At 43.9% G+C, this 57,671-nt stretch carries 52 protein-coding genes and 1 tRNA gene (2 of these 53 cut by a window edge); 35 read left to right on the top strand and 18 right to left on the bottom strand.

What is annotated here, in order from left to right; translation table 11 throughout:
• The 4 genes from F824_RS0118425 to F824_RS0118410 all read right to left on the bottom strand — a co-directional run.
• On the bottom strand, positions 1-3 hold the 5' portion of the coding sequence (locus F824_RS0118425) for a pirin family protein (RefSeq protein WP_019599409.1). The gene continues 852 nt to the left of window position 1, outside the view; only the first 3 of its 855 coding nucleotides appear in the window; the start codon lies at positions 1-3; its stop codon lies off the left edge, out of view.
• 91 nt (positions 4-94) lie between these two features.
• Complete coding sequence (locus F824_RS0118420; RefSeq protein ID WP_019599408.1) at positions 95-1,096, bottom strand: acyl-ACP desaturase; 1,002 nt, start codon at positions 1,094-1,096, stop codon at positions 95-97.
• A 181-nt stretch (positions 1,097-1,277) separates the two neighbouring features.
• Positions 1,278-2,159, bottom strand: coding sequence for a hypothetical protein (locus tag F824_RS0118415; RefSeq protein WP_019599407.1), 882 nt, complete (start codon positions 2,157-2,159; stop codon positions 1,278-1,280).
• Positions 2,160-2,165: 6 nt separating this feature from the next.
• Complete coding sequence (locus F824_RS0118410) at positions 2,166-3,881, bottom strand: alpha/beta hydrolase-fold protein (protein WP_019599406.1); 1,716 nt, start codon at positions 3,879-3,881, stop codon at positions 2,166-2,168.
• A gap of 178 nt (positions 3,882-4,059) precedes the next feature.
• Here F824_RS0118410 and F824_RS0118405 point away from each other — a divergent pair, with 178 nt between their 5' ends.
• Positions 4,060-5,304: a dipeptidase gene (locus F824_RS0118405; protein ID WP_019599405.1), complete on the top strand. Its 1,245-nt coding sequence runs from the start codon at positions 4,060-4,062 to the stop codon at positions 5,302-5,304.
• Positions 5,305-5,732: 428 nt separating this feature from the next.
• Here F824_RS0118405 and F824_RS0118395 read toward each other — a convergent pair whose 3' ends face one another.
• Positions 5,733-8,888, bottom strand: coding sequence for a histidine kinase N-terminal 7TM domain-containing protein (locus tag F824_RS0118395; RefSeq protein ID WP_019599403.1), 3,156 nt, complete (start codon positions 8,886-8,888; stop codon positions 5,733-5,735).
• Between the two features lie 195 nt (positions 8,889-9,083).
• Between F824_RS0118395 and F824_RS0118390 the strand changes: the two genes are divergently transcribed.
• The 5 genes from F824_RS0118390 (at position 9,084) to F824_RS0118365 (ending at position 14,424) form a co-directional block, all read left to right on the top strand.
• On the top strand, positions 9,084-9,581 hold the full coding sequence (locus F824_RS0118390; protein WP_019599402.1) for a hypothetical protein: 498 nt from the start codon (positions 9,084-9,086) through the stop codon (positions 9,579-9,581).
• Positions 9,582-9,828: 247 nt separating this feature from the next.
• A complete protein-coding gene (gene clpB / locus F824_RS0118385) occupies positions 9,829-12,441 on the top strand; it encodes an ATP-dependent chaperone ClpB (RefSeq protein ID WP_019599401.1) in 2,613 nt (870 codons plus the stop codon).
• A 509-nt stretch (positions 12,442-12,950) separates the two neighbouring features.
• Positions 12,951-13,277 carry a hypothetical protein gene (locus F824_RS26185; RefSeq protein WP_019599399.1) on the top strand — a complete coding sequence of 109 codons (327 nt, stop codon included), beginning with the start codon at positions 12,951-12,953 and terminating at the stop codon, positions 13,275-13,277.
• A 40-nt stretch (positions 13,278-13,317) separates the two neighbouring features.
• On the top strand, positions 13,318-13,593 hold the full coding sequence (locus tag F824_RS0118370; RefSeq protein WP_019599398.1) for a hypothetical protein: 276 nt from the start codon (positions 13,318-13,320) through the stop codon (positions 13,591-13,593).
• A gap of 27 nt (positions 13,594-13,620) precedes the next feature.
• Complete coding sequence (locus F824_RS0118365; protein ID WP_019599397.1) at positions 13,621-14,424, top strand: DEAD/DEAH box helicase family protein; 804 nt, start codon at positions 13,621-13,623, stop codon at positions 14,422-14,424.
• 319 nt (positions 14,425-14,743) lie between these two features.
• On the opposite strand, the gene F824_RS0118355 is transcribed toward F824_RS0118365, so the two are convergent.
• The 3 genes from F824_RS0118355 to F824_RS0118345 form a co-directional block, all read right to left on the bottom strand.
• Positions 14,744-14,817, bottom strand: a tRNA-Ala gene (locus F824_RS0118355).
• Between the two features lie 49 nt (positions 14,818-14,866).
• Positions 14,867-15,487, bottom strand: a complete 621-nt coding sequence (recR, locus tag F824_RS0118350; protein WP_019599395.1) for a recombination mediator RecR — start codon at positions 15,485-15,487, stop codon at positions 14,867-14,869.
• A gap of 12 nt (positions 15,488-15,499) precedes the next feature.
• Positions 15,500-15,793, bottom strand: coding sequence for an ATP-dependent Clp protease adaptor ClpS (locus F824_RS0118345; protein ID WP_019599394.1), 294 nt, complete (start codon positions 15,791-15,793; stop codon positions 15,500-15,502).
• Between the two features lie 53 nt (positions 15,794-15,846).
• Between F824_RS0118345 and F824_RS0118340 the strand changes: the two genes are divergently transcribed.
• On the top strand, positions 15,847-17,289 hold the full coding sequence (locus F824_RS0118340; protein WP_026333800.1) for a sodium:solute symporter: 1,443 nt from the start codon (positions 15,847-15,849) through the stop codon (positions 17,287-17,289).
• Here F824_RS0118340 and F824_RS0118335 read toward each other — a convergent pair whose 3' ends face one another.
• Together F824_RS0118335 and F824_RS0118330 are read right to left on the bottom strand one after the other, a co-directional pair.
• The gene (locus F824_RS0118335; RefSeq protein WP_026333799.1) at positions 17,290-17,655 is read right to left on the bottom strand and encodes a helix-turn-helix domain-containing protein; all 366 of its coding nucleotides are present in this window, start codon (positions 17,653-17,655) and stop codon (positions 17,290-17,292) included. It lies immediately after the preceding gene.
• Positions 17,656-17,773: 118 nt separating this feature from the next.
• Complete coding sequence (locus F824_RS0118330) at positions 17,774-18,100, bottom strand: MGMT family protein (RefSeq protein WP_019599391.1); 327 nt, start codon at positions 18,098-18,100, stop codon at positions 17,774-17,776.
• A 302-nt stretch (positions 18,101-18,402) separates the two neighbouring features.
• Between F824_RS0118330 and F824_RS0118325 the strand changes: the two genes are divergently transcribed.
• From F824_RS0118325 to thrC, 6 genes are all read left to right on the top strand, one after another.
• Positions 18,403-19,080 (top strand): SDR family NAD(P)-dependent oxidoreductase, encoded by a 678-nt coding sequence (locus F824_RS0118325; protein WP_019599390.1) that lies wholly within the window; start codon positions 18,403-18,405, stop codon positions 19,078-19,080.
• A gap of 15 nt (positions 19,081-19,095) precedes the next feature.
• On the top strand, positions 19,096-19,782 hold the full coding sequence (locus F824_RS0118320) for a head GIN domain-containing protein (protein WP_019599389.1): 687 nt from the start codon (positions 19,096-19,098) through the stop codon (positions 19,780-19,782).
• Complete coding sequence (locus F824_RS0118315) at positions 19,779-20,237, top strand: nuclear transport factor 2 family protein (RefSeq protein WP_022582351.1); 459 nt, start codon at positions 19,779-19,781, stop codon at positions 20,235-20,237. The genes F824_RS0118320 and F824_RS0118315 overlap by 4 nt, the downstream gene beginning before the upstream one ends.
• A gap of 508 nt (positions 20,238-20,745) precedes the next feature.
• Positions 20,746-23,199 (top strand): bifunctional aspartate kinase/homoserine dehydrogenase I, encoded by a 2,454-nt coding sequence (gene thrA / locus F824_RS0118300; protein ID WP_019599385.1) that lies wholly within the window; start codon positions 20,746-20,748, stop codon positions 23,197-23,199.
• Positions 23,199-24,131 (top strand): homoserine kinase, encoded by a 933-nt coding sequence (locus F824_RS0118295; RefSeq protein ID WP_019599384.1) that lies wholly within the window; start codon positions 23,199-23,201, stop codon positions 24,129-24,131. Before thrA ends, F824_RS0118295 begins: the two co-directional genes overlap by 1 nt.
• Before the next feature lie 103 nt (positions 24,132-24,234).
• The gene (gene thrC / locus F824_RS0118290) at positions 24,235-25,536 is read left to right on the top strand and encodes a threonine synthase (RefSeq protein WP_019599383.1); all 1,302 of its coding nucleotides are present in this window, start codon (positions 24,235-24,237) and stop codon (positions 25,534-25,536) included.
• Between the two features lie 332 nt (positions 25,537-25,868).
• On the opposite strand, the gene F824_RS0118285 is transcribed toward thrC, so the two are convergent.
• Positions 25,869-27,899, bottom strand: a complete 2,031-nt coding sequence (locus F824_RS0118285; RefSeq protein ID WP_031327130.1) for a M56 family metallopeptidase — start codon at positions 27,897-27,899, stop codon at positions 25,869-25,871.
• Between the two features lie 2 nt (positions 27,900-27,901).
• Complete coding sequence (locus tag F824_RS0118280; protein ID WP_019599380.1) at positions 27,902-28,273, bottom strand: BlaI/MecI/CopY family transcriptional regulator; 372 nt, start codon at positions 28,271-28,273, stop codon at positions 27,902-27,904.
• 215 nt (positions 28,274-28,488) lie between these two features.
• On the opposite strand from F824_RS0118280, the gene F824_RS0118275 reads away from it, so the two are divergent.
• The 8 genes from F824_RS0118275 (at position 28,489) to F824_RS0118235 (ending at position 34,420) form a co-directional block, all read left to right on the top strand.
• The gene (locus tag F824_RS0118275; protein WP_019599379.1) at positions 28,489-29,595 is read left to right on the top strand and encodes an alkene reductase; all 1,107 of its coding nucleotides are present in this window, start codon (positions 28,489-28,491) and stop codon (positions 29,593-29,595) included.
• 48 nt (positions 29,596-29,643) lie between these two features.
• Positions 29,644-30,408 carry an NRDE family protein gene (locus F824_RS0118270; protein WP_022582236.1) on the top strand — a complete coding sequence of 255 codons (765 nt, stop codon included), beginning with the start codon at positions 29,644-29,646 and terminating at the stop codon, positions 30,406-30,408.
• Positions 30,409-30,454: 46 nt separating this feature from the next.
• The gene (locus F824_RS0118265; RefSeq protein WP_019599377.1) at positions 30,455-31,429 is read left to right on the top strand and encodes a YpdA family putative bacillithiol disulfide reductase; all 975 of its coding nucleotides are present in this window, start codon (positions 30,455-30,457) and stop codon (positions 31,427-31,429) included.
• A 45-nt stretch (positions 31,430-31,474) separates the two neighbouring features.
• Positions 31,475-32,131, top strand: a complete 657-nt coding sequence (locus F824_RS0118260; protein WP_139189895.1) for a hypothetical protein — start codon at positions 31,475-31,477, stop codon at positions 32,129-32,131.
• Positions 32,128-33,096, top strand: coding sequence for a virulence protein RhuM/Fic/DOC family protein (gene rhuM, locus F824_RS0118255; protein ID WP_019599375.1), 969 nt, complete (start codon positions 32,128-32,130; stop codon positions 33,094-33,096). Before F824_RS0118260 ends, rhuM begins: the two co-directional genes overlap by 4 nt.
• Positions 33,097-33,471: 375 nt before the next feature.
• Complete coding sequence (locus F824_RS0118245) at positions 33,472-33,726, top strand: hypothetical protein (protein ID WP_019599374.1); 255 nt, start codon at positions 33,472-33,474, stop codon at positions 33,724-33,726.
• A gap of 56 nt (positions 33,727-33,782) precedes the next feature.
• The gene (locus tag F824_RS0118240) at positions 33,783-34,025 is read left to right on the top strand and encodes a hypothetical protein (RefSeq protein ID WP_019599373.1); all 243 of its coding nucleotides are present in this window, start codon (positions 33,783-33,785) and stop codon (positions 34,023-34,025) included.
• Positions 34,026-34,033: 8 nt separating this feature from the next.
• Entirely contained in the window at positions 34,034-34,420 is a 387-nt protein-coding gene (locus F824_RS0118235; protein WP_236613196.1) for a type II toxin-antitoxin system VapC family toxin, read from the top strand.
• Positions 34,421-34,677: 257 nt separating this feature from the next.
• Here F824_RS0118235 and F824_RS0118230 read toward each other — a convergent pair whose 3' ends face one another.
• Positions 34,678-36,828: an outer membrane protein assembly factor BamB family protein gene (locus tag F824_RS0118230; RefSeq protein WP_019599371.1), complete on the bottom strand. Its 2,151-nt coding sequence runs from the start codon at positions 36,826-36,828 to the stop codon at positions 34,678-34,680.
• A gap of 250 nt (positions 36,829-37,078) precedes the next feature.
• Entirely contained in the window at positions 37,079-38,356 is a 1,278-nt protein-coding gene (locus tag F824_RS0118225; RefSeq protein ID WP_033405422.1) for an APC family permease, read from the bottom strand.
• 75 nt (positions 38,357-38,431) lie between these two features.
• On the opposite strand from F824_RS0118225, the gene F824_RS27565 reads away from it, so the two are divergent.
• Positions 38,432-38,581, top strand: coding sequence for a hypothetical protein (locus F824_RS27565; protein ID WP_154654343.1), 150 nt, complete (start codon positions 38,432-38,434; stop codon positions 38,579-38,581).
• Here the strand turns inward: F824_RS27565 and F824_RS0118215 are convergent.
• The 3 genes from F824_RS0118215 to F824_RS0118205 form a co-directional block, all read right to left on the bottom strand.
• Positions 38,576-39,634 carry an NAD(P)H-dependent glycerol-3-phosphate dehydrogenase gene (locus tag F824_RS0118215; protein WP_019599368.1) on the bottom strand — a complete coding sequence of 353 codons (1,059 nt, stop codon included), beginning with the start codon at positions 39,632-39,634 and terminating at the stop codon, positions 38,576-38,578. The genes F824_RS27565 and F824_RS0118215 overlap by 6 nt on opposite strands.
• On the bottom strand, positions 39,612-41,309 hold the full coding sequence (locus tag F824_RS0118210) for a 1-acyl-sn-glycerol-3-phosphate acyltransferase (RefSeq protein WP_019599367.1): 1,698 nt from the start codon (positions 41,307-41,309) through the stop codon (positions 39,612-39,614). The genes F824_RS0118215 and F824_RS0118210 overlap by 23 nt, the downstream gene beginning before the upstream one ends.
• 77 nt (positions 41,310-41,386) lie before the next feature.
• Positions 41,387-41,869, bottom strand: a complete 483-nt coding sequence (locus F824_RS0118205; RefSeq protein WP_019599366.1) for a DUF4199 domain-containing protein — start codon at positions 41,867-41,869, stop codon at positions 41,387-41,389.
• Between the two features lie 161 nt (positions 41,870-42,030).
• On the opposite strand from F824_RS0118205, the gene F824_RS0118200 reads away from it, so the two are divergent.
• Positions 42,031-43,005: a polyprenyl synthetase family protein gene (locus tag F824_RS0118200; protein ID WP_019599365.1), complete on the top strand. Its 975-nt coding sequence runs from the start codon at positions 42,031-42,033 to the stop codon at positions 43,003-43,005.
• Positions 43,006-43,020: 15 nt separating this feature from the next.
• Here the strand turns inward: F824_RS0118200 and F824_RS0118195 are convergent, their stop codons facing one another.
• The gene (locus tag F824_RS0118195) at positions 43,021-44,250 is read right to left on the bottom strand and encodes a peroxiredoxin family protein (protein WP_019599364.1); all 1,230 of its coding nucleotides are present in this window, start codon (positions 44,248-44,250) and stop codon (positions 43,021-43,023) included.
• A 549-nt stretch (positions 44,251-44,799) separates the two neighbouring features.
• On the opposite strand from F824_RS0118195, the gene mraZ reads away from it, so the two are divergent.
• The 12 genes in view from mraZ to ftsA are tightly spaced (at most 12 nt apart) and all read left to right on the top strand, a layout consistent with a single transcriptional unit that may run on beyond the window.
• The gene (gene mraZ / locus F824_RS0118190) at positions 44,800-45,240 is read left to right on the top strand and encodes a division/cell wall cluster transcriptional repressor MraZ (RefSeq protein ID WP_019599363.1); all 441 of its coding nucleotides are present in this window, start codon (positions 44,800-44,802) and stop codon (positions 45,238-45,240) included.
• A 3-nt stretch (positions 45,241-45,243) separates the two neighbouring features.
• A complete protein-coding gene (gene rsmH / locus F824_RS0118185; protein WP_019599362.1) occupies positions 45,244-46,149 on the top strand; it encodes a 16S rRNA (cytosine(1402)-N(4))-methyltransferase RsmH in 906 nt (301 codons plus the stop codon).
• Positions 46,150-46,151: 2 nt separating this feature from the next.
• Entirely contained in the window at positions 46,152-46,532 is a 381-nt protein-coding gene (locus tag F824_RS0118180; RefSeq protein WP_019599361.1) for an FtsL-like putative cell division protein, read from the top strand.
• Positions 46,529-48,640, top strand: a complete 2,112-nt coding sequence (locus tag F824_RS0118175; protein WP_019599360.1) for a penicillin-binding protein — start codon at positions 46,529-46,531, stop codon at positions 48,638-48,640. Before F824_RS0118180 ends, F824_RS0118175 begins: the two co-directional genes overlap by 4 nt.
• Positions 48,641-50,104, top strand: coding sequence for a UDP-N-acetylmuramoyl-L-alanyl-D-glutamate--2,6-diaminopimelate ligase (locus tag F824_RS0118170; protein ID WP_019599359.1), 1,464 nt, complete (start codon positions 48,641-48,643; stop codon positions 50,102-50,104).
• Between the two features lies 1 nt (position 50,105).
• Positions 50,106-51,317 carry a phospho-N-acetylmuramoyl-pentapeptide-transferase gene (gene mraY, locus F824_RS0118165; protein ID WP_019599358.1) on the top strand — a complete coding sequence of 404 codons (1,212 nt, stop codon included), beginning with the start codon at positions 50,106-50,108 and terminating at the stop codon, positions 51,315-51,317.
• Complete coding sequence (gene murD, locus F824_RS0118160; RefSeq protein ID WP_019599357.1) at positions 51,318-52,673, top strand: UDP-N-acetylmuramoyl-L-alanine--D-glutamate ligase; 1,356 nt, start codon at positions 51,318-51,320, stop codon at positions 52,671-52,673.
• Positions 52,670-53,839 (top strand): FtsW/RodA/SpoVE family cell cycle protein, encoded by a 1,170-nt coding sequence (locus F824_RS0118155; RefSeq protein WP_019599356.1) that lies wholly within the window; start codon positions 52,670-52,672, stop codon positions 53,837-53,839. Before murD ends, F824_RS0118155 begins: the two co-directional genes overlap by 4 nt.
• Before the next feature lie 12 nt (positions 53,840-53,851).
• Complete coding sequence (gene murG, locus F824_RS0118150; RefSeq protein ID WP_081625013.1) at positions 53,852-54,961, top strand: undecaprenyldiphospho-muramoylpentapeptide beta-N-acetylglucosaminyltransferase; 1,110 nt, start codon at positions 53,852-53,854, stop codon at positions 54,959-54,961.
• Positions 54,958-56,355 carry a UDP-N-acetylmuramate--L-alanine ligase gene (gene murC / locus F824_RS0118145; protein WP_022582238.1) on the top strand — a complete coding sequence of 466 codons (1,398 nt, stop codon included), beginning with the start codon at positions 54,958-54,960 and terminating at the stop codon, positions 56,353-56,355. The genes murG and murC overlap by 4 nt, the downstream gene beginning before the upstream one ends.
• Positions 56,345-57,100 carry a cell division protein FtsQ/DivIB gene (locus tag F824_RS0118140; RefSeq protein WP_019599353.1) on the top strand — a complete coding sequence of 252 codons (756 nt, stop codon included), beginning with the start codon at positions 56,345-56,347 and terminating at the stop codon, positions 57,098-57,100. Before murC ends, F824_RS0118140 begins: the two co-directional genes overlap by 11 nt.
• Positions 57,101-57,111: 11 nt before the next feature.
• Positions 57,112-57,671, top strand: the beginning of a protein-coding gene (ftsA, locus tag F824_RS0118135) for a cell division protein FtsA (protein WP_019599352.1). The gene runs 760 nt beyond the window's last position; 560 of the gene's 1,320 nt are visible here — the first part of the coding sequence; it begins with the start codon at positions 57,112-57,114; the stop codon falls past the right edge of the window.

The following is a 57,671-nucleotide window of genomic DNA, read 5'->3' as shown; positions in this document are numbered from 1 at the left end:
CATAGGATTTATGTGTATAGACATGTAATTCAAAAATGGGACAATTTGTTCCCTACTCCAAAAAAAAAGCCTGAACGAATTCAGGCTTTTCCTATTATTTTAACCAAGCAAGTGAAATCTCATCCGGAGTTTTCATTCGGTCTGCCAAGCGCATGTAGCGACTTGCCAAACCTGCAAGATAATCCTGGGCTTTTGAGGCCACATCGTTGAGACCGGTGACATTTTCCACATCCCACAGTTTGACCAAATGTTCGATAATCCTGGCATAATCCCAGCCGGTGTAAACACCGATTTTCTGGGTGATTGCCGAAAACTGATCAAAAAGGTTCGGGTTATTGCTTCCTTTGCCCATCAATACTGCCGGCATCACGATCTGCTTCCGCATCATGGCTTCAAACGCCAACATTGCGCCGTTTGGATCGATTTTGAAGACTTCTGACATAAAGCTTTTATAGGCCTTTTCGTGCCTTGCTTCATCGCCTGCGATTGTTTTGCAAATCCTAGACAATACGTCATCACCAGCTTTGTCTGCCAATTTGCCGGTATTCACATGGGATACCTTGGTAGCTCTTTCCTGGAAAGAGGTGTAAATGAGTGCCTGGTAAGGATCTTTTTCTGATTTTGGATCAAAACCGTTGTAGATCAGCCTGTGGATCGTCTGTTCAACTTTTTTCATATCTGCCCTTCCGGAGAGATAAAGATACTTGTTCAACAGATCGCCGTGGCGGTTTTCTTCAGCTGTCCATGCCTTGGACCATCTCACCCATCCTGAAGGACTCAATAGACTTCCTTCGTCATTGACACCAGTCAAAAGATTGAAATATGTCTGATAGCTGGGTAATGCCTCCTCGGTGATCATGTTGCCGATGAGCGATGTGATGATGGTATCCGGAATCCCTGCGGCCCTTTCTTGAAGCAATTTGACTTGATCAAGTGCGTCTTCTTTGGTCATGTCCGGTAAAAAATCTGTAGGCTGCCAACATTCGTCAGGATCCACCAATACGGTTTCCACGGCGTTGGCTACGAATCCGTCCAATTGACGGATTACTTCAGCATTTTTTTCCAATTCGTAATTTATGTTTTCTGAATTATTCATATCTATAGTTTACTGCCAAACAGTAATTTATAAGTGCTTTGCCTCAATTGGGGTGGACAGGACGGCAATGTTTCAATGTTAAATTTTGAGAGCAAGGGTCCATGTAATTCTCACGATAAAGTTAATCACTTATACGCAAAGAAATGCCCAAAGAACTTGATTTTGCTTTAACTTTCTTGGATTAATACGCAAGTTTGTACGCAACGACCTTGTTTTTGAAGAAAGTCGGCACCAATACGATGTTTTCCTCAGGAATAAAGCCGATGTCTGCGGTATTCGATTCGGCAGCTTTTGTGTCCAAAAGGAGGGTTTGTTCATCACCCTTCACCAAATAAATCTCCCCTTGCCAACGACTTGCAAGAAACACATTGTCTTCCAAGATGATCAATCCGTCACCACCGGTTACCGTGGAATTGATCAGGGTGAAAGACCCGTCAGAATTGTATTTTTTCAGGCCTTCGCCATCTAGGCCATACAATGTTCCGTCATCTCCCACACGTAACCCGTTGATGTTGGTTTGGTTTTCTGCAAAGACACTTATTTTACCGTTTTGGAAAATGTGGATTTTACCCGTTTCCATATCGGAAAAATAAACCTTGTCCCCATCCGTATCCACATCATTCAGGAATTTTGCGCCGGCAACTTTATGTCTCTTGGCGATTTTTGCATTCGCAATATCGATTTCGACCAATTCGTCAATGTTGGTGACAAACAGTTTGCCATTTACGATTCCCATTCCCTTGGGGGCATGAATGCCGGTCACCCAATTTCTGTTGAGAATTTCGCCGGTTTTGGAGATAATGGAGATGGATCCTTTGCCGTCTTTCTCCGACGGTCCGCCTTCAATGTTGGATACATAAATGGTTCCGGTAGCCTCATCATAAAGCACGGATTCATTGGTAGTCAGCTCCGCGGCTGTCTCCCAGACTTGGGTCAATGTAGGAGCTGTTTTTTCCACGATTTCTACGGTTTCGATTTCTTCGGTTTTCTGTTGTGGTCCACAAGACCAAAGGAGAGTTCCGGAAAGGAAAGCGGCGGCAAGTAATTGGTGTTTTGTTTTCATATTTTTTTATTTTTTAAACGTCCAGTTTTGTTGGTTGAAATTTTCGGGAGCCGTTTCCAGCAACCTTTTGGCAATTTTGTCAAGGTAAAGCGTGTTGTACCTCAATCGGCTGATATAATTGGGCAAATCGGGAGCACCGTTCCAGCAGTGCTCTGCTCTATCTCCGTATAGGACTTCTCCGGCATAATAGGGGTTGGTCGTTTTTTCCAGGAAAGCTTCTGTAAGGTAAACGGCATTGTTCAGGTAATAATTATCCATATCACCGCAATACAGGTGTATTTTCCCCTTCAAATCCTCTCCCAATCGGTCCCAATCCCGTTCCATGATGTACCGCAGATCATAATGCTCTTTCCAATAATCGGCGACTTCTTTGTCGATTTCCCCCGTGTACTTGTCCCAAATGGGTTTGGGATATCCATTGTCGCCGACAGGCGAAAATACCGCCTGCCAAATGTCCCATTGGTCACCAGAGAGACTGTTTGGGCCACCCAAAGCCAGTTCCTTATGGTTCATCTCCTTTAACATTGCCGAGACATGTCCCAAATAATTCCTCTTCCCAACCCGATCTGTAGCCCTGAATGGCCCTTGGATGGTGTAGGCATTTTGGTCCTGATAGATATCCACGGTGGTAAATGCCCGGAAGTCAATGGGGTCAGGGCAGGCAGCAAAACAACCGTTGTATTCCTTCGGGTATTTTACCTGAACGGCCAAGGCCTCCCAGCCTCCCGTAGAACCCCCATACAAAAACCTGGACCAACCTTCCCCGATTCCCCTGAACTGCGCCTCAATGTAGGGGATCAGTTCATGGGTGATCGCATCTCCGTAAGGCCCCAGGTTTTCCGAATTCACGGCGTAGCTGTCGTCATAGAATGGATTGGCATGCTGGATTTCGATGATGATAAACCTTTTGAAATCATCCGATGTCCAATTCCTGTAGAAGTCATAGGCTTCTTGTTGCTGGATTTTTTCATATCCGTATATGCCAAACCTCGCATTGTATTCATTTTCTAGGCCTTCATCTGGAGGACTGGTCCTGAAACCACTGAATTCGGCAGGGAAATGGCCATGAAAAACCATAAGCGGGTAATGGTCACTTTTGTTTTTCTCAAAATCCTTTGGCAAAAGGATGTTTGCGCCCAAAAACATGTCCTTGCCCCAAAATTCTGACAAAAGCGCGCTCCGAATTTTGATGTATTTGATAAATTCGGTGTCTTTGGGTGGGGCGATGGCTGGGATGATTTGGTCAATTTCCAAAGAAATACTTCCTTGTCCACTCCAATTGATTTTTTCGGGAAGGCTGTAAACATTTCCCGGCGTTCTGTTCCATTGGCGACCCTCACCCTGATCCATTGGCATCAGGACGGTATAACCATCGGATTTTGCAAAAGTTTCGTGCTTGATGATGAATGCCTGAATAAAATAGTTCCCATCAGGAAGGTCTTTCAAGTTTTCCACGGGATAGCCAAAGGCTTTCGGATCCAATACCAATGGTTTCCCAGAATCATAATCCGTAAAATCCATCCCAAATACCTGTGCGGTATGGACTTCATCGCTCACGGCAAATCGGGGCTCTACCTGTTCATTGTGATGAAACAATAGGACCAATCGACCATCCTTGACCCCATCAGCCAGATTGTTGGCAATGGATATGGTGACCTGAGCAAACCCTTGTTGTACAGCGCCTATAAAAAAAGCGGAAATCAAAATGATGAGATAGCGCATGATCTTCCTTGATTTTGAAAGACTAATTTAATAAAAATCACCCACAATATTTTTTTTGTGCCGCTTTATTACGCAAACGGGGTTTATCTGTTTGTTTTGCCTTGAATCCGACCGTTTATCAATCTTATTCGGATTTAAATTTGGATTCCTTTAAATTGGTAAATAAACCAATCCTGCCATGAAAAAAATACTTGCTTTGATATTGACTGCTGCATTTCTGTATTCCTGTGAAAAACAAGTTGAAAAAATCGATTATACGCTGCTCTCGGACGAAGAGAGGCTCGAGGCGGCGATTGAAATCGCACGCAACACCATTGTGGTGGATGGTCATGTGGATCTGCCCTATCGGATGAAAGTTGGTGGATTTACCCTTCAAAGGGAGATTTTGGATGTTTCGGAACGTACCGACGGTGGAAATTTTGATTATCCAAGATCGAAAGAAGGGGGCTTGGATGCGCCATTTATGTCCATTTACTTGCCTTCTGGATACCAGGTTTCAGGTGGTGCCAAAATCCTGGCGGACTCCTTGATCCTGATGACCGAAAGGCTCGCCAAAACATGGCCGGACAAGTTTGCCATGGCCAACAGTCCCGATGAGATCGAAGCCAATTTTGAAAAAGGGCTGATTTCTCTTCCTATGGGCATGGAAAATGGTGCGGGTATCGAGGACGACCTCTCGAATGTCAAATATTTTTATGACCGCGGGATCCGTTACATCACCCTGACACATGGCAAGGACAACCTTATCGGGGACTCCTCTTATGACACCACCGCGACACATGGCGGCTTGAGTGAATTTGGTCGGGAAGTGGTCAGGGAAATGAACCGCCTGGGTATTATGGTGGATATTTCCCACGTCTCAGACAACACATTTTTTGATGTTTTGCAAACCACAAAAGCTCCTGTGATCGCTTCGCATTCCTCAGCGCGGAAGTTTACCCCGGATTTTGAACGGAACATGAGTGATGACATGATCAAAGCCTTGGGAGAAAACGGAGGCGTGATCATGATCAACTTTGGTGGGAGTTTCATTGATGGGACCTATAATGAAAAATCCGGGGAAGTCAGGGAGCATGTCGTGAATTGGTTGGCCGAAAATGGGCTGAATCGATCCGACTCCGCCGCCCAGGTCTATATCAAACAATATGCTGCCGCCAACAATCCTTTCCCCAATGTGGCAAAGGTTGCCGATCACATCGACCATGTGGTACGGTTGGTAGGTATCAATCACGTGGGATTGGGTTCTGATTTTGATGGGGTGGGAGACTCCCTTCCCAATGGACTCAAAGATGTGTCCATGTATCCCAACCTTTTTGCGGAACTCCTGAAAAGGGGGTATTCGAAGGAGGATATCCAAAAAATTTGCAGCCAAAATATATTCAGGGTATGGAGACAGGCAGAGAAATTTGCCATTGAATCTTGATTTGGAGAATTTAACCCGGTTTATGCATTATGGACTCAAATCAATAATATAATTTACTGACAATCAATTGGATGCTGATTATTTTTGATTTCACCCTATTGGTGTCAAGAATTATACTCCCAATACTTTGATTTTCTTTCAGTTTCAATCCCATTTGGAAACCTATTGCATATTCCATCTAACTTAATTAAGTTAGATGCATTCCGTTACTTTTTCGATGTCTTAGAATTCGGGTTTAAACAATAAATCGCTGGCAGAACATTGGTCCTGCCAGCGATTTTGCATTTGTGAAAGCCATCAGCATGAAATTGTATTGGCTTCCTTCTCTTTAACCCGATACCAATAGGGTACAGTCAAAAACAGTATGCGAATTACTGAATATTAAGTAATTCGCATACTGAAGAGGAATCGGTCTTGCATCACAGGGGTTAAATGTTGATCAGCTCAAGCTCCAGGCTTTTGATGATTTGCTTGATTTCCGACCCTATTTGGAACATAAGCGATTCCGTTTCATCTCCCGCTAAATCCTGAAGTTTTTCGACATTGCTGGCGAGTTTGACAAGGTGTTCAAAATCCATGTTCAGGGCCAATCCTTTTAGGGAATGACCGGTTTGTTTGACCAAATTCAGGTTCTTTTCTATCCAGAAATGCATGAGTTCGCTGTTCAATTTTTCCAGATTTGTTTTGCTCATCTGGATGAGTTCCTGAAAAAAAGCGGGGTCATTGGTCTTGAATTCATCGAATTTGGCAAGAAAATGAAGTGCCTCCTTTGGACTGGTTGTCCCCAAGTATTTTTGAATCATGTTGGAGATATCTGACACGACGATGGGCTTGCTTAGGTAATCGTCCATTCCAGCTTCCAGGCAGCGTTCGTATTCACCCAAAACCGTGCCTGCAGTCAAGGCGATAATGGGCGTTCTGCTAGAGGTTTCCAGTTTTCTGATGTTTTCTGTGGCCTCATAACCGCTCATTTCAGGCATTTGGATATCCATGAAGACCATGTCGGGCTTGTTTTGGGCGAAAAGGTCCACTGCTAATTTCCCGTTTTTGGCTTCCAGTAGGATTGCGGAGGGTACGATGTTTTTTACGATGGTTTTGGCCAAAAGCATATTGACGGGGTTGTCGTCCACCAGTAAAAACTTGAAGCCTTTTTTGATGTTGTTGGTTACCGGTCTCGGTGGGGATTCAATCGTTTTATTTGAAAAGTCCTCGGAGGAGACCTCTCCTTCTTCATAGGGAAGCGTCAAGAGGAAGGAGAATTTGCTTCCTTTCCCAAATGTTGTTTCCAACTCCAAACGACTGTCCATCAAGGCCAGAAGTTTATTGGAAATGGTCAATCCCAAACCCGTCCCACCGTATTTCCGGGTGGTGGAATTGTCCTCTTGGGCAAAGGCCTCAAAAATCACCTTTTCTTTTTCCTTGGAGATTCCGATTCCGGTATCCGTGACGGAAAATTCCACCAGGGCCAATTTTTCCTCCAATCGGATGGACTTCACTTTAATGGCCAATTCTACATGCCCTGTGGCGGTGAATTTAATTGCATTGCTCAATAGATTGATCAAGATCTGTTTTACTCGAATGTCGTCCAAAAAAGAAAATTTGGGCGTTTTCAAATCCTGCAAAAGCAATAGTTTCAACCCCTTTTCCTCAGCCAGAGGCTGAACCACGGTAAGGGCTTCTTGTGTCATTTTTTTAAGATTGACCTTGATGGGATTGAGCGCCAACTTCCCTGCCTCTATTTTTGAGAAATCCAGGATGTCATTGATCAGGTCGAGCAAAAGATTTCCAGATTGGAATATGGACTTCAGGTATTCTTTTTGGGTTTCGTTGAGCCCCGTTCGCATCAAAAGGTCAGAAAAACCAATGACGCCATTGAGCGGTGTCCTGATCTCATGGCTCATGTTTGCCAGAAATTCCGACTTGGCAATACTCGCCTCCTTTGCCTGCTGCATGGATTTGAAGAGGTTTAGCTCCAAGGTTTTCCTTTCGATTGCATTGGAAATGCTGTCCGCAAAACTGATCAACAAAGCAGCTTCGGCTTCACTCCATATCCTTTCTGTTACACAATCATCGAAACCTACAAATCCCCAAAAGTCCTCCTTAACAAATATCGGAATCAATAAAATCGATTTAATTTCCTGGCTTTCCAAAAGCTCCTTGAGTTCCGGATCAGTGCTGATTTTGGATACAATCGCTTGGTAAATCTTGTTGGAGGAGATGAAGTCAACAGCCTCTCCAAATAGTTCCAGAGGAAGATATTGAAGCCCGGGATTGTCTATTTCAGGCGCTACAGCGGACGCACTCCATTCAAAACGCTGAGAACTCGTGATCTTCCCATTTTCATGAATCGTATTTTCAAAAAGATAAGCACGATCTACCCCAGCGCCGTCACCCAAAATGGAAATTGCCTTTTGGGCTGCTTTATTGAATTTTGTATTTGAAAGCAGCTCTTTGGTGGCCATTGCGATGGATTTGAGCATCTTTTCATTTCTGAGCAGGCTGGTATTGATGGTTTGCAACGCCAACTCTTTCGATCGGATGGTGGCCTCGGCAGATTTTTGGACTGTGATGTCTTTGATGATGATATAATGGAAATCATTGTCCCATCCTTTTTGATTCCTGCGGTTTTCACGGTAGGCGGAAAGCACCCTGTTTTCTTCAGGATGATGGAGTTCAACTTGCTCTGAAAAATTCTCAAGGTTAAAAAGGGGTGTCAATTGTGGCCAGTTTTGTAGCAATTCTTTTTTTGTCAACAGATTGTAAATCGTTGATTTCTGGAAAAATTGGATTGCGGCTTGATTCTGGGTAATGATTTCACCCTTGTTGTTGAGGATAAGCACGCCATCTAAAAGATTTTCAAAAATGGTTTTGAAAGCCACGGGAGCATTTTTGAAAAGACCGTACTTGAAAAGTCCCAAATAAATGATAACGGAACTGATTCCCAGAGAAAATGGAACGAGATCCATTGAATAGGGGGAATAACCCAAGAGATCCACAATGTGAAAACTCCAGGGAATCAAGGTGCCGATCAGCAGTATCGTCACTTGGACGGAAAATATTTTCGGGACCCTGCTGAGCATCCGGAAGAGTAAATAGTTTGCAAAGAGCACGGGGACAACATTGAAAATGGCATAGACCCAATAAAGGATTCCCGGCGTAAAGGAAATGGCATTGAAGTAGGCATTTTGTTTCGTCGACAATTCGATGAAAAACAAATGGTGATAAGCATTCGTTTGGCTCATGATCAGGAAAAAAACCGGGATCCCAAAAATCAGCACCCAAATCTTTGGCTTGAAATACCTGCTGTTTCCTGTGTATTTAACCACAAAAGCCAGCAGCAAGGGCGTGAGGAATACCCCACCAAAAAATTCTAATTGGAAGAAGTGAACAATGGCTTCCTCGCTCGTGGAGATCAGTTCCATTCCATATAAAAATGAATAAACAAAACAGCTGAACAAAAGCAAGCAGAAGTAAACTTCACCAGACCTGTTTTCTTTGTCATAGGACAGAAATATCAAAACCAAGAATAGTAAACTTGTAAAAAAAATTGGTATCGAAAACAAATTAAAACTTAACTCAGCCATTATTCCCAGGTATTGATAACTCCTAAAACTTTAACAATGTAATCAAATTGAAACATACAATTTATGCCTTTGTTGTAAAAGGTCAATTTAAAGCCCAGTTTTTTTAGGTGTAATCTAAGATGAATTGTGGATATAGTGCCTTGAAAAACTAATTAAAATATTGTAAATTCAATTTTTAATATAAATAATGTAAAAATGGAAAAATTCATTCGTTTCTTAATTGTGGTATTGGTCTTGGTAGGTTCTGCACAAAGTTTTGCCCAGGGCAATGCCGAGCAGACCAAAGAAGAAGCTTTGGAGATAAAAAGAGCTGCTCAGGAAGAGAAACAGCAGCTGGCCCAAGAAAAGAGGGAGGCCAAAAGAATTGCTGCTGAGGAAAAAAGAAAGATAGCCGCCGAAAAAGCAGAAGCAAAAAGAGTAAAAAACCTTCAAAATGCGCAAAAATCCTATGACAAAAGCCTGAACAATAAACACAAGTCCGAAATGAAGCTTGCCAAAAAAAGAGTGAAATTGGAACAGGCAAGATTGAAGGGAAAAGCCACGCCTGCTGATCTCGCCAAGATGGAATTGGAAATAAAGAAATTAGAAATTGCCGTGGAAAAATGGGAAGGGGATGCGGCAAAGCATTGGCGTACCATAGAGAGAAACAGTCCTAGAAGAGACCGTGACGATGGGGGTAAAAGGGAAAACTAAGGCAGGCTAGTCCGAAATTCCAATCTGAGACGCAATTGCCTCTACATAGGTTTTTAGAGCGAAATAGCCTTATAGACTGCCAATAAGGCAGTTTAAGGCTATTTTTTAGTATAGTATAAGCCATAATTTCCGATTTTTAGAAAATTAAGCGATTGGAGAGTGATTTGTTCAAGGAGCTTTTGGGTGTCAGAAGATCATTGTTTTGGATCTCAAAAAACGACGCCTGGCACAATAAAACCACGACAATATGGATTTCAACCAATTCACGATCAAGTCACAAGAAGCCATTCAAAAAGCCGCTGAATTGGCTACTGCAGAACAGCAGCAGGGGATCGAGCCGGCACATATACTAAAGGGGATTTTTTCGGAAGATGAAAATGTCACTGATTTTTTGTTCAAAAAATCGGGGATAAACAAGCAGATCGTTTCTAAAAAAATAGAGGATATCCTCAAGTCCTATCCCAAAATAAGTGGGCAGCAAGCTTATTTGTCCAATGCCTCAAACCAGGTCATGACCAAGGCAAAGGATTACCTGAAGACTTTTGGGGATGAATATGTGGCCATTGAACATTTGCTTTTGGCAATATTGGCGGGTTCCGACAAGACCGCACAACTTTTAAAGGATCAGGGCATGTCGGAAAAACCCATGATCGAAGCCATCAAAGAACTTAGAAAAGGAAACAAAGTGACCGATCAAAACGCAGAATCCAAATACAGGGCTTTGGAAAAATATTCCAAAAACCTAAACGAGCTCGCCAAGAAAGGCAAGATCGACCCGGTCATTGGCCGTGACGAAGAAATCAGACGGGTATTGCAAATCCTGGCCCGGAGGACCAAAAACAATCCCATTCTATTGGGAGAGCCGGGTGTCGGCAAAACCGCCATCGTGGAAGGTCTTGCACAAAGGATCGTCAGTGGCGATGTCCCGGAAAACCTGAAATCCAAAACCTTGATTTCTTTGGACATGGGACTGCTGGTGGCAGGAGCCAAGTACAAGGGGGAATTTGAGGAAAGGCTGAAAGCGGTAATCAAGGAAGTGACGGATTCCGAAGGGGAAATCCTCCTTTTTATTGATGAAATCCACACCTTGATCGGTGCAGGTGGCGGTGGAGAGGGAGCGATGGATGCTGCTAATTTACTTAAGCCTGCCTTGGCTCGAGGAGAGCTGCACGCAATTGGTGCCACTACGCTCAAGGAATACCAAAAGTATATCGAAAAAGACAAGGCCTTGGAACGGAGATTCCAGGCGGTGATCGTGGATGAGCCCGATGTAGCTGACGCCATTTCCATCCTAAGGGGGATCAAGGACAAATATGAGCTGCACCATGGCGTGAGGATCAAGGATGATGCGGTCATTGCAGCCGTTGAACTCTCTCAGAGATACATCACCGATCGTTTCCTTCCTGACAAGGCCATCGACCTAATGGATGAGGCTGCTGCAAAACTCAGAATGGAGATCGATTCCCTGCCGCAGGAATTGGATGAAATGAACAGAAAGGTGATGCAGTTGGAAATAGAGCGTGAGGCCATCAGGCGGGAAAACAACAAGGACAAGGAAACCGTGCTGAGCAAGGAAATCGCGGAACTTTCCGAAAAGCGTCAAAATATAAAGGCGAAATGGGAAAGTGAGAAAGCGGTGATCACCGGGATCAGGACGGAAAAAGAAAATATAGATAAATTAAAAATAGAAGCAGAGCAGGCGGAGCGGAGCGGGGATTTTGGAAAAGTAGCCGAAATCCGATACGGCAAGATCGTGGAAGCCGAACAAAGGCTGGAATCCTTCAAAAAGCAATTGTCGGAAATGCAAGAGGGTTCACCGCTTCTTAAAGAGGAGGTGGATGTGGAGGACATCGCCGGGGTGGTTTCGAGATGGACGGGAATTCCGGTAGTCAAGATGGTCCAAAGTGAAAAAGAAAAATTACTCCACCTGGAAGATGAACTCGGCAAGAGGGTTGCGGGACAAAGGGAGGCAATTGGCGCCATCGCGGATGCAGTGAGGAGAAGTCGTGCCGGATTGCAAGATCCAAAGCGGCCAATTGGATCCTTTATTTTCATGGGAACCACAGGTGTCGGCAAAACCGAATTGGCAAAAGCTCTGGCGCAATATCTCTTCAACGATGACAATGCCATGGTCAGGATAGACATGTCCGAGTATCAAGAGCGCCATTCCGTAAGCAGGCTCGTAGGAGCACCTCCGGGATATGTGGGCTATGAGGAAGGTGGACAGTTGACCGAAGCGGTCAGAAGGAAACCTTATTCTGTGGTCCTCTTGGATGAGATCGAAAAGGCCCATCCCGACGTGTTCAACATTCTCTTGCAGGTACTGGACGATGGCCGATTGACCGACAACAAAGGTAGGATTGCCAATTTCAAAAATACCATCATCATCCTGACGACCAATATTGGTTCGCATCTGATCCAGGAGCGATTTGCCGAGATGGAGGAATGGAACAAAGCCGAGATTTTGGAAAAAACCAAGGAAGAGGTGTATGACCTTCTGAAAAAGACCGTAAGGCCCGAATTCCTGAACAGGATTGATGAGACCATCATGTTTGAGCCGCTCAACAGGCAGATTCTCCGCAAAATCGTGGATATCCAGTGGAGGGAAATCCAAAAGCGATTGGAGGAGGCCAATATCGAGATCGATGCAACCCAGGAGGTTTTGGATTATCTTGGGGAAGTTGGTTTTGATCCCCAGTTTGGCGCAAGGCCTTTGAAAAGGACCATGCAGCGTTTGGTTTTGAATGAACTTTCCAAGCAGATCCTATCCGGTTATATCAAAAATGATGCTGCCGTCTTGGTGGATTTGGATGCGGACAAGCAGGTTTATTTCAAAAATGTGGAGGATGTAGAAGTATAGATCACTTCAGTGAAATCCTACTTTCCTTCAATGTAAAACCTACCGGATTTTCTGAATCCGGTAGGTTTTTTTTAGCTCTATCCAGTTTTTTGAAGGTTGGGATAGCATTTGAGGCCTCAGGAGAATATTTGACACCAAATTGGCGGATTTCTGGATTCGGTTGCTGAGGGATTTCCAATGTTTAAATCGTGTTATGCATTGCCAATTCAATTTCAGGGTATAGTTTTTAATAATCAGTAATTTGTATTTTATTTTTGACTTCACCATTTAGGTATTATTCTTAATCTCTCAAAAGCCTGATTTTCTTGCAGCTTCAATCCTATTAGAGTTTCAAATTCATATTTCGCTTTTCACTTGGTTCACCTGCTATCGGAATTTCTCCCATTTTTGAACTCCGTTGATTTCAAATAAAATTAAACAAAGACAATTTGTGTCAATAGTTTTTTGATGTCAAACCGTTTTGGTAAATTTAGTTATTGTTAAATCGCTCACTTTTAAAGGGTAACATTATGTGGATAGCATCAACTTTTGGGTTTATTTCCATTGTTCAGCATTGGGATCAGACGGATACATTTTTGGTAAGGGCAAGGCTGAAAAAAGACTTGCAGCTCCTTTTTGATGACAAGAGGATTTTGGAAATCCCATCGGCAGACTACCGGTATAGGGTTTTGGTCAAAAAACAGGAAATGGCAGATGTACTGGTCAAGATGATCAAGGACATCGATTACCCCAATTTTAAAAACGAAATCGCTTCGCTCCCGGAGCAAAGGGATAAACTTTCTGCCTACCATGAGATTTGGGGGCTGATGAAGGATCACAGCGAACAGTTGAAATGACATCATCTTTTTCCCCATTATAAAATCAAAAGCCAAACCCATGGAAAATCCCAAAATATACAGAAAAGCCTTGATCAGGAGTTGCTGGAAATTGGCGGACTTTCATGACAAATTGTTTGACCAGCTGGTCAATCTGGCGATGTCGGGCGAAATGTCCGATGCGGATGAATTGTTTGACGTTGGGGACGACATGAATTTCAAGCTTTCTGATTTTGAGAAGATCAGCGATGCAAATGTCCAGCGGATCATCGGGCTGCTGCATCAAACCAAGGCCTGCCACGACAGCCTGGTGAATACGAATAACCTCAAGAATTAATTTTTCTAAAACCAAAACAAAAATTTTATGGACAAAATCATATTTGTAACCGGCGCACCCGGAACAGGGAAAAGTACTTTTATCGCAAAAAATTATCAGGACAAGAAAACTTATTATGTTTTTGATTTGGCCAAAATATCGCTTAAGCTTTTCGGAGATTTCGGGGCTTTAGAGGATGACAGGATTATCGATGTTTACAACAAAGCCTCGGGATCCGGAATGGGCGCTTTGATGGACCACAAGGTGCTTGTTGTGGAATATTGCTTATGGGCCAATTTTGACGATGATTTTATATCCTTGATCAAAGAGGCAAAATTCATTGGAATCAAAACGGAGGTCATCCAGCTGACCGTGGATGCCAATGAAGCATGGGCAAGAACCGAAATAGCCGCGCAAGACAAAGGCTACTATCCCTCCTATAAGCTGAGGGAAGACAATCTGGAGATATTAACAGAAATCCTGGATTCTTATGCCCTGAGCCAGACCCTAGAGGTTATCTGTGAAGTGGGAGGGGAAGGCGGTTCGGTCAAATTTTATAGGGTAAAAAACAACGGAAAAGAGCGGTTTTTCTTTTTGACCGATGAATCGGCGCTTTTCGAGTTTGCACCAGAATTTGCATGCGATAAAATTCCGGGGGTGGATTATTTGGATGAATATGATGGATTTGAAGAGGCAATGGCGGGTTTCATGGAAAAATATCCAATTTTTGAATTGTACCCTTTAGCCGTGCACAAAGAATATGGTGAGGTGTTTAAAGAAGCTTATTTGAAACACTCAAAAATAAACGAAAGGGGATGCAATGCAGCGTATTGGGAAAGATTTTTGAATTGATTTGGCTAAAGTAATGCCTTCGGGGAAGGAAGTGAGCTCGAATTCAAAACCATCTCTAGATGCCTCGAGACTTTTTTCTTTCCTTCAAGGGGGTGCAGGGTTGATGGGATTGCCCGTGTTGGTGAATGGTCTGTGAACATATAGGCCATGTCGATTGAATTAGAGAAGACCGAATTGGTAATTTAAGGAGATAGAAAGGGAAGTGGGATACTACCCCTCTATCGGGAATAGCCGAGCCGAAAAAAAAGGGGTGGATATGCACGGCAAGCAAAATAAAAAAAACCTAACTCCTTTTGAAAGAAGTTAGGTTTTACAATTGTGGAGAATAACGGATTCGAACCGTTGACCTCTACACTGCCAGTGTAGCGCTCTAGCCAACTGAGCTAATCCCCCAATCGGAGTGCAAATATAGAAAGGGATTTTTAAAACGCAAAGAAAAAAACTAATCTGCTGAATAATTGATGCGCGTGAGGATACTTCTTCCCAAGGTGACTTCGTCGGTATACTCGAGTTCTCCACCCACAGGGATTCCCCTTGCGATGGTGCTGACCTTGATGCCCATGGTCTTGAGTTTTCTGGTGATGTAAAAAGAAGTGGTATCTCCTTCCATGGTGGTGGAAAGTGCCAAGATGACTTCTTCCACTTTCTCATCACTGGGCGAGGCATTGATCCTGCTGATGAGGGATTCGATTTTCAATTCGTCCGGACCAATTCCCTGAATGGGTGAAATCACGCCACCCAAGACATGGTAAAGGCCGTTGTATTGAGAAGTGTTTTCGATGGCCAGGACATCGGGAATGTCTTCCACGACGCAGATCAGGCTTTTGTCCCTTTTCATACCTGTGCAGATGCTACAAATCTCCGAGTCGGAGATATTGTGGCAAACCTTACAATATTTCACTTCTTTTCTCAGGGTCAAGATTGAATGGGCCAAAGTCTCCGAAACGGTTTCTCTTTGCTTGAGTAAATGTAGGGCTAGCCTGAGCGCGGTTTTTTTTCCGATACCCGGCAGGCGGCTGATCTCATTGACCGCATTCTCAATCAATTTGGAAGGGAAGTTCAAGGCGTGTAAGTATTAAAGGATTGCGGCTTGTATGCCAGCGTCTTGAATGGCTTCGCACATCGGTTTCAGTTCAAGCGCAGTGCCTTTTTTGACGGCACATTTCCCCTTGTAATGGATCACCAAGGTACATTGCTCGGCTTGTTCCGAAGTGTGTTTGCATACCTTTATGAGGATTTTGGTCACATGCTCGAAAGTATTCACGTCATCGTTGAAGACAACCAGATCACTTTCTTCTGTATCGATCAACTCCTCCAACAATACTTCGACTTCTTTTTGGTACGGATAGGTTTGTGTGTGGTAGCTCATTTTGCAAATTTAATAATTATGAACAATTTTAGAGATTCATTCCTAAAACGTTTATGGACTCAAATTTAGTTCTTCTAGTCATAACATCATATTTTGCCCTCTTGTTTTTAATTTCCTGGTTTACCTCCAGGAACATTTCAAAAGACACGTTTTTTACCGGAGACAGGCAGTCTCCTTGGTTTTTGGTCGCTTTTGGCATGATTGGCGCCTCACTTTCGGGAGTGACTTTTATCTCGGTTCCGGGTGAAGTCGGCAACACCAATTTTTATTATTTCCAAGTCGTTCTGGGTTATACCGTTGGATATCTGGTCATCGCCAAAGTACTGCTCCCCTTGTACTACAGATTGAATCTGGTTTCCATTTATGCTTATCTTGAAGATAGGTTTGGGTTTTGGTCCTATAAAACCGGCGCTTTTTTCTTTATCCTTTCGAGGACCCTCGGATCTTCTATCCGCGTGTTTTTGGTTGCGGGGGTCCTCCAATTGGTACTTTTTGACCGCTGGGGAATTCCATTTTGGGTCTCTGTTCTGATTACGGTTTCGCTGATCTGGCTTTATACACACCGTGGTGGAATCAAAACCGTGGTATGGACCGACACTTTGCAGACATTTTTCATGCTTTTGGCTGTCGTGGTGAGTATTTACCTCATTGCAACGGATCTGGGAATCACCTCGATCGGGAATTTCATCTCCGCGGCAGCTGCTGATCCGCGATCTGAAATATTCAATTGGGACTGGCAGTCAGGCACCAACTTCTTCAAGCAGTTTGCTTCAGGAGCTTTTATCACCATCGTGATGACGGGACTCGACCAGGACATGATGCAAAAGAACCTCACTTGTCGCAATATCGGTGATGCCCAAAAGAACATGTTTTGGTTCACCATCATTTTGGTTTTTGTCAACCTGCTTTTTCTTTGCCTCGGTCTTTTGCTCTATATGTATGCGGAGACCAAGGGAATCGCAATGCCCTTGCGGACAGATGATCTTTACCCCTTGTTGGCCACGCAGCACTTTTCCGCATTTGTCGGCATCGTGTTTATCCTAGGAATTACGGCAGCGGCTTATTCCAGTGCGGATTCTACGCTTACTGCACTCACCACTTCGTTTTGTTATGATTTTTTGGAAATCGAGAAAAAATACCCCTTGGAAAAACAGGTGCCACTGCGGAAAAAGGTCCACATTGCCTTTACCTTCATCATGTTTTTGGTAATCCTGGGATTCAGATGGATCAATGACCAAAGTGTCATCAATGCCGTCTTCATCATCGCCGGATATACTTATGGACCCCTTCTGGGACTTTATGCTTTCGGACTTTTTACCAAGTGGAATGTCAAAGACAAGCTGGTCCCTTATTTGGCTGTGGGAGCACCACTTCTCTCATTCATTATTGGTCAAAATTCCGAAAGCTGGCTCTGGGGCTATAAATTCGGATTCGAAATGCTGATCCTGAATGGGCTGTTCATGTTTATTGGATTATTTATGATCCGAAAACGTTGATCAAATCTCTTGCTTGGAGATAAGGTCATTTATTTTCTTCAGCCTAGAGATGTTATTTTCCAAGGTGCTGCTGCTGCCATCAAGATCCACCAAAATGGAAACCAATCCACTGGATTTTTTCTGGATTTCGGAGGAGTAGGAAATTGATGGCGACACCGAAATCAATTCCTGCACATCCACTTCATAGAGGCTGGCCAATTTTATGGCATCTTCCATTTTGAGGTTTGATCTACCTTGCTCATATCTAGAATAAGCGGTGTAATCTCTTTTTCCCAAGTACTCGGCGATGTATTCCTGAGTATACCCCTTCAATACTCGGTGCTTCCTTAGATTTTCTGCGATATTACTTTTTAATGCTGTTTCCATAATCTTTCTGATTTTGAATAGACTTTGCAAAAAGCATACGCATTTGTGAAAAATCAGTAAATTTTGCATAAAAAAAATTTTATTTAGCAAAAAATGAGTGATTTAGGCGAAAAATAAATCATATCTGCATGGTGCCTGGATCCCAAAAATGAATGGCGAAATCCACAATTTGGTCTTCAATAACCACAATCCCTTCTTTTTCCAGAAGTTCTTTCATTTTATCGGGATGCTCAAAATGATGTTTTCCCGTCAGCACCCCATTTCTGTTCACTACCCGATGCGCGGGGATATTTTCCAAGGTATGTGAAGCATTCATGGCATAGCCGACCATTCTTGCCCCACTTTTAATTCCAAGACAGTTGGCGATCGCTCCGTAGGTGGTCACCTTTCCTTCGGGTATCAACCTGACCACTTGAAACACCAAATCAAAATAATTTTCTTTCATGTATGGAATTGTTGAAGCATTCAAATTGCCACCCGGACCTTAGGAGCTACAACGAATGGGTTTGTCAAATAGAAAAGGATTTATAGGCCTGCTTTTTGTAAGGATTTTATGAATGGAATTTTGAAACGAAAGGTAATTGTACAGCAGTCAAATTCATAAAGCCTGGTCCAAAGACCAGTAAAAAAAGCCCCTGACTATTCTGGGTTTATCCTAAAATGGTTAGTTGATTTTTTTGAATTCATAAGCTTTTCGCGAAATTTAACCCTAATTTTAGAGAAAATTTTGAATAAACATAACCTTATATGGATAGAAATATAATAGTAACGGGCGCAGCCGGTAATTTGGGCGCCTCCGTAGTCGAAAAATTCAAACGAGAAGGTTACCGCGTGATTGCCACCATTTTGCCAGGCTCAGGTGATGAGGTAGAAGAAGCGGATGACGTGTATGAAGTCGATGCCACAGATGAAAAATCAGTAGCGGATTTTGCAAAAGACTACCACATGCAATACGGGGAAGTCGATGCCATGGTATTGTTGGTAGGGGGATTTCAGTCAGGAAGCATCGAAAAAACCAAAGTGGCTGACATTGACAAAATGATTAAATTAAATTTTTTCAGTGCTTTCAACATGGTCAAAAACTTTCTCCCAGTGATGAAAAAGGCCAATTTTGGACACATTCTCTTTATGGGAGCCCGTCCGGCGCTTCAATCTTCCGATGGGAAAAACGCTGTGGCATATGCTTTGAGTAAGATGATGGTGTCTAGCCTGGCAGATTATGTAACTGAAGAAGCAGTGGACACCAAAATCAGGTCCCACGTATTCGTCCCTAGCATCATCGATACTCCCCAAAATAGGGAAGGAATGCCAGATGCTGATTTCTCACTTTGGGTCAACCCAGCTGAAATTGCGGAAGCAATGCACTACGCTGTCAACAATCCAGATTTGAGAAACATGACATTTAAATTGTATGGCGGAGTTTAACTAAATCCAAAAGAAATGAAAACAAAAAGCTTATTTGGTTTTGTAGGTCTTTTCCTGATTACCTTCTTGGTACAGGCCCAAACGCAAAGGGAAACCCGAAGCCTGAGAGATTTCAACAGCATTAAAGTGTCCAATTCCATTGAGGCAGAGCTGGTGCGAGGCGATAAAAATGAAATTCAAATCATCGCCTCAGGCATTGAACTGGACAAGGTGGAAACAAATGTTTCTGACAATACCCTGGAGGTCAAACTCGGGCGGGGGAATTTCAAATCCAACTCTGTAAAAGTGACCATTACTTATATTGATATTGAAGAGGTTCAGGCTTCTACCAGTGCCAAAGTCATCGTGAAAGATGTCCTCGAAACGGATCAGGTATATTTGTTTGCCACGACCAGCGCATATATCGAAACAAAGGTAAAATCGGTTGGCTTGACCATCGATGCGTCCACAAGTGCAAAAATTTTTGTGACGGGTACGGCCAACGATCTTGATCTGAAAATCTATACCAGCGCAGAAGTCGATGGGAATAAACTCGCTGTCAAACATGCAGAAGTTTTGGCAAATACGGCCGCCAAATCAGAATTTCAGGTTGCAGAATCCCTGAGAGGAAGCGCTGCAACAGGCGCCAAGGTGACGTATAAGGGTTCGCCAACCATTGTGGAGGTGAAAACCGGGACAGGTGGTAAAATAGAAAAGAAATGAGAAGGTTATTGGGCTTAGCTTTTCTATTCCTTGCGTTTTCTCAAACCCAATTGCTTGCCCAAGGGGATGAAATAGCGGTGAAGGAAGTGATCGTTTCACTTTTTGATGCGATGAAAACGAAAAATCCAGAAGTCTTGGGATCCTTGTTTCATGAAAAAGCAATCATGTCCACGGTCATTTCAGGTGAGCAGGGTGCCCAAATCGGGTCCAATTCCGTGCAGGATTTCATCAACAGGATTGCCACGACACCTGCAGAAACCATCTTGGATGAGCGGATCTTGGATTATCAGATCAAGGTGGATGGACAAATGGCTGCTGCTTGGACACCATATGAATTTTATGTGAATGACAATTTCAGCCACTGTGGAGTCAATTCCTTCCAATTGGTGAAAACCGAGTCGGGATGGAAGATTGCCTATATCATCGACACGAGGAGGAAAGAGGGATGCGATTGATTATCCGATCGCAGAAATCCAGCATATGCTTGTCTTCAGTAAAGAAAAACATAAAACCCTGAACCTTTTTGTTCAGGGTTTTATGTTTTCTGACCCTAGGCCCAAATCCATTCAAAACCGAGTATTCCGTTTTTTGGGAAAAGAATATTTGGCAATTCGTATTAATATTAAGTTAAGAAAAGAGGAGATTGATTGATTTTGTGCTAACAAATAACTGTTTACATTGAAAAAACAGTAAATACTTTTTTGGTTTTCGGAAAATAGTCTGTAAGATTGTCTCATCAAAAAAACAATCATGTCTTACGCAGCCCAAAAATTTTCTTTTTCGACCGTTTCAGGATTTATTCCTGAAATAAGCTGTGTTTTTTGCATGTGCACCCAGCCTATTTTTACCGGCTTGACCATTACGGGGTAATTCCCGTAAAACAATCACATATAGCCCTTACCTTTATGGTCCTTCTTGGACTTTAGCCATACCCTATACCAACCTTAAAACCAGCAAAGTTTTATGAAAATTTTAAAATTCGGAGGATCGTCAGTAGCCAACCGGGAAAACATCAAAAAAGTATTTCAGATCATAAAAAGTCGGCAGAAAGAGGGGGAAATTGCATTGGTTTTTTCCGCTTTTGGGGGAGTGACCGAAGTGTTGTTGAAAAGTGCACGCCTTGCCAATGAGGGAGATAAATCTTATCTAAAAGATCTAAAAACCCTTGAAGAAAGGCATTTGGATATGGTCAGGGAATTGATCCCGATCCAACTTCAATCCTCGGTGCTCACCTATGTGAAGGTGCGGTTCAATGAACTTGAAGATCTTTTTCACGGCATATTCTTGATCAAGGAATGTTCGCCCAGAACCCTCGATTATGTGGGGAGTTTTGGGGAGCGGCTATCCGCATTTATCCTTGCAGAGGCACTGAAGGTCGAAGGCCTTCCCGCCACTTACCTCGATGCAAGGGAGGTGATCCGAACCAGTGCCCGATTCGGCAATGCCAAAGTTGATTTTTCGGCCACAAATGATCTCATTCTAGATTATTTCCATACCCATCCCGGTTTGAAGGTGATCACCGGTTTTATCGCCAGCACGGCAAAGGGGGAAACCACTACACTTGGAAGAAGCGGCTCGGATTATACTGCCGCAATTTTTGCCTCCGCCTTGGATGCAGATTGTCTGGAGATTTGGACGGATGTTTCGGGAGTTCTGACTTCAGACCCGAGGTTGGTCTATACCGCATTTACCATCCCTCAATTGAGTTATAATGAAGCGATGGAATTGTCCCATTTCGGTGCCAAGGTGATTTTCCCTGCCACCATGCAGCCGGCAATGAAAAAAGATATTCCCATTTACATTAAAAATACTTTTGAACCTGAAAATCCAGGAACACTCATCAATGGTGATGCGCCAAACGGCAAAATCATAAAGGGGATTTCTTCGCTTTCCGATGTCTCCCTACTCAATATTGTTGGCGGGGGATTGATCGAAGTGGTCGGGGTCAGCCATCGGGTATTTGGCGCACTGGCAGATGCAGGTGTCAATGTGATCTTGATCAGTCAGGCCTCCTCTGAGCACAGTATATGTATAGCGATCCAAAGTGCGGACGTGGCAATCGCCAAAGAAGTGATCGAGAAAGAGTTTTTGACAGAAATCAGAAATGGGGAGATGGACCCTGTTTTGGTTGTCCCAGACATGGCCATTGTGGCTGCTGTCGGTGAAAACATGAAGCACAATCCAGGTGCCAGTGGAAGGATGTTTCAGGCATTGGGGCAAAACAACGTCAACGTGTATGCCATCGCCCAAGGCAGTTCTGAATTGAACATCTCTGCGGTTGTTTCCCGAGTGGATCTGCAAAAAGCCCTGAATGCGCTGCATGAGGCATTTTTTCTTTCAGACAACAAAGTCTTGCACGTATTTTTGGTCGGTGTGGGCCTGATAGGAAAAGCATTGATCAAAATGATTGCCAATCAGCGCGAAAAATTACAGCGTGAAAACTTACTGGATATTCACATTCATGGTTTGGCCAATTCACGGTTTATGTCCTTCAGCGAAGATGGTTTTGATTTGAAAAACTGTCCAATGCCAGGTGAAAATGGAAATGACCAAGCGATGGATTTGGAGAAATTCACCCAGATCATGGATGATATGAACTTCTCCAATTCCGTTTTCGTGGATTGTACTGCAAGCCAAGAGGTTGCGGATATTTACGAGCGGGTATTGGAGGCCAAAGTTCCAATAGTCACCCCAAATAAAAAAGCCAATTCCGGTTCATTGGAAAGGTATAGAGCGCTGAAGAAATTGGCAGGAAAAAGAGGCGTGAAATTCCTCTATGAAACCAATGTGGCTGCAGGGCTTCCGGTGATCAACACCCTTCAGGATTTGATGCTCAGTGGAGATAAGGTCGTCAGGATTGAAGCAGTCCTGAGTGGCTCCATGAATTATATATTCAGCGAACTCGAAAAAGGATTGCCTTTCAGTGATGTGGTGAAAGTGGCCAAAGAAAAAGGCTATACCGAACCTGACCCACGGGATGATTTGAGCGGAATGGATGTGGCCAGAAAAATTTTAATTCTTGGAAGAGAAGCCGAACAGGACCTTCATTTTGAGGACATTACCATCCAAAGTATGGTTCCGTCAGATTGTGAAAAAGCGGGATCGGTGGAGGAATTTTTCGAGAAACTCCAAGCGCATGATGGTGAATTTACAGAGCTACTTCAAGAGGCATCATCCAAAGGTCAAAAATTGAGATTTATGGCCATCCTTGAAAATGGAAAGGCTAAAGTAGGTCTCGGTTCTTTTGACAACAGCCATCCTTTCTACAATCTCAAAGGAAGTGACAACATGATCCTGTTCACGACAGAGCGCTATTTCGATTTCCCCATGATCATCAGGGGACCAGGTGCAGGGGCGGATGTCACTGCCGCTGGAGTTTTTGCAGATGTGATCCGTTTGGGAAATTATTCTAGATAATGGTAAAATCAGTAACCGCTTTCGCCCCGGCTACCGTAGCCAACGTTTCCTGTGGATTTGATATCCTGGGCTTTGCCATCGATGAACTTGGAGATAAGGTGACGGTTTCCCTGACCGATACGCCAGGTCTGAAAATGGTCCGTATAGAAGGAGATGGGGGAAGGTTGCCTTATGAGGTTGATAAAAACACTTGTTCTGTTGCCATTCAAGCGATGTTGGACAAGCTTTTCTTTGACAAGGGAATGGAAATTTCCCTGTACAAAGGACTTCCTTTGGGTTCGGGAATGGGTTCCAGTGCTGCAAGTGCCGCTGCTGCATTGGTGGCAGCGAATGCCCTTCTTGGCAATCCATTTGAAAAAAAGGATTTGATTCCCTTTGCCATTGAGTCGGAAAGGATCGCTTGTGGCGCGGCACATGCGGACAATGTAGCCCCTTCCTTATTGGGTGGTTTTGTCCTGATTCGAGATTATACGCCTTTGGACGTGGTGAAATTACCCGTTCCCAAAGGGCTTTTTTGCACTTTGCTCCACCCACATTTAGAATTGAACACGGCAGATTCAAGAAGTGTACTGCGGAAGCAAATTTCCTTAAAAGACGCGACCATCCAATCCGGAAACATCGCGGGATTGATTGCAGGTTTGTTTCAGGGAGACCTGGCATTGATCAGCCGTTCGCTCAAAGATGTGATTGCAGAGCCCTCAAGGGCACTTTTGATACCGGGATTTTATGAATTGCGGGAGGCGATAAAGGCTGCAGGGGCACTGGGTTCTGGAATTTCCGGTTCGGGGCCAACGGTATTTATCTTATCGCCAGGAAAAGAGATCGCCCAGAAAGTGGGACAGATCAGCAAGCAAGTTTTTGAAAAGATAGGGCTTGGTGTAGATGTTTACATTTCAGAAGTCAATGATAAGGGCGCTTATGTGGTAGAATGATAATCTGACTATTTCAGCCCCTTTTCTCTCTATGTGATTTGCCAAATTTAACATTGGCATTGTTCCAGTCATCAATTAAAAAGCATCAAGAAAATCGATTCCTATGAATTTCTACAGTACCAATAATCCGAAGCACATCGTCAGTCTCAAGGAAGCCGTCATCCAGGGTTTGGCACCTGACCAGGGGCTTTATATGCCCGGAATGATTCCAGTGATGCCCCAATCCTTCTTCGATCGGTTTGCTGAAATGTCCTTCCAGGAAATGGGGGAGGAAATCATAAGTGCACTCTTTGGAGAGGATCTCGATCCTTCCCAAATCAAAGCTTTGGTAGAGCACACGCTTGCTTTCGATGCTCCTTTGGTCAAGGTGGAAGAGGGGATCTACAGTCTGGAATTGTTTCATGGACCGACGCTTGCCTTTAAGGATTTTGGTGCAAGGTTTTGTTCCAAACTCATGTCGATGTTGATGGTCGGTGAGGAGAGGAAAATCCGGGTATTGGTGGCTACTTCCGGGGATACGGGAAGTGCCGTTGCCAATGGTTTTTACAAGGTGCCGGGTGTAGAGGTTGTGATCCTTTATCCAAAAGGGAAAGTGAGCGAGCTTCAGGAAAAACAATTTACCACTTTGGGCGAAAACATCACCGCATTGGAAGTGGAAGGCGTTTTTGACGATTGCCAGCAATTGGTGAAAGATGCTTTCTTGGATGAGGAATTGAACCAAAAAATGCTTTTGACTTCTGCCAACTCCATCAATATTGCCCGTTGGATTCCCCAGTGCCTCTATTATTTTTATGCGATCTCGAGGTTTCCCGAGAAAAATAAAAAGGTTGCCATTTCTGTTCCCAGTGGGAATTTTGGAAATCTTGGTGCTGGAATCCTCGCCCAAAAGATGGGCTTACCCATTGATGTATTTATCGCATCCACCAATGTCAACAAAATCGTCCCGGACTTCCTCCACGGAAATTCGTTTTCCTCCAAAAAGTCAGTTCCGACCATCAGCAACAGCATGGATGTTGGCAATCCCAGCAATTTCAGCAGGCTTTTGGCGCTTTATGACAATGATGAGGGCATGTTGCGGGAAAAAGTGAGGGGCTTTTATTTTGACGATCTGGATACACAAAAAGCGATGCGGGCAATAATGAACAGCACAGGATATATTTTGGATCCACATGGTGCGGTAGGTTATTTGGGGCTGCGGAATTTCAGAAAGCAAAATCCCGAATATGTTGGAATTTTCCTGGAAACCGCACATCCCGGCAAATTCAAGGAGGTAGTGGAGGAAACCTTGGGAATCAAGCTGGAATTACCGGAGCGATTGGAGAAATTTCTTCATGGCACCAAAAAGGTGGAGTCTCTCGCAAATGATTTCGGAGATTTCAAAGCCTATTTGTTGGCATCGAATTAAGACCGCTTTGCCTTTCGACGGACCTTTTCCTATTGAATCCGAATTCTAAGACAGCGGAAAAGTAATGTTAAGCAGCTAATTCGAGGCAAGTGAGTTGAACCCGTAATATGCAATAGGTTTCCAAATGGGATTGAAACTGAAAGAAAATCAGAATATTGGGAGCATAAATCCCGGTACCAATAGGGTGAAGTTAAAAGCAATAAATACCCAATTGATTGTCAGTCAATTGTAATATTGAATTGAGTTCGCAATGCATAAATCGGGTTGAATCAAAAAAAAGCGACCAATGGACGATTATCCATTGGTCGCTTTTTTCATGCTTTCCGAAGGTCTTAATCCGAACCTTTTTTTACACTTTTCTCGATTTTTTCCTGGAGTTCCATCAATTCTTTCTGATGGTTCTTTTGCCATTCTTCCATCTTTTTTTCGAAGGCTTTCATGTGAACTTGGTTTTCTTTTTGCCAAGCCTCCATTTGTTTTTGGAACTCCTCCATTCTGGGTTTGGTTTCCTCTTGCCAAGCTTTCATTTTCGCCTGGTATTCTTGCAGCATGGGTTCATTCTCTTTTTGCCATTCTTGGATTTTGGCTTGATATTCCCTGATTTGGGGTTGTATTTGGGATTGGAATTCCTCACGTTTTTGGGCCAAACCTTGGAGCATTGTCTCCCTTTCCTTTTGCATTTTTTGGAGGGCTTCCTTTCTTTGCTCACCTTGTGCCGCAAGTTTTTCCTTCAATTCCCTTATCATTTGATCCCGTTCTTCTTTTGATTTTTTTGAAGTGTCCATTTGAAAGGCCAATCCGTCGACAGCGAAGGAATTCCACGTAGAATCCCCCTTATTGAACTTAAAAGCAGGGATTGCACTGAAAAAAGAGCTGTCCGGCAGGAGTATTTTGAACTGTTGGTTGTCAAAATCAAATTTCGGCAGATTTTCAAAATTGAATTTTGGTGTCGGAATCTCCTGGAAGACCATCGGTGGCAAGTTCAATGAATCCCCAAAGATGAAATTTGAGCCCTTAAAATTCATCAGCAATTCATTTAGGTTGTGGAACGCGGGTTCCAAGTCCTTGAAATTGAAATTCAGATGGTTTAGGGATTCCAATTGAGCCAACTCTTTTATCATTTTTTCCTGCTCTTTTTCTGTCATTTCCTCCCATTTTTTATTGGGAATGCTGTCTTTTATGGAGTGGGGAAGGGTGTCATTCCTCATGGCCTGAGCATAGGAAAATAAATTTGTCCATTCTTTTTCAATGGTGCTTGTCTTCAATTCTGTGGCAATCAGATCCTCAAGGGATGTTTTTGCACTTTCTTCGCTGGCGCCCACCAGTAAGGTGGCGCTGAGTATTAAGGTCATGATCATCGTGATGCTGATTGAAGTGGTAGGTTGAGAAGGAGATGTTTTTATACCCATGATTCTTTTGATGCGGTCAAGCGTTGGGTTGTTGTGTCTGGCGGCTGCCATGGCGATTTCCGGTGCTTTGGTTTGTGCATGGTTCAGGACATTCGCCAGGCCATAAGCGAGGTCTTTTGGTTTGATATCCAATTGGATAGCCAAATCATCGCATGCATTTTCCCTTTGTTCCCTTGCGATTTTATTGATCCACCAGAATACGGGATGGAAAAAGAAGATGACTTCCAGCATGGATTGAAATAGGTTGATCAAATAGTCATGGCGTTTGATATGCGCCAATTCATGTGTGAGGATGGCTTCCAATTGTAAAGGGCTCAACTGAAATACCAGGCTTGTCGGAATCAGGATGACAGGTTTAAATATCCCGTAGGCCATGGGGACATCTACATGAAAGCTTTGGAAAAGGGCGATCGGTGTTTTTAAATTCAGCTTTCTCTTCTGATTTTCGATAAAAGTGACCCACTTTGGATCAGGGCTTTGGTGGGTTTTGTTTCGGAGATTTCGGATATCTGCCAAACTGCCACCCAATCGAACCATAAACAGCAATGCACCAATCATCCAAATATTCACCAGCGTCGGCAATCCTTTCTCCAATTTTTGAATCAGAACACTGAAGTCCATGGGATCGCCTTCCAAAACCAACCCTTCCACCTGAGCTTGCGATAACAGGCTTATCGAATCGTCGGGATATTGGGTGATCATCCTTTCATTTGAAGGTGTTGTATCCGCCTCTCTTCCGGAATAATAGGAGAAAGTAAGGATGCTCGCCATCGCAATCAGCAAAAGCGAGGAGATGCTGAGTCTGTATTTAAATGCTGCGGATTTGTGTTGGAAGAGCCGCTGACTGAGCCAAAGCAACAAACCAATGCCTGCGATTTGCCAAAGGGCATGGAGGATCATCCATCCGAGTGCAATTTGGTACGTTTCGGGAATCCAAGTGTTGAATCCTTCCATGATCATTCATTTTCAAGTTGGTCCAAAAACGCGCGAATTTCGATAAGTTCCTCCTTGGAGGGATTGCCCTGTCCAAGTGCCTGCATGACCAGGTTCTTGGATGAGCCGCCAAATGCTGTGGCCACAAAATTCGTCAAAAGACTTTTCTGTGTGTCTTTTTTGTCTATGGAAGGCGAATAGACATGTGTTCGATTCTGTTCGTCTCTTTTGACAAGTCCTTTGGCATTCATGATCTGCATGATCTTGAGCGTGGTCGTGTAGCCGGTATCCTTGGTCTCGGCAAGTTTTTCGTGGATTTCCCTCACCGTGGCCTTTTTGAGCTGCCAGAGAAGGGATAAAATTTCCAGTTCGGATTCAGTGGGTTTCGGTTGCATAGGAATTGATACGATGATCTTCGTACAAAGTTATACGAAGATCATCGTAAAGCAAATTTTGGCTACGATTTTTTTCGTACCCAAGCATTTTTTTATTAAAACTCTCATTTAATTCCCTGCCTTGAGGTTTTTAAGAAAATAATTGAAAGGGGAGCGAACGATCTTGGCTCCGGATTAGTTGTATAGACATTGAATTTAATCGAAGAAAAAAAAATATGTATAAGCAACCGCTTTTAGAACAAATACAATTGGGTGATCTCACCTTGAAAAATAGAGTGGTCATGGCGCCAATGACCAGAAGCAGGGCAGACAATCCTGAAAATGTTCCCACCGAAATCCATGTTAAATATTATACCCAAAGAGCATCTGCGGGCTTGATCATCAGTGAAGGCTCCCAGGTTTCCAAAAAAGCGGTTGGGTATATCAACACGCCAGGGATCTATTCTGCAGCTCAGGTGGAAGGCTGGAAAAAAGTCACCAAGGCAGTTCATGATGAAGGAGGAAAGATTTTTATCCAATTGTGGCACGTGGGAAGGATTTCCCACTCTGATTTCCACAACGGAGACCTTCCCCATGCACCTTCTGCGATCAACCCACAGGCAAAAGCGTATACTCCAAAAGGATTTAAAGACACCGAAACGCCAAAGGAAATGTCCATGGAGGAAATCCATCAGACCATTTTGGATTTCAAGAATGCGGCCAAGAATGCTTGGGAAGCTGGATTTGACGGCGTGGAGATCCATTCTTCCAATGGCTATTTGTTGCACCAGTTTTTCAGCAGAACGTCCAATGTAAGAATTGACGAATATGGTGGAAGCATTGAAAACAGAGCCAGAATCCTTTTTGACATCATCGATGCGATCAAAGAAGTAATGCCTGAAAACAGAATAGGACTTCGTTTGAATCCATCCCTACATGGTGTTTTCGGAATGACGATGGACGAGGAATCCATCCCGACTTTTGATTACATCATCGAGAAACTGAACAATTATAATTTGTCCTACCTGCACTTGTCGGAGCCATTCACAGATGTGTCTGAACTCGCTTTCGCGGAACCCAACATTGCCCAGAGATACAGGCCGATGTACAAGGGCACCATCATCATCAATTCTGCTTTTGATCAGAAGTCAGGCAATGAAGTGGTCTTGGAAGGATTGGCAGATGCCGTTGCCTATGGGAAACCTTACATTTCTAATCCGGATTTGGTTGAGCGTTTTGCCAATAATGCGGAACTTGCCGAATGGGATCAGGATACATTTTATGTCCCAGGTGAAAAAGGGTACACCGATTACCCTTCAATGAAAAAAGAAAAAGCTGTTTAATCCCAAAAAAGACCGAATTCATTCGGTCTTTTTTTTTACTTTGGCACCATGTGTTTGATAGCGTTTAATTGGAACAATCATCCGGAGTATAAAATGGTCTTGGTGGCCAACAGAGATGAATTTTTTGAAAGGCCCTCGGCTCCACTTCAGCTGTGGGATTCTGGGTTTTATGCAGGAAAGGATCTTCGGGCAGGGGGAACTTGGATGGGTATCCATCCCAATGGTCGATTTGCCACACTGACCAATTTCCGGGATTTGAAAAACCCCAGAAAGGATCCCAAAACGAGAGGCAACCTCGTAAAGGATTTTCTGGAGGGAGCTCTGGATCCCAAGGAATATTTGACAATGATCCAAAAGGAAAAGGATGAATACGAAGGCTTCAACCTTGTCATTGGGAATCACGAAAAATTATATTACCTCTCCAATTATGCAGATGGCATTCAGGAAGTTGAGCCGGGACTCCATGGCCTCAGCAACGCATTTTTGAATACCCCTTGGGAAAAAGTGAAAATAGCAAAATCAGGCTTGCTTGAAAAAATAGAAGCCCAAGAACTAGATCTCGAAAATCTAATTCCTACCCTGCATTCCAGACAAATGGAACCCGATCATTTATTGCCCGACACAGGGCTTTCGGTCAGGGAAGAAAAGCAATTGTCCGCCCAGTTTATCAATGTCGCTGATTATTATGGGACGATCAATTCCACAGTGATCTTATGGAAACATACCGGAGAAGTGGAAATGATGGAAAGGACCTTTCACCAGGTGGAAAAAAGGTTTGCTGACAGGAAGGTGATTTTTAGGATACAATCCTAAAAGGGAACGAACAAAAAAGACAAGCCGTTAATTGAATGGAAATAAAATGGAAATGAAGAAGGTGGAAGTACTGATTATTGGGGGAGGGCCGATTGGCCTCGCTTGTGGGATTGAATGCGAAAAAGCAGGCTTGGAATATGTCATTTTGGAAAAAGGCGTATTGACCAATTCACTTTTCAATTATCCAGTCAACATGACTTTTTTTTCCACCTCGGAAAAACTGGAAATGGGAGATGTACCTTTTATGTCCATCAGCCACAAACCCACCCGTCCAGAGGCGCTCGAATATTATCGAAGGGTGACCAAAAAATGGAAGCTGAAGGTGAATTTGTACGAAGAGGTAAAAGAACTTCAAAACAACGAAGGGATTTTTTCTGTGAAAACATCAAAGGCATCTTACCAAGCCAAAAATATCATCATTGCAACAGGCTTTTATGACCTGCCCAACCTGATGAAGGTTCCGGGAGAGGATCTGCCAAAAGTCACCCATTATTACAAAGAACCCTGGCCCTTTATCGGACAGAAGATTTTGGTCGTCGGGGCGGCGAATTCTGCGGTTGACGTGGCGCTGGAAACCTGGAGAAAAGGGGCTGAAGTCACCATGGTGATCAAAGGGGAAGGAATCGAGGCCAATGTCAAATATTGGGTGAAACCCGACATAGACAACCGGATCAAAGAGGGCTCCATCAAGGCTTACACCAATTCCCTCGTGAAAGAAATCCGTGAAAATGAAGTGGTCTTGGATACCCCGGAAGGGGAAGTTGTCCTAGAAAATGACTTTGTCTTGGCCATGACAGGGTACCGGCCCAATTTTGCCTTGTTGAATCAATTGGGGGTAACCCTTAGCCTTGATGAAAAACGGCAACCTTGCTATGACCAAACCAACCAGGAATCCAACGTACCGGGTGTGTATCTCGCGGGGGTGGTGTGTGGAGGATTGAATACCCGTGAGTTTTTCATCGAAAACTCAGTGGTCCATGCCGAACACATTATCCAGCATATCAAAAACAAGTCAAATTGATACAATTGATCTTATTTCGGTGTTATGGGCAATTCTGAGAACCAAATGAAGTATCCTGCATTTAAAGCAAAAATTTTTATACCATCAAAAGGAATCAATTGGAGGATCAATTCTTGTAGGTTAATGTATGGAGGTTTTATTTTGCTTATTACAATTGGTTTTATTGCTAGTCAGCTAAGCTTAAGTTTATCCATAGATTATTTAATGCGAACCCTACTTTTTTCATTATTGGGATTGATTCTCTATGCAAGCTATTGGGGAGCTCATGAAAATCAAAAGAAATTCGGAAAGTTAGAAGGTGAAGTGAGAATCAGTTTAGATTCGATAGATTTTAATGATTCTTTATACTCCTGGAGTCAAATAGATCAAGTAAAATTTGGAGTTTTTGCAGTAGTTGGTGAGATATTGTGGTCTGATACTTATCCAATTGCAAGATACTACGGTGGTCCAGCGTATTCTCAAGGAGTAAATAACTTCATTGAGTTTATGGCTGATGACAATAAAGTGAAAGTTTTTTTCCAATTAGAAACGCCTTCACACAAAGTTGAACTAAGGAGAATGATGCGGTTGCTTTTTTTTCATGACCGAATTGATCTCTCTACTACCTACCTAGGATTAAACTTGGAATTTGAAGAGATTCAAGAACTCAAAAAGGCCAAAATTAAGTATCTTGAAGACCAGCAATCAAAGTTTAGCTCATGAAGCAAACAGGTGAAATAGTAATTTATCAGTCGGGGCAAGACGCACCTACTATTCAAGTGCTTCTTGAAAATGACACCCTTTGGTTGGATCAATATCAGATTTCTGAATTGTTTGGTACAGATCGGACATCAATAGTCAGGCATATCCGAAATATTTACAAAACCTCTGAATTGGATGAAAAGGCAACTTGTGCAAAAATTACACAAGTTCAACAGGAAGGAGAAAGAACGGTAAAGCGCCTGATAAAAATCTATAATTTGGATCTGATCATTTCTGTGGGTTATCGAGTTAATTCCAAACAGGGTACAGCCTTTAGAATTTGGGCCAACAAGATCATTAAAGATCATTTGGTAAAAGGCTATACGATAAACGAAAAGAGGTTACTGGAGCTTCAAAAAACAATTAAACTGGTTAATAGGACAATCCAAAGTCTTGGTTCAGACGATCAGACTAAAGGTATATTTGAAGTTTTATCCGAATTTTCCACTGCTTTGGATATTTTGGATGATTATGACCATCAAAGACTAGGTTTATCGGATACCCCCATACAAGCAACTTTTAGAATATCCTACAAGGAAGCAAAACATGCTGTGGATGAATTAAAGAAAAGATTCGGTGGGTCAAGTCTTTTTGGAAATGAAAAAGATCAATCTTTTAGGGGCTCGATTTCAGCCATAGACCAAACATTCGATGGAAAAGAACTATACAGAAGTTTAGAAGAAAAAGCTGCTCACCTTTTATATTTTGTTGTCAAAAACCATTCATTTTCAGATGGAAACAAAAGAATTGCAGCCTGGCTATTTATTTGGTATTTGGAAAAGAATAAAAGTTTGTATTATCCAGATGGAACTAAAAGAATAAGTGAAAGCACATTGGTTGCTTTGACTTTGTTAATTGCTGAAAGTAAGCCTGAAGAAAAAGAAATGATGATTAATGTGATCGTAAATCTTATTAACAGAACATAGAAAGAAGAAAAGCCCATAACATCACCTTGGATCCAGCGGGCGGTACCGAGTAAATTAAAAATTCAGTATCTTTAAGAAGATAGGAGTAGGCTGGAAGGAGGTAGTCCGAATGCCCGCCGTCTCCAAGCTGAATCCCGTTAACGAAAATTGAAAATGCCCATGCAAAGCAATAAAACATATCATATAATTTTTAAATTCGGATTACTAGGAATCGGAATTCTGTTTTTGGTTATTTCCGCATTTTCATGGTTTTTTTCCTCAATTGATTGTAATGAATGGAGAGTCAACTGAAAGAGATTTTGTCATAATCAATGTTTTTAGTCTAATCGGGATTTCTCAAATTATACTCTTCTTTTTAATCAAGAATAAATTGGTTTGGAAAGTATTGGGAATCAATCAATAGTTATTAAGAATGGAGAATGGGAAGAAAATGTGAACTGGCTAGATGTAGAACCTTTATCTTTAATACAGTTTGTTTACCCACCCCTTTACAATATTAAAATAAAAGGAATTGAGAAAACATTTTGGTTCAATACTGACAATCACTTTGTCAATGCAGGTGGGTTTACTACTGATTTGAGTGACATGGGAGACTTGATTCAGAAAAAGAAAAGAGAATTAGGAATTTAATTCTCCAAATCTTTATACCATCAAACCATTAATTTCGTAAATTGAATAAAAATAGTATGGCAAATCTCACTTTAAACAACAAGACATTAGAAAAGTATTTCGGTCTCTTGAAAGGTTTGGATAATCTTTCTAAGAAAAAACTGATTATTAAATTGACCGAGTCTCTTGATATAAAAGAAGAGAAGGTGGATTTGCGAACGCTTTTTGGAGCTTGGGAAGATGATAAAGATTCAGATGAAATCATTAAAGAAATTAGAGAATCTAGAATTGAAAAAACAGAAAATACTGGTTTCGAATGAAGTACCTTTTGGACACCAATATCTGCGTCCATTTTTTAAGAGGCAAGTATGGATTGATAGAAAAGTTTGAACAGCTAGGTACTGAGAATTTTACTATTTCAGAAATTACTTTGGCAGAACTGATTTTTGGAGCTGAAAACAGTAAAAACCCTCAAAAGAATCTTGACTTAATTGAAGTCTTTGCTAAGCAAGTTGTTATCCTTCCGATTTTTAGTGCGATTTACCTTTATGGAAAAGAGAAAGCCCGATTAAGATCAATAGGGTTGCAGATAAGTGATTTTGACCTTTTGATTGGATGCACAGCAGTAGAAAAAGACCTCATAATGGTGACAGAAAACTTGAAAGAGTTTCAAAGAATATCTGATATTCAGATAGAAAACTGGGTAAAACAATAAGAATAACTTTCGCTTTCAGCACCTAAGAAAACATGGGGCCGATCATCATAAAGGCAAAGCATATTTCTCGTATTTATCTTTATCTTAGATTCATAGTTAATCGCTTCGAAATGCCCACGTTTCTTAGCCGCGGACCGAAATAGAGAGTTCTCTGAATGTTGAGGGGGAAATCGAACCGGTAGTTTAACTTCTGATTCGATTTCCCTTTTTTATTTCAAAGGGATTCAATTCGCCCCATTTCTTTACTTTTTTCTTTGCTAATCAGGCAAAGCAAAAGCCACATAAGCATCTCCGGATTTGGTGCCTTTTCCGCCACCGCAGGCAATTACCAGATACTGCTTGCCGTCTTTTTCATAGACCGCAGGCGTGGCATGGCCGGCTGCAGGCAATGGTGCTTCCCAGAGTAAATCTCCGGTATCTTTGTCAAATGCCCTGATTTTCTCGTCCTTGGTGGCAGCGATGAATACCAACCCGCCAGCGGTCACTGCTGGACCACCGTAATTTTCTGTTCCTGTGATCGGGATTCCCTTAGCGGTGAGCTCAGGATATTCCCCAAGGGGAACTTGCCACTTGATCTTTCCGGTATTCATGTTCATGGCGGTCAGGGTTCCCCATGGGGGTTGAATTCCAGGAAAACCGTCTTCGGTCAACAATCTAGAATATCCCTGCAGGTTGAATTGTGGAAACAATCTTTCCTTTCCTCCCTCGAGTTCCTTTTTTTCTGCGGAAGGATCCAATGCTTTTCCCAACAAAAAATCCACCATGATCTTTCTCTCCTCCTCCTTGATGTGGGAGAAAGCGGGCATTGCGCCCTTTCCATTTTTGATCAGCATATCCAAACTGGCAGCATCATATTTGTTTTTCAGTCCCATAAGCGAAGGGAAAGCAGGAGGGTTTCCTTTGCGGTCAATGCCGTGGCAGTTTCCACAATAGTTTACATAACTGCGCTGCCCTATATTTTCAAACTCCGGATTGGCAGTCATTCTGACGATCCACGGGATTTCATTGGCATTGACATAAAGGGTTTGAGAGGTGGGGTCAAAGGAGGCTCCTCCCCATTCCGCTCCACCATCCATTCCTGGAAAAAGGACGATACCATGTTCTTGGCTGGGAGGGAGCCACATGTTTCCGGATTCTACGTTTTCCAGTTTCCCCCGAATGTCCTTTTCCCATTCTGGACTAAGTTTCAGGATTTCTTTGTCTGAAAACGTCATTCGCATGAAGGGCTCCGGCAGCGTTGGATGCGGCTGTGTTGGCCAACTCGCTTCACCCGGAAGCGTAGATTGCGGAACGGCTCTTTCCTCTATTGGCCAAACAGGCTCTCCGGTCGTCCGGTCGAAGACAAACACATAGCCCTGCTTGGAGGTTTGGGCGACTGCATCTATCCATTTCCCATCTTTTTTGATGCGGATCAAGTTGGGGTTTGCCGGAAAGTCTCTGTCCCACATGTCATGGTGGACTGCCTGAAAATGCCAGATTCTTTCGCCTGTTTCGGCATTCAAGGCGATCAAGGAATTGGCAAATAAATTTTCGCCATGTCGGTATCCACCCCAAAAATCATAGGTGGCAGAACCTGTTGGGACATATACGATCCCTTTTTCCTCGTGAAGGCTCATTCCCGCCCAATTGTTGGCGCCGCCTATTTTATCCCGGTGTGCTTCATCCCAAGTGTCATTTCCAAATTCTCCGGGATGTGGAATCGTGTGGAATATCCATTCTCTTTTTCCGGTTTTCACATCGTATGCGCGGACATGTCCCGGGGCGGCATCCAATCCTTCGGACAGCCTCATTCCGATGATCAATTTATCCTTGTAAATGATTCCTGGGGTGTTTGACACAATGAGGAATTCCTCCAAATCCGTGTCCAGGTCCTTTTGAAGATCGACTTTCCCCCCCTCACCAAAGGATTCAATCGGTCTGCCATCTTTCGCGTCCAATGCCATCAGCCAATTTCCCGCCGTAAACAAAATCCTTTTGTCCTCGCCCTCTTCCCAATAGGTGACCCCCCGGTTGGTCCCCGCCCATGAATTCTGCCCGCCGAGCAAATGAAAAGGATTGAATCTCCATCTCAATTTTCCTGTGGTTGCATCCAAAGCAAAAACATTGACTTGGGGACTTGTGGCAAACAGAACACCGTCCACCACGATCGGCTGGCATTGGATCTGCGAACGCTCGGTTGCATCTCCGGTATTGAAAGTCCAAGCCAACTGGAGGTCCTTGACATTTTCCTTGTTGATCTGATCGAGGGAGGAATAGCGTGCGGCATCTTTGGTGCCTCCGAAAGTGGCCCAACCTGAATAATCCAGGGTTTGAAGTGATTCGGAAGGGGTGCAGGAGTGAAAAAACAAGCCAATCAAGGCAAGAATAAGGTTTCGAAGGAGCATAGGTTGCGTGGGGTTTATTGGCATTTTCAGTCAGACAGTTTGTCCCAAAGGCTTGGGAATAAGCAGGATAATTTACGGTTTATTCCTCAAAACCTTCCTGAATTTCAGCGGAGATAAAACCAGGTTTTTTTGGAGAAATTTCATTTGGGATCTCTTTTAGAATGGGCAAATTGTGATTTGATCTTCATTCCTTTTTGGATAACTTAATGTGTTTCATAGTCCTCTCCCCCATGAATACCGGTAATCTCCTCATTTCAGGTAGCAAGCCTGATCCTCAATTGTTTTGTTTCTTTCTTTTGGTGAAATGGTGAATCCCATAAATTCCCAATCCCAATCCAACCCAAAGCAGGGTGTCTTTGATTTCTTCGTATTGCGTCCCGGAAAGTAGCCAGATGGTGGCCAAGATCCCCAATACTGCCAATGATTTCCCGAAGGGTACTTTGAAATAATGATCTCCCGGTTGGGTTTTTCGCAACTTGATCAAGGCCGCACAGACCATCGCATACAGCAGCAATCTTGAAATAACAGAGACCGCCAGGGATCCCATAAATCCCCAAACGATAGCCACAAAAGCGACCAGGCTGGAAAAGAAGAGAATAGAAACCCAAGGCGTTGCAAATTTGGGATGTACTTTGGAAAGGAATTTTGGGAATTGGTTTTCCAGGCTTAGGGCATAGGGCAATCTCGAGCCACTCAGGATTTGGACATTCAAAGTGCCCAGAATGGAAATCACCGCCCCAATCGTGATAAACATCCCGCCGTACCAGCCCATAAAACCAGTCGCAGCATCGGCCAAGGGCTTGTCAGAGGCCGCCAATTCCGGCAATGTACCGATGGAGACTACTTGGATCAAGATGTAAAACCCTGTAATGACAGCCGCCGCTATCATCAGGGCAAAGGGAAGGTTTTTTCTTGGGTTTTCGATTTCCCCGCTGTTGACCAATCCTGCTTCAAACCCTCCAAAAGCGAAAATCAGCAGAAGTGCGGCACTGGAGAAATCTGGCAGACTCGGTGCGGACCGAAACTTGAGCAACTCAAAATCCACGAAAAAGAAACCAACGATGATAAAAACGGCCAAAGGCACCAATTTTGCCACTGTCAACGTATTGCTGACTTTTGCGGTGTTTTTTACCCCTATCAAATTGATACCCGTGATGCAAGCGGTAATGAAGACGATCATCCCGATTCTGACGGATGGAATGGCAAATACCTCCGAAAAAAAGGAGAGATAAATCAGCATCAAATTTATCAGGGTCGCATAGCTAAAAAGTCTGGTGAGCATCAGCAGCCAGCCAATGACAAATGCGGGCAATGGCCCAAAAGCGGTGTGCACATACAAATACGGCCCTCCCGTTTGGTCAAATCTGGAGCTGACTTCCGCGAATACGAGGATCAAAACCATCATCACCAAAGCGCAAACCCCGAAAGCCAGGAGGGAATAGACACCCGATAGCGCAAATACTTTGGCAGGAAGCGCAAATATCCCTGCCCCGATGACACTGTTGATGATTAAAAAAACCAGGTCCCATTTTTGGATACCGCGCTTGAGCATAAAAGGATTTTTGGTGGTGGGTGAAATTGAATTCGAAATCAAGATATGTAAACCGAAGTGAAAACCGCTCAAAAAATGGCTGAATTATTTGAAAGGTTGAAGGGCTGGGTAGAATCGATTCCTTCCAGTTTTGAAATCCCGGTAGACAAAGGATGTTTCAAAAAAAAAATCGGAATTGTGACACTCTACACTTTGCCGCAGGCACAAAAAGATGCTTTCTTATAAGAAATCCACATCCACGCTGAATGGATATTTCATCAGATACTGCAAAGCTTCTTCAATCTTCAAATCTTCGAAGAGTACTTTGTACAAGTTCTCCGTGATGGGTGCGCGCATGCCAGTGCCTTCTACAAAGGTCTTGATCAGTTTTACGGTGTTGATTCCTTCAGCAACTTCCTCCATGCTGTTGATGATTTGGTCCAGAGTTTCCCCTTGTGCCAATCTAAACCCGACAGTATAATTTCTGGACAATGTGGAGCTACAGGTCGCCACCAAGTCACCGATACCGGCCAGTCCGATAAACGATTTAAGACTTCCGCCAAGCGCATTTCCAAGGTAAATCAATTCGACCATGCCTCTCGATATCAAGAGGCCTCTTGCATTTTCCCCGAGTCCCATCCCCGCAAGGGCGCCTGCTGCGATGGCAATGATATTCTTCAAAACCCCGCTCAACTCCACTCCGATGATGTCAGAATTTCCATAGACTTGAAATTTATCCGATCGAAGCAACCGCTGTCCTTCCAGGATCACCTCATTGAATCTGCTGGCGACTACCGTTGCCGCTGGCTGGCCTTTGGAAAGTTCCTTGGCGAGGTTTGGTCCCGCGAGACAACCCACGCGTACCACCACGGTTTCTTTCAGGATCACCTCACTCATGGTCAATATGTTTTCCCGGGTAATTTTCTTCATGTCAGCCAAAGTTTTGCCTTTGGGAAGATTCAAGCAAAGGCCTTTGGTCCCATGGATGACAATGTGATAAGGGTGTAAAAACGGGGAAAATGCTTTCACGACTTCCTGAAAACCTGCAGAAGGAACCATAAAAAACAATACATCGCAGGATTCGCAAAGGTATTCAGGGTTCACAGTAGCCTCAATGGTTGGATTTACAGGATTGCCATCAGCAGCATGTTGGGTGTTGATTTCTTGCACCAATTCAGGTCTTCTCGCATAAACGATGACATTGCTCTTTTCGGCAAGCATATTGGCGATAACAGTTCCAAAACTTCCCATGCCTACCACGCCAACAGATTTTTTCTTAGAAAAGCTTTTCGAGTCCATATCCGTCTAATCTGTTGTGGTAAAAATAAAGGAGGTTCAAGTCCTGGGTTTCAATATTGCCTTCTTTCGACTTTACGAGAGGGCGTTTGGCATGGTACATGCCCACATTGCTCAAGCCGTGCTCAATGATGGAGTCAATGTCCCGTTTCAGATGTGGGGCGACATGTACTTTTCCATCCTGCCGAATTTCCATGATTCTATTCAATACCCTTTGGCACTCCTCCTTGAAGAATTCGTAGGGAATTGCAATATCCTCCTCTGGAAGCCGGAGTAAATTGAAAAGGTCCAGTTTTCTGTTTTGCTTTTTGATGATCTGGAATGCTGTAAAAGCCACCAAATGTGAGCTGAATACCCTGTTGATGATGTGAAATTCCTCAACAATCCTCCGACCCAGCTGGTTGGTGTACTCTTCTTCTCTTTGGGTATCCTCGCTGACAATACCATTAGAAATGAAATAATCTCGGGTTTCGATGATTCGGCCATTCTTGTCGAGGCTTCTCCCTTCCGTGTCCACATAATTTCCCAGTACGTCCATCGCTTTTCCTATCGATACCGAAATATCAGACCCTTTGGTGAAGAATTTCACGAGAAATTTAGAGATTTTGTAAGAGGTGGAAAATTCATCCGACTCTTGGTAATAGCGCTCTTGACCCGTCAGGCTCAGGTGCTCCTTGATCAGGCTGGGAGCTTCCAGCACAAAGTGGTAATTGATCGTCACCGGCACAATGAATATTTTTCCACCGCTGCCCTGCTGACCTTTTTGGTAATTGGCGCGCTGGGCTTCCACTGCGGTACTTAACAGGCCCAGTTTTAGTTTTGACTCGATCTTGCCACTTCGGGATCTTGTTCCTCCCGGGAAAAACAAACTGTGGACACCGAATTGAATGGATTCAGAAGAATAGTTTTTTAAGGTTTCGAGATAAATCAGATTTTTCTTCCTTCTGTCCACTTTATAAGCGCCCAATGAATTCATGAAGTAGGCGAATATCTGGATGTTAAAAAGGTTTAACCCTGCCCCATAAATAAATGGTGGTAGCCCCAACACGGAAATGATCCAACCGATCAGGATGCTGTCCAAATTGGAAAAATGGGTGGGGACCATGACGATGGTTCCCTTGGAGGCAAGATCCCGCAGCTGGTCGGTTTCGCCGATGATCTGGATTTTGTCCTGAAGACTGAATTGGTTGCTGAAAATGGATTTGATTCCCTTTACCCTCGCGGCATTCAGCAGCCTGGCAAAACCAAAAGTGACCACACTTCTGGTAAGTTTATAGTGTGTATGCTGGAAGTTGCTGGCGATTTCCTCTGCATAGCGGATCGTAATGTCGTCCAGGATCTCTATATATTTCTTTTTCTTCTGGGCATTGGGGATGCTGCTCTCGGCACTGAGTTGCACCAAGACTGACTTTACTTTGTTCCAAAATTCAAATTCATCGTCTGGATCCACTGCCCATGGATTTTGCTTTATCCGAAGTTTTTCCCTGTACAAGGTCGTTTCCAGTTCTTCCTTCAGGATGTCCATATTGCCCCCGGTTTGCTCGATAACCCGGTCTTTGCTGGCATTGGCCACTTTTTTAATGAATTCTTTTCTCCCCTTGCTCAACTTGACCACAGGCCATTCATCCTTGCTGGGAAGGATCGGGGCATATTTATGTTTGATGTAGTCGTCAGTCAAGGAAAAGCCAGTTTAATGAAAGGTCAAAGATAACAAAATTTAAATGTGCCAAGCAGGAAGGGTTTTCGGATGAAGGTTTATCCCTCCTTGCTCTTGGTGAAAAAGGCAACCACTGCACTCGTCAAAAAGCCCATAAGTGGAGTTCCGATAAGGCTTTGAAGCAAATAATTTTTCATGGAAAAATAGGACTCTGCTGCTTCCCGATCCATTCTTCCAGATTCCACCGCATAGTCGATCGCATTGGGAAAGAATTCCGGAGTGATGAAAGTCGATATCATATATTGGTTAAGCGGAGCCAATATCGTGACAAATAAAGTGATCCAGATACCGCTGACAAAGCCTTGAGCATAGTTCATTTTCCCATTCAATTGATTTTTTTTCTTGTCCATCAAAGCAAAGACATAGACCAGGATCGAGGGGATGGCATAGAAGTTCGTATACACCATGTGCTTGTCGATATGGGTGGAATGCAATCCGGATAGTTTTTCCACCACCATCCAACAGAGTGTCATCAAGGTAAAGATAACGGCCCATTTGATTTCGGTTTTTAGGTTCTTCATTGCGTTTGGGTTTAGAATGGCAAATTAACACAAGTAATTAGAATTTGATACCGGAAATAGCGACAAACAACTTGCGCTCTTCCATGTTCCATTAGAGAATATTTTAATTTTGGTTTTTTCCAAGCATGAATCCGTCGTATTATTGCAGCACCAAAGTGCTTATGAAGCCTGACCTTAAACAGATACAAGCTCCCATCGCGACCGAAATGGTCGAATTCGAGAAGAAATTTAGAGACTTTATGAAAAGTAAAGTCACTCTTCTTGACCATATCACCAATTACATCGTCAAGCGGAAAGGAAAACAAATGCGTCCAATGTTTGTCTTCCTCACCTCTGGCATGTGTGGTGGTGTGACAGATGCTACCTATCGGGGAGCGGCATTGATCGAATTGTTGCACACGGCTACGCTGGTGCATGATGATGTCGTGGATGATGCGAATTATCGTCGTGGATTTTTTTCCATCAATGCTCTTTGGAAAAACAAAATCGCTGTTTTGGTAGGAGATTATTTGTTGTCCAGGGGACTTTTGTTGAGTGTGGACAATGGTGATTTTGACTTGCTGAAGATTGTTTCCCATGCCGTGCGGGAAATGTCCGAGGGGGAATTGCTTCAAATCGCCAAAGCCCGAAAACTCGACATCACCGAAGATGTCTATTACACCATCATCCGCCAAAAAACCGCCAGTTTGATTGCGTCCTGTTGTGCCGTGGGTGCCACCACTTCCGGTGCGAGCTTGGAAGTGATCGAAAAAATGAAGGTTTTCGGGGAGAAAGTCGGCATGGCTTTTCAGATCAAAGATGACCTTTTTGATTATGGAGAGGATGAAATCGGCAAACCTTTGGGCATCGACATCAAGGAAAAGAAAATGACCTTGCCCCTCATTTACGCCTTGAACAATGCTTCTTGGCTGGATAAAAGACACATCATCTACCTGATCCGAAACCGGAACGAGGACAAAAAAGCAGTAAACGAAGTGATCAAGTTTGTCAAAGCTTCCGGAGGATTGGAATATGCCAACACCGTAATGACCCAATATTTTGAGGAGGCGCTTGCCCTGCTGGTTGATTTTCCCGATTCTGATTACAAGGCTTCATTGGAAGGACTTGTCAGGTATACCATCGAAAGGAAGAAGTAGAACCAGGTTGCCCGATCAGGATTCCGCCAACATCTCCCTTACCAAAGCTTCATGCTCTTCCACCCATCGGTCAAATAGACCTCCAGTTGCCGGGCCATTGAAACCCGTGTGGATTTTTCGGATTTTGCCTTTTTTGTCGATATAGAGGAGTGTCGGGAAGGCCACGACGGCATTGAGCATGGGCAAGGCTTCACCGGCCTTATCCTTGTTGCTTTCTCCCGCGATCAAGAAGGTATAATTGGCATTCAGTTTTTCTTTGGATTTTTTGACCCGAGCCGAGGCATAGTCAAAATCAGGCTTGCTTTCAAAAGCCAAAGCGACGATCTCAATCCCTCGGGCCTTGTTTTTTTCATACCATGGGGCCAAAAATTTGGTTTCATCCATGCAATTGGGGCACCAGGTACCAAACAATTGCACCAAGACCACTTTGCCGCGAAATTTTTCATTATCCAAAGAGACCGGTTGACCATTCAGGTCAGGAAATGAAAAAGTGAGTTTTTCAATTCCTTCTTTGAGGGAGGTCAGGCCATAGGCATCAGGCAACTCAAATGCATCATCCCGGACAGCAATAAATGTTTCGGCATAGCGAGGCCCGCTTCTGAATTTCCCAAGAATGGATCCGTCTTCCTGCAATTCGCCTTTGAATAGGAAGGCATGGCTGCCGTCAAATGCGCTAAGGGAAAAGGTGCTTCCACTTACATTTCCTTCCAGAAAACGATAATCCCCAAGGCTTGTCAGAAATGTCCCCGTGAGCTGATCTCCTTTTTGGGAAAATATCCCGACGGCTTCATAGGTTTCTCCTTTTTCATCCTGGAAAACTGTTTTCCATCTGCCCGAAAAATCAGTTTTTGGTTTTTCCTTGACCTCAAATCTACTCTTGGTGGTTTTGGAAGCGTTAAATGGAATGACATAGTTGGCCGCGTAATTCCTGACATAAATACCTTCGATGTTTTGAGGATCGATGATTTTGGCTTTGATTTCCGAATCAAAAATACTCATGGTGATGAACAATGAGTCCTCCCTTATGACCACTTCATCATAGACAAGCGTTTCCTCAGCATTGTGCACCTGGGCAATCAACTTGCCTTTGCTCTGGGAAAAGGTCAATCGAAAAGGAATGATGTCCGGAGAGATGTCCAGCACGGCAAGCCAATTTCCATCTAGGACAATTTGCTTTTTTGTCTCCTGTCGGCAAGATCCCAATAGGATGAACAAAACTAAACAGAGGAGGTTGATTTTTTTCATTTGAGGTGTGAAGACCGTTGAACCGCAAAATTAATATTTAATTTCATTTTACCCTATAAAATATATAGGGTTAGTTTTATTATTTTCCGGTTTGTTAAAATCCGCTCGAACCCCTGGGAAGGATGGTTTTATAATCTGGGGAATATCCAGATGCTTTTGTCTTTTTGAACGGGGATTCTAAAGGACGATTTGGGCTTTTTCAGCAAGATTTTTGGATAAAGCTAGCTGGATAGGGGTTTTGGTTTCGTCTTTTTGGGATTTTCCCCCACTTTTCTGTTTCTCTACCAGAGGTTTGCGGTCTGTTTTTGAAAAACCATTTTTACCTTAAATCTGGTCAAATTCGAGTGTTTTTGGCTTTTTTAGGACTATTGGGATTCGCTGCAAGCCACTGAGCCTCAAGGAAAATAAGTCCGATTTTTTCCCAAAAAAATTGCGATAGTTGGAACTTTTAGATACTTTTAATAAAAAGTGGTGAAAAGTGGGAGGAAGTGGTGGATTGTGTCAAAGCTTTTCTTACTTTTGTTTTTAAGGTAAACTGAAATACTAACCATGGGAATGTTTAACAATCAATTTGATTGCAAGCTTGACGCCAAGGGACGTCTGACATTGCCCGCCAAGATCAAGGCGGCAATTCCAGAATCCAATGGCAACGAGCTGATGCTCAGATTGGGCAACGATGGTTGCCTTGAGTTGTACACCATGATTGAGTTTAAGAAACTATACAACCAAGTCAATGCCCTCAATTCTCAAAATGAGGAGCAGCGTTTGGTAAAGCGTAATTTTTTCAGAGGAAACAATGACGTGGAGCTGGATGGTGCGGGAAGACTTTTGATTCCAAAGACCTTTATGCTCTATGCCGACATCGAAAAAGATGCGGTCGTAGTGGGAATGGGAAGCTATGTGGAAATCTGGAATCCCGAAAAATACCTCAAATATGTAATCAATGATCCATCTGACCTGTCTAGGTTGATGGAAAAATATCTTTCCTAAGTCATGACAGCCAAAGAATACCATATCCCTGTAATGCTTCAGCCTTGCATTGAAGGTTTGGCTATAGACCCAAACGGGATCTATCTCGACCTTACTTTTGGAGGTGGAGGACATTCCCGGGAAATCCTCAAGAAATTGGATAAAGGCCATCTTTATGGTTTTGACCAGGACGCGGATGCCGCAGCCAATATCCCCGAAAGTGACAAATTCACCTTTGTTCAGGCCAACTTCAGGGATCTGAAAAGATACCTCAGGCTTTATAAAGTCAAACAAGTAGACGGTATCTTGGTCGATTTGGGAATTTCTTCCCATCAGATTGACGAGCCGGGCAGGGGTTTTTCCACCCGATTCGAGGGAGAACTGGACATGCGCATGAGTACCGGCATGACCTTGACTGCCAAAGATATCCTGAACACCTATGAGGAAACTCAATTGCACAAGGTTTTTGGGATTTATGGGGAGATCAAAAATGCAAAAACCCTGGCCAAAGCGGTGGTTGCACAAAGGGCAGCCGTTCCTTTCAGCAACATCGAAGGGTTCAAGGAGCTGCTCATGAAGCATGCACCAAGAAGGAAAGAGTTCAAATATTTTGCACAGGTTTTCCAAGCCTTGAGGATTGAAGTGAACGACGAAATGGGTGCTTTGGAGGAGATGTTGTTGCAGACATTGGATGTCCTGAAGCCGGGAGGAAGATTGGTGATCATGAGTTACCACTCTCTCGAAGACCGATTGGTCAAGAATTTCATGGCCAAAGGCAAATTCAGCGGAGATGTAGAAAAGGATTTCTACGGAAACCTGATCAGACCCTTGGAGCCGGTTACCAGAAAGGCAGTTGTGGCTGATGCCGCAGAGCTGGAAAAGAACAGCAGAGCCAGAAGTGCAAAATTGAGAATTGCCAAAAAACTTTAAGGATGACTCAGAACACTTTCAAGAAGAAGATCACGAAAGGAGCTTCTCCGAAAGGAAGAGGTAAAAATATCTTTACACTGATTGAGGAAAAACTGAATGTCACGGGGATTTTGGGAGAAGGTATTCCTGTAAAGTTTGTTCCTCCCTTTCTCTATGTTGCCCTACTTGCCCTGATCTATATCTGGAGCAATCACCGGGCAGACAACTTGATCAGGAGCATTGAAAGGACACAGCAGGAAGTGGAAGATCTCAGGGCAGATGTCACCACTTTGGAGGCAGAGTACATGTTGAGAAGCAAGCAATCTGAAGTAGCAAAAAGAATTGGGCCTTTGGGCTTGTTTGAATTGGAAGAACCACCTTTAAAAATAGTCGTCAAGAAGTGAATATCAAACGTTCCATAGTGCTTAGAGTAAGGATAGCCTTCATTTTGGTGGCTATATTTGCTGGGTTGATCTTTTACAGGATCACCCATTTGCAGTTTGTGGAGGGTGAGAAATGGGCCGCCAAATCCGAAAACCAGAATTTTCAGTTCAGACAGGTAAGTGCCACCCGTGGCAATGTCTATGCAGCCGATGGCAGTCTATTGGCCACGAGTTTGCCTTTTTACCGAGTGGTGCTTGATCCTCTTATCGTCAAAGAAGACGCTTTTAGGGCTGGAATTGATTCGCTTTCCTATTTATTGTCAGGTTATTACAAAGACAAATCTGCGGCTTCCTACAAAAGGATCATCAAAGACGCAAGGGTAAATGGCAAGCGCTATGTGATCTTGAACCGGAAACAAATCGGATATCAAGACATGCAGAAAATGGCCAAATGGCCCATTTTCAGAAAAGGAAGAGCGTCCGGAGGTGTCATTTTTGAAAAAGTGGAAAAGAGATACCGCCCCTTCAATAATCTTGCTGGGCGGACTGTTGGGTTTTTGAACGAGGACAAACTGGGCGTCGGCATAGAATACAGCTTCAACGAATACCTGGAAGGGAGAAATGGCAATGCCTTGTTCCAAAGAATTGCAGGGGGAACATGGAAGCCCGTCTTTGATGCCACAGACATCAAACCTGACGATGGCTTGGATATCCAAACCACTTTGGATGTAAATATTCAAGATGTGGCAGAGACGGCACTTCTTCGTCAACTGGTGAACAAAGACGCGGAGTTCGGCTGCGTTGTCGTCATGGAAGTTGCCACAGGCCACATCAAGGGGATCATCAACTTGGAAAGAAGCAAAAGCGGCAATGGATACAATGAATCCTACAACTACGCAGTGGGAGAGCAAGGCCTTACCGAGCCTGGCTCCACCTTCAAATTACTCTCCATGTTGGCGCTTTTGGAAGAAGGAAAAGTCGGATTGAAAGACTCTATCGATACAGGAAACGGTACCTACCGTTTTTATGATCGAAATATGAACGATGCCAAAAACGGTGGCTTTGGCAAGATCACTGTAAGGGAGGTTTTTGAGAAATCCTCCAACGTGGGCATCTCCAGATTGGTCGATCAACATTTTGGACACCAACCTTCAAAATTCCTCTCCTACGTGGAAAAAGCTGGTTTGAACAAACCAATCGATTTTCAGCTGATCGGTGAGGGAACACCCTATTTCAAAAAACCAGGTGGAAAATACTGGTATGGCACTACCCTTCCTTGGATGTCTATCGGATATGAGGTGAAAATGACTCCGCTTCAGACGCTGATGCTCTACAATGCAGTTGCGAATGACGGTGTGATGGTCAAGCCAATGATCGTAAAAGCAGTGGCGAAGGGAAATCAAATCACAAAAAAATTCCAGACTGAAATCGTCAGAAAAAGCATTGCCTCGGAAAAGACCATCCAACAACTTCAAAGCCTTTTGGAAGGTGTGGTCACCCACGGGACGGCCAAAAATGTATTGAATGACAATTATAAGATTGCAGGCAAAACGGGCACCGCCCAAAAATTAGTGAATGGAAGATATGTTCAAAGGTATTACACCTCTTTTGCAGGTTACTTTCCGGCAGACAATCCAAAATACAGTGCCATTGTGGTGATCGACAGTCCCAAGGGATTCAATGTATATGGTGGGGATGTTTCTGCACCTGTTTTCAAGGAAATTGCCGACAGGATTTATGCGCAGGATTTGGGCTTGAACACCCGCATTTCACCAAAAAACCAGCTGGCGCAAGCGAACACCGGACTGCCCTACATCCAAGCGGGAAAAGTGGACGAGTTGCAACTGATCTGCAATCAACTTGGGATTTCCAATCATTACAAAGGTGAGGAAGGTGAAAGCTGGGTCAAATCTGCCGTGAACAATAAATCCATCGAATGGAAAACCAATAGAGTGGATTCCCCTATGGTCCCCGATGTCAATGGCATGTCCCTAAGAGACGCACTTTATGTCCTTGAAAACAAGGGTTTGAGAGTGGTGTATCAGGGCAAGGGCAGGGTAAAGGGACAATCCATGAATCCAGGATCGGCAATAGAGCAAAATAGTGTCATCCGTTTAATTTTATCATAAATGAAGGTTTTAAAAGACATACTGTACAAAGCCTCCCTTACGGCTACCATAGGAAATATGGAAGTGGAAGTAAGTGAGATTGTTTTTGACAGCCGCAAGGTCAGTCAGGGATGTGTCTTTGTGGCCATTTCTGGTACACAGGTCGATGGCCATGCCTTCATTGAAGGGGCTTTGGATCTAGGTGCTTCAGTGATTGTCTGTGAACAATTGCCTGAGAAAAAAAGAGAAAACGTCACCTATGTACAGGTGGTGAATGCAGCCAAAGCCATGGGCATCATGGCGGCAAATTATTTCGAAAATCCATCTGAAAGGCTGAAGCTAGTGGCGGTGACAGGAACCAACGGGAAAACCACCACCGTCACGCTTCTCCATCAGTTGTTTATGGAAATGGGCTATATCGTCGGTTTGTTGTCCACTGTGGAGAACAAAATCAACGAGGATATTATCCCTACCACCCATACGACTCCTGATTCAGTAACCATACAGGCATTGCTTCGCAAAATGGTGGATGCAGGTTGCACCCATTGTTTTATGGAAGCAAGCTCCCACGCGATCGTGCAGGAACGGATGTCGGGACTACATCTCGCCGGAGCCGTTTTCACCAATATCAGCCATGACCATCTGGACTATCATGGCGATTTTGATGCGTACATCAAAGCCAAAAAGAAGCTCTTTGACGAATTGCCAAAGGATGCATTTGCCTTGATCAATGCTGATGACAAAAGAGGTTTTGTCATGCTCCAAAACTGCAAGGGATTGCATCAGACCTTCGGACTGAAATATCCTGCGGACTTCAAGGCCAAAATCATTGCCAATACACTTGAAGGCTTGGAGCTGGATATCAACAACAAACAAATCTGGTTTCGGATGATCGGAGAATTCAATGCCTACAATGTAATAGGGGTGTTGGCTACTGCGATCCTTTTGGGAGAGGAAGAGGATGAACTCTTGATGCAGCTTTCCAAAATCAAAGGTGCGCAAGGGAGATTCGAGCAGACAACCTTGTTTGGCATCACGGCCATCGTGGATTATGCACATACCCCCGATGCATTGGAAAATGTACTCAAGACCATTCAGGGGGTGAGGACTGGCGCTGAGCAAGTCATCACCGTGGTGGGATGTGGAGGCAACCGTGACAAATCCAAAAGACCGATCATGGCCAAAATCGCAACCCAGCTCAGCGATAAGGTGATCTTGACTTCCGACAATCCCCGTGATGAGGATCCCTCGGAGATTCTCAGGGAAATGGAAGCTGGAATCAGCCCAATGGGAGTCAAAAAAACAACCCTGAATGTTGACCGAAGGGAAGCAATCAAATCCGCGGTCATGATGGCAAAAAAAGGAGATATAATCCTGGTTGCTGGCAAAGGCCATGAGACTTACCAAGAAATTAAAGGTGTGAAATATCCTTTCGATGACCGCAAGGTGATCAAGGAAATCCTCAATCTATTGAAGAACGACTAACATGTTATATCCGATTTTTGATTATTTAGACAAAGTGTTGGACATCCCGGGAGCCGGGGTTTTCAGGTATATCTCCTTCAGGGCAGGTATGGCAGCGCTTTTCTCTTTGATCATTACCATTACATTTGGGAAAAGCATCATCAACTGGATCCGAAAAAAGCAAATCGGAGAGACTGTCAGGGACCTTGGATTGACAGGACAAAGTGAGAAAAAAGGCACCCCCACCATGGGAGGTTTGATGCTGATGGCTGGGATTATCATCCCAACACTGCTATTTGCCAATGTTTTCAACATCTATATCATCCTCCTGTTGATCACCACTGTTTGGTTGGGAGCGATCGGTTTCTTGGATGATTACATCAAAATATTCAGGAAAAACAAGGAAGGATTGGCCGGAAGATTTAAGATCGTTGGTCAAATTACCATTGGTGTGGTCGTGGGCTCAACGCTCTATTTTCATGAAGGCGTAGTGGTTCGGGAATTTTCCAATCCTGTTTCTATCGAAGAGGGAGTTGTGGAAACACCTTCCTTCAAGGATGTCAAAGTGGCCAAAACCACTATTCCCTTCCAAAAAGACAACGAGCTCAATTATGAGGTGGTGTTTGGATTCCTTGGGGAGAGTATAACGCCCATCCTGTATGTCATCTTCGTGACTTTCATTATCACGGCCGTTTCCAATGGGGCCAATATCACTGACGGGATTGACGGGTTGGCAGCAGGCACTTCCGCCATTATTGGACTGACGCTGGCCATATTTGCCTACATCAGTGGAAATGCCATTTTCTCCCAGTATCTCAACATCTTCTTTATTCCCAATTCGGGTGAGATGGTGATTTTCTGTGCTGCATTTGTGGGCGCCTGTGTGGGATTTCTCTGGTACAATGCCTTTCCAGCCCAGGTTTTTATGGGAGATACCGGGAGTTTGATGCTCGGTGGCGTGATTGCGGTCTCTTCCTTGATCTTGAGAAAAGAATTGTTGATTCCTGTCCTTTGCGGAGTTTTTGTGATCGAAAACCTTTCCGTGATAGCGCAGGTCAGTTATTTCAAATATACCAAAAGAAAATACGGCGAAGGCAAAAGACTCTTGTTGATGGCGCCCTTGCACCATCATTACCAAAAGAAAAACATACATGAAGCCAAGATTTCAACACGGTTTTGGATCGTGGGGATTCTCTTGGCCATCATCACATTGGCAACATTGAAGCTTAGATAAATGAACAAAACGATAGCCATACTGGGAGCAGGTGAAAGTGGGGTTGGTGCAGCATTGCTGGCCAAGCGGGAAGGCTATGCGGTATGGGTATCTGATATGGGTTCAATAAGTGTGGAGAGAAAAGACATTCTGAATGCGGCAGAAATTCCATTTGAGGAAGGACAGCACGATTTCGGTCGAATTCTTTCTGCAGATGAAATCATCAAAAGCCCAGGGATTCCGGAAAAAACACCTTTGGTCCAAGAGGCAATAGCCAAAGGGATTCCAGTCATCGATGAACTGGAGTTTGCCTTCAGGTTTTCGAAGGGAAAGGTGATCGCAATCACCGGGACGAACGGAAAAACCACTACGACCCTCCTGACCTATCACTTGTTGAAAAAGGCGGGAATGGACGTGGGACTTGCTGGAAACATCGGTCAAAGTTGGGCGGCTCAATTGGTGGAGGGAGATCGGGATTGGTGGGTGATTGAAGTCAGTAGTTTTCAGTTGGACGGCTTTAAGGATTTCAAACCTTCCATTGCCATCCTGACCAATATCACACCGGATCATTTGGATCGATACGCCTATAAGCTGGAAAATTATATCGCTTCCAAGGTTTCGGTTTTCAAAAATATGGGACCGCAGGAAGTTGCTGTTTATTTCTCCGATGATGCCAATATCCAAGCCGGATTGAAAAGCGTCAAATCCAAGGCTTTATTCTACGGAATGTCTTTGGAAAAAGGAACAGACTTCGGAGGCTATTTCGACGGAGCCAAGATCAGCTTGAAACTTCAAGGGAAGTCAATGGACATCCCCAAAGAGGAAGTAGCCCTCAAAGGAGCACACAACATGCTCAATGTGATGTGTGCCACCACTGCAGCGCTGACTGCTGGTGTGAGCGAGGAAGTGGTAAGGGAAGGCTTGAAGGATTTCAAAAATGCTCCTCATAGAATGGAGTTGGTGGATGTGATCGATGGCATCACCTTCATCAATGACAGCAAAGGCACCAATGTCGATGCTACGTTCTATGCACTGGAAAGCTTCGAATCACCTTTGATATGGATCGCCGGTGGCGTGGACAAAGGCAATGATTACACGCTTTTGGACCCAGCAATGGGAGGGAAAGTAAAAGTGCTCATTTGTTTGGGTAAAGAAAACGAAAAACTTAAAACTGCCTTTGCAGGAAAAATCAATACCATAAAGGAAACAGAAAGTATTGCAGAAGCGGTGGCTTGGAGCCTGGATCTGGGTAAATCGGGAGACGTGGTCTTGCTTTCACCAGCTTGCGCAAGTTTTGATCTGTTCAAGAATTATGAAGACAGGGGCGAGCAGTTTATCTCCGCTGTCAAAACCTTAAAAACATCATTGACCAAATGATAAAACTGAAACTTTGGATAGATCAAAACCTGAAAGGGGACCCCATTATTTGGGGGATCGTGATCGTGCTTTCCATCATCAGTATCTTGGTGGTGTACTCCGCCACAGGTTCTTTGGCCTACAAAAATCAAGGTGGAAATACCGAAAAGTACCTCATTGATCATTCGATGTTGGTAGTGATGAGTTTGTTCGTGATGTGGGTGGCCCATAAGATCCCTTACAAAACCTTTGGTTTGATAGGGAGATTTCTGTTGATGGTATCCATACCGCTTCTGTTCCTGACCTACATCTTTGGCTCTACATTAAACGAAGCCAACAGATGGTTGACTATTCCGGTGATCAACAAGGCATTCCAGCCCTCGGATTTGGCTAAACTTGCTTTGATCGCCAGTTTGGCCAGTTTGTTGGCTAGAAAACAAAACAACATCCGGGATTTCCAGAAGACTTTCGTCCCGATCATATTGGCAATTGGCGTGGTTTGTGGATTGATCGGTTTGGCCAATATGTCCACGGCAGTCTTGCTGTTGGTGACTTGCTTGCTCCTGATGTTTATCGGCAGGGTTCCCATGCGCTTCATCCTCTTGGTGGTCTTGGTCGGAAGCCTTGCGCTTACGTTCTCCGTTTTGGCGGGACAGCGGGGAGGCACTTTCTTTTCCAGGATAGAAAACTTTGTTTCCGGAGATGAAATACCCTTCCAGGCCGAACAGTCCTATATCGCGATTTCCACAGGTGGAATCACGGGCAAAGGACCGGGTAATTCAGAACAAAGGAATACCCTTCCGCATCCCTATTCGGATTTTATCTATGCAATCATTATCGAAGAATATGGGCTAGTGGGAGGAGCAACAGTGCTGTTCCTCTATCTGGCTTTATTGTTCAGGGGAATGAGAATCGTGGCTCTGTCCACCAAACCCTTTGGAGGATTGCTCTCCGCGGGGCTGAGTTTTGCGCTGGTGCTCCAGGCGATGGTCAATATGGCCGTGGCTGTGGGACTCGGGCCGATTACAGGGTTGCCCCTGCCGCTTTTGAGCATGGGAGGGACCTCTCTTGTCTTCACTGGATTTTCCCTGGGAATTATCCTTAGTGTAAGCCGCGGGGACCATGTCGAAGCCATTGAAACGACCAGCCCGACTAACAGAACGAAAAAGACATTTCATACCGCTTAAATACAAAAGACTATCAATACTTCAAAACCATATCGAATCATGATCAGCGGAGGTGGCACAGGTGGACATATCTATCCAGCGATTGCCATTGCCAATGCCTGGATGGAAAAACATCCAGACACTGAAATACTGTTTGTGGGTGCCGAGGGAAAGATGGAAATGCAAAAAGTACCAGAAGCGGGCTATAAAATTGAGGGATTGAAAGTGGCTGGGCTCCAAAGAAGTCTTTCCTTGGCCAATGTCAGCTTCCCTTTCAAACTGGCCAGTAGTCTGAGGAAATCCAGACAGCTCCTGGCGGATTTCAAACCCAATGCAGTGGTCGGTGTCGGTGGGTATGCCAGCGGACCCCTTCTTTTTGTGGCCCAAAACAAAGGGATTCCAACCCTTATTCAGGAACAAAATTCCTACGCGGGTCTGACTAACAAATTATTGTCCAAAAGGGCAAGAAGAATCTGTGTCGCCTATCCAGGAATGGAGGAATTCTTTCCCAAAGACCGGATTCAAGTCACCGGCAATCCGGTAAGAAAAGACATCCTTGATTTGAAGGGGAAAAGCGAAATGGCAAAGTTTCATTTTGGTTTGCAGCCGGACAAAAAGGTCTTGTTGATACTTGGTGGAAGCCTTGGTGCAAGGACAATCAACCAAGCTGTTTTGGCAGATATGGTCGGCTTTGAGGAAAGCGGATACCAACTGCTTTGGCAGTGTGGAAAATATTATTTCCAAGAGATGAGCCAAAAAGTGATGGGTTCAGGATTGAAGCATGTGTATCTTATGGAATTTATCCGAGAGATGGATTTAGCGTATGCCGCTGCCGATGTGGTGGTTTCCAGGGCGGGCGCTTTGTCCGTATCAGAACTCAGCATCGTGGGAAAGCCGGTGATTTTCATCCCGTCTCCAAACGTGGCGGAGGATCATCAGACGAAAAATGCCATGGCGTATGTGAAAGAAATTGCCGCGGTATTATTGAAAGATAACCATGCAGTCGGTCAATTGAAAAAAGAAGTAGATCAACTGATGGCAGATGAATCCAAAATGGATCTTTTGTCGGAGAACATAAAAAAATTAGCCAGGCCCGATGCGGCCAATAGAATCGTGTCGGCCTTAGAAGAGATTATTGCATGAATTTAAAACAACTCCATAGTGTCCATTTTCTAGGGATCGGCGGGATCGGCATGAGTGCTTTGGCCCGTTGGTTCAATCACCTTGGCATCAAGGTGTCCGGCTACGACCGTACACCATCGGCTTTGACCGAAGCCTTGGAGCAGGAAGGGATGGAAATCCACTATGTAGATGCGATTGAAAATATTCCCGTGAAGGTAAGGGAGGACCAAAAAAACACACTGATCGTGTGGACTCCCGCCATGCCGAAGGATTCGGCAGAACTCAATTTCTGTATGGAAAAGGGTTTTGAGATGAGAAAACGTGCGGTTGTTTTGGGCATGATTACGGCTTCCTTGCCTACAATTGCAGTGGCTGGAACCCACGGCAAGACCACGACTTCTTCCATGGTTGCGCATTTGCTGAAATCTTCGGGGGTAAATATTGCCGCTTTCCTTGGTGGACTTACCCAAAACTACAACAGCAACCTGATCCTGCACGATGAGGCTGAGGGGAATGCAACGGTGGTCGTGGAAGCAGATGAATTTGACCGTTCCTTTCTCCATTTGCATCCCAATGTGGCCGTGGTGACAAGTGTCGATCCCGATCATTTGGATATTTATGGGGATGGAGCAGCGATGTTGGAAGGCTTCAGTCAATTTATTGATTTGATTTCTCCTGACGGAAATTTATACATCCAGTCCCATGCTTTCGCAAAATTAAGAAAACCCGAAAATGCCAGCCTGAAAGTGAGACAGTATGGTTTGGATTCCGGAGAAATAAAAGCTGCCAATATCCAAGCACTTCCTGCCGCTTTCAAATTTGACTACATCAGCGAAAGGAAAAACATCTTGGGACTGACGCTCAGCATGCCTGGATTCCACAATGTTGAAAATGCCTTGCCGGCTATTTCAATCGCTTTGGACCATGGAATAGAGGAGGAGCAAATCCGAAATGGGTTATTGACCTATAGAGGAGTGAAAAGAAGATTTGAGATTTGGGTACAGCAGGAGGATAGCGTGTATGTCGATGACTATGCCCACCATCCCGAAGAAATCAGGGCTTTCTTAAGCTCTGTCAGGGCCATGTTTCCAGGAAAAAAATTGACGGCTGTATTTCAGCCCCATTTATTTACCAGGACGAGGGATTTTGCAAGCGGCTTTTCAGAATGCCTTTCATTGGCAGATGAGGTCGTATTGTTGGAGATCTATCCTGCAAGAGAGTTGCCCATTGAAGGGGTGAATGCAGCCATGCTTTTGGAAGGAATTACTTCTCCGAAGAAATCCATTCAGAGCAAGGAAAACCTTTTGGACTACCTAAAGGAAAATCAACCTGAGGTCTTGGTGACCATGGGTGCAGGCGATATCGACAGATTGGTTTTTTCCATGACAAATTTGATGAGAAGACATGAAAACTAAACTGATCAAAACATTGGGTTTTTCCTTGTTGGGACTGGTACTGCTGGTTTTCATCGGATTTGTGGAAAAAAAGGGTGCTGAAAGGAAATTTTCGGAGATGTCGGTCCAGGTTAAAGGAATTGCGGACGTCTATTTCGTGGATGAAAAGGAAATCCTTGACAACCTGAAAGCGGAATTTCAAATGCTAAGTCCAGGAAGGGCGCTGTCGGAAATTGATTTTCAACAGGTCGAATTGAAAGTTGAATCCCATCCTTTTGTCAAGAAAGCAGAAGTTTATGGGGACATGAAAGGGAATATTTGGGTGGAAATCCAACAGCATCAGCCCATGGCAAGGATTGTCAGGCCAATGGCTGCAGATGGGTACATTTCCACGGAAGGGCAGATTTTGCCGACTTCGCCCAAGTATACCACGAGGGTTTTGATTTTGGAAGGCGATTTCGCCGAAGAACTGTTGGAAGCAGATGATCTGTCCATCGATTACCAGGATTTACTTGGCTTGGTGGAATTCATCTTTCAGGACCCATTCTGGAATGCCCAGATCACTTCTTTGGAAATCGACAACAAGGGGGATATCAAGATGCATCAGCAAGTCGGAAACCAGGTTATCGAATTTGGGGATGCAGAGGATATAGCAGAAAAATTTGAAAAGATCAGCCTGTTTTATGATGAGATCATCCCTTCAAAAGGATGGAACGCTTACAGCAGGGTGAATGTAAAATATAAGGACCAAATAATTTGTGAGTAATTCACCACACTATGGAAAATGACAAAATAATTGTTGGACTTGACATTGGAACTACCAAAATCTGTGCGATCATCGGTCGTAAAAATGAGTTTGGTAAACTTGAAGTGCTTGGAATGGGCAAAGCTGTCTCTGATGGTGTGATCCGTGGGATCGTTACCAATATTGACAAGACCGTCAATTCTATCCAAAAAGCAGTTCAAGATGCATCCGATATGTCAGAAGTGGATATCGTGGAAGTCATCGTGGGAATAGCGGGTCAACATATAAAAAGCACGGTCCATCACGGCAGTATTATCCGCCAGCCGCACCAGGAAGAGATCACCATCGAGGATGTGCGCCGCTTGGCCAATGACATGGAAAACATCGTGGTTCCTCCGGGAAACACCATTATCCACGTCATGCCACAAGATTATACCGTGGATTATGAAGGAGGGATCAAAGATCCAGTAGGAATGTCCGGCTCAAGGTTAGAAGCGGATTTCCATATCATCACTGCACAGACCACGGCCATCAACAACATCAACAGATGTGTCAAAAGAGCAAATTTGGTTTCCAAAGACCTTATTCTTGA

The organism is Rhodonellum psychrophilum GCM71 = DSM 17998, assembly GCF_000381545.1.
Classification (GTDB): Bacteria; Bacteroidota; Bacteroidia; order Cytophagales; family Cyclobacteriaceae; genus Rhodonellum; species Rhodonellum psychrophilum.
Note: the sequence above shows the minus strand (reverse complement) of the source record. Positions and strands in the feature narration are given on the sequence as shown.

What these genes read in the sequence shown, in the direction of transcription:
- F824_RS0118420 (WP_019599408.1), bottom strand. Translation starts at nt 1,096, where the DNA reads ATGAATAATTCAGAAAACATAAATTACGAATTGGAAAAAAATGCTGAA.
- F824_RS0118415 (WP_019599407.1), bottom strand. Translation starts at nt 2,159, where the DNA reads ATGAAAACAAAACACCAATTACTTGCCGCCGCTTTCCTTTCCGGAACT.
- F824_RS0118410 (WP_019599406.1), bottom strand. Translation starts at nt 3,881, where the DNA reads ATGCGCTATCTCATCATTTTGATTTCCGCTTTTTTTATAGGCGCTGTA.
- F824_RS0118405 (WP_019599405.1), top strand. Translation starts at nt 4,060, where the DNA reads ATGAAAAAAATACTTGCTTTGATATTGACTGCTGCATTTCTGTATTCC.
- F824_RS0118395 (WP_019599403.1), bottom strand. Translation starts at nt 8,888, where the DNA reads ATGGCTGAGTTAAGTTTTAATTTGTTTTCGATACCAATTTTTTTTACA.
- F824_RS0118390 (WP_019599402.1), top strand. Translation starts at nt 9,084, where the DNA reads ATGGAAAAATTCATTCGTTTCTTAATTGTGGTATTGGTCTTGGTAGGT.
- clpB (WP_019599401.1), top strand. Translation starts at nt 9,829, where the DNA reads ATGGATTTCAACCAATTCACGATCAAGTCACAAGAAGCCATTCAAAAA.
- F824_RS26185 (WP_019599399.1), top strand. Translation starts at nt 12,951, where the DNA reads ATGTGGATAGCATCAACTTTTGGGTTTATTTCCATTGTTCAGCATTGG.
- F824_RS0118370 (WP_019599398.1), top strand. Translation starts at nt 13,318, where the DNA reads ATGGAAAATCCCAAAATATACAGAAAAGCCTTGATCAGGAGTTGCTGG.
- F824_RS0118365 (WP_019599397.1), top strand. Translation starts at nt 13,621, where the DNA reads ATGGACAAAATCATATTTGTAACCGGCGCACCCGGAACAGGGAAAAGT.
- F824_RS0118345 (WP_019599394.1), bottom strand. Translation starts at nt 15,793, where the DNA reads ATGAGCTACCACACACAAACCTATCCGTACCAAAAAGAAGTCGAAGTA.
- F824_RS0118340 (WP_026333800.1), top strand. Translation starts at nt 15,847, where the DNA reads ATGGACTCAAATTTAGTTCTTCTAGTCATAACATCATATTTTGCCCTC.
- F824_RS0118335 (WP_026333799.1), bottom strand. Translation starts at nt 17,655, where the DNA reads ATGGAAACAGCATTAAAAAGTAATATCGCAGAAAATCTAAGGAAGCAC.
- F824_RS0118330 (WP_019599391.1), bottom strand. Translation starts at nt 18,100, where the DNA reads ATGAAAGAAAATTATTTTGATTTGGTGTTTCAAGTGGTCAGGTTGATA.
- F824_RS0118325 (WP_019599390.1), top strand. Translation starts at nt 18,403, where the DNA reads ATGGATAGAAATATAATAGTAACGGGCGCAGCCGGTAATTTGGGCGCC.
- F824_RS0118320 (WP_019599389.1), top strand. Translation starts at nt 19,096, where the DNA reads ATGAAAACAAAAAGCTTATTTGGTTTTGTAGGTCTTTTCCTGATTACC.
- F824_RS0118315 (WP_022582351.1), top strand. Translation starts at nt 19,779, where the DNA reads ATGAGAAGGTTATTGGGCTTAGCTTTTCTATTCCTTGCGTTTTCTCAA.
- thrA (WP_019599385.1), top strand. Translation starts at nt 20,746, where the DNA reads ATGAAAATTTTAAAATTCGGAGGATCGTCAGTAGCCAACCGGGAAAAC.
- F824_RS0118295 (WP_019599384.1), top strand. Translation starts at nt 23,199, where the DNA reads ATGGTAAAATCAGTAACCGCTTTCGCCCCGGCTACCGTAGCCAACGTT.
- thrC (WP_019599383.1), top strand. Translation starts at nt 24,235, where the DNA reads ATGAATTTCTACAGTACCAATAATCCGAAGCACATCGTCAGTCTCAAG.
- F824_RS0118285 (WP_031327130.1), bottom strand. Translation starts at nt 27,899, where the DNA reads ATGGAAGGATTCAACACTTGGATTCCCGAAACGTACCAAATTGCACTC.
- F824_RS0118280 (WP_019599380.1), bottom strand. Translation starts at nt 28,273, where the DNA reads ATGCAACCGAAACCCACTGAATCCGAACTGGAAATTTTATCCCTTCTC.
- F824_RS0118275 (WP_019599379.1), top strand. Translation starts at nt 28,489, where the DNA reads ATGTATAAGCAACCGCTTTTAGAACAAATACAATTGGGTGATCTCACC.
- F824_RS0118270 (WP_022582236.1), top strand. Translation starts at nt 29,644, where the DNA reads ATGTGTTTGATAGCGTTTAATTGGAACAATCATCCGGAGTATAAAATG.
- F824_RS0118265 (WP_019599377.1), top strand. Translation starts at nt 30,455, where the DNA reads ATGGAAATGAAGAAGGTGGAAGTACTGATTATTGGGGGAGGGCCGATT.
- F824_RS0118260 (WP_139189895.1), top strand. Translation starts at nt 31,475, where the DNA reads ATGAAGTATCCTGCATTTAAAGCAAAAATTTTTATACCATCAAAAGGA.
- rhuM (WP_019599375.1), top strand. Translation starts at nt 32,128, where the DNA reads ATGAAGCAAACAGGTGAAATAGTAATTTATCAGTCGGGGCAAGACGCA.
- F824_RS0118240 (WP_019599373.1), top strand. Translation starts at nt 33,783, where the DNA reads ATGGCAAATCTCACTTTAAACAACAAGACATTAGAAAAGTATTTCGGT.
- F824_RS0118230 (WP_019599371.1), bottom strand. Translation starts at nt 36,828, where the DNA reads ATGCCAATAAACCCCACGCAACCTATGCTCCTTCGAAACCTTATTCTT.
- F824_RS0118225 (WP_033405422.1), bottom strand. Translation starts at nt 38,356, where the DNA reads ATGCTCAAGCGCGGTATCCAAAAATGGGACCTGGTTTTTTTAATCATC.
- F824_RS27565 (WP_154654343.1), top strand. Translation starts at nt 38,432, where the DNA reads ATGGCTGAATTATTTGAAAGGTTGAAGGGCTGGGTAGAATCGATTCCT.
- F824_RS0118215 (WP_019599368.1), bottom strand. Translation starts at nt 39,634, where the DNA reads ATGGACTCGAAAAGCTTTTCTAAGAAAAAATCTGTTGGCGTGGTAGGC.
- F824_RS0118205 (WP_019599366.1), bottom strand. Translation starts at nt 41,869, where the DNA reads ATGAAGAACCTAAAAACCGAAATCAAATGGGCCGTTATCTTTACCTTG.
- F824_RS0118200 (WP_019599365.1), top strand. Translation starts at nt 42,031, where the DNA reads ATGAAGCCTGACCTTAAACAGATACAAGCTCCCATCGCGACCGAAATG.
- F824_RS0118195 (WP_019599364.1), bottom strand. Translation starts at nt 44,250, where the DNA reads ATGAAAAAAATCAACCTCCTCTGTTTAGTTTTGTTCATCCTATTGGGA.
- mraZ (WP_019599363.1), top strand. Translation starts at nt 44,800, where the DNA reads ATGGGAATGTTTAACAATCAATTTGATTGCAAGCTTGACGCCAAGGGA.
- rsmH (WP_019599362.1), top strand. Translation starts at nt 45,244, where the DNA reads ATGACAGCCAAAGAATACCATATCCCTGTAATGCTTCAGCCTTGCATT.
- F824_RS0118180 (WP_019599361.1), top strand. Translation starts at nt 46,152, where the DNA reads ATGACTCAGAACACTTTCAAGAAGAAGATCACGAAAGGAGCTTCTCCG.
- F824_RS0118170 (WP_019599359.1), top strand. Translation starts at nt 48,641, where the DNA reads ATGAAGGTTTTAAAAGACATACTGTACAAAGCCTCCCTTACGGCTACC.
- mraY (WP_019599358.1), top strand. Translation starts at nt 50,106, where the DNA reads ATGTTATATCCGATTTTTGATTATTTAGACAAAGTGTTGGACATCCCG.
- murD (WP_019599357.1), top strand. Translation starts at nt 51,318, where the DNA reads ATGAACAAAACGATAGCCATACTGGGAGCAGGTGAAAGTGGGGTTGGT.
- F824_RS0118155 (WP_019599356.1), top strand. Translation starts at nt 52,670, where the DNA reads ATGATAAAACTGAAACTTTGGATAGATCAAAACCTGAAAGGGGACCCC.
- murC (WP_022582238.1), top strand. Translation starts at nt 54,958, where the DNA reads ATGAATTTAAAACAACTCCATAGTGTCCATTTTCTAGGGATCGGCGGG.
- F824_RS0118140 (WP_019599353.1), top strand. Translation starts at nt 56,345, where the DNA reads ATGAAAACTAAACTGATCAAAACATTGGGTTTTTCCTTGTTGGGACTG.